Below are 56,146 nucleotides of genomic sequence, written 5' to 3'. Positions count from 1 at the left end.
GGTACCGGGCGGTACGTTGGTGATGCCGTCCTTGTCAGCCACCAGCGAGGCATACTGCTCGGAGGTTGCCCATTGGGTGAAGGTCTTGGCGGCGTCCTTGGCCTTGGAGCTGGTGGGAATGGCCAGGGCCCAGGAGTACAGCCAGGCTGAGCCTTTGTCGGTTTTTTCGTGGGGCGCGTAGGTGAAGCCGACACTGTCGGCCACCTTGCTCTGGGACTTGTCGGTCACGAACGAGCCAGCCACCGTGGCGTCAACCCACATGGCGCACTTGCCGCTGTTGAACAGCGCCAGGTTTTCGTTGAAGCCGTTGCTCGAGGCGCCTGGCGGGCCGTATTGCTTCATGGTGTCGACGTAGAAGGTCAGGGCGCCGGTCCATTCCGGCCCGGTGAATTCAGGCTGCCATTTCTCGTCGAACCAGCGGCCGCCCCAGGCGTTGGCCAGGGTGGTGATCAGCGCCATGTTCTCGCCCCAGCCGGCCTTGCCGCGCAGGCAAATGCCGTACTGGTCCTTGGCCTTGTCGGTGAGCTTGGCGGCGAACTCGCCCATTTGGGTCCAGGTGGGGCGTTCGGGCATGGTCAGCCCGGCGGCCTTGAACAGGTCGGTGCGGTAATAGGTCATCGAGCTTTCGGCGTAGAACGGCAGCGCATACAGCGTGCCGTTCACCGACAGGCCGTCGCGCACCGAGGGGAACACGTCATCGAGCTTGTAGTCGGCGGGCAGGTCTTTCATCGGTTCCAGCCAGCCCTTGGCGCCCCACAGTGCCGCTTCGTACATGCCAATGGTCAGTACGTCGAACTGGCCACCCTGGGTGGCGATATCGGTGGTGAGGCGCTGGCGCAGCACGTTTTCTTCCAGCACCACCCATTTGAGCTTGATGTCGGGGTGCTGTTCCTCGAAGGTTTTCGACAGCCGCTGCATGCGGATCATGTCGCTGTTGTTGACCGTGGCAATGGTCAGGGTCTGGTCGGCTTGGGCCGTGACGCAGAGCCCCAGCAGGGCGGCAAGGGTGGCGCGGGCAAGCAGGGTTTTGACGGGCATCGACATCACACACTCCTCTTCGGTGCCCGGTGGGCACGAAGCCTGGTTATTGTTGTTGTCGCTTCCTGAAGCGGGGGAAGCATCTGCCTTGATTACAGACCGAAAATGGGTGGGTTACAAATCCTTGGAGGCATGGGGATTGATACTATTTTGCACTTGGCGGGGAATGTGCGGCGTTCTCAGTATCGATCGCCGCCAGATGCGCAGGCCCGATACATTGGTTGCAACGCGCCACGCCATCGAATCAGCCTCCCATGTTCTGCTCGGTCAACCGCTGCACCACCAAGCGCCGATAATGGCTGGGCGTCATGCCCTTCAACTGCTGGAACCGCCGGTTGAAGTTGGAAATGTTATTGAACCCCGACTCGAAGCACACGTCCGTCACGGCCTTGTCGCCATCGGCCAGCAATTCGCAGGATTTGCTGATGCGCAGGCGGTTGACGAACTCCACGAAGCAGCGCCCCGTGGCTTGTTTGAACACGCGGGAGAAATAGGTGGGTTTCATGCCCAGGTACTGCGCCACTTCCTCCAGCGGCAGCTCGCGGCCGTAGTGGCTGAAAATGTAGTCCACGGCGCGGTTGGTGCGGTCCATGCTGTGGTCGTCCGCCAGGGGCGGGGCGCTGCTGTCGGACAGCAGTTGATAGTCTTCGCAGCCTGCCAGCAGCTCCAGCAGGATCAGGAAGTGCCCCAGGCGGCTGACCCCGCGGCTGTCGGCGATGCGCTGCATCAGCAGCGCGGCCTGGGCCAGGGTGTGCGGGCAGCGAAACTCAATGCCATGGCGGGCGCGTTCCAGCAGTGGCGCCAAGGTTTTCAGTTCGCTGAACACCGGCTGCGCGCTGTCGAACAGCTCGTCGGTGAAGTTCACCAGCATGTCGCGCTTTTCCACCACCTGGTCGGGCTCTATCTGGCTGATCCAGTTATGGGGCAGGTTGGGGCCGGTGAGGAACAGGCTGTTGGGGTTGAAATTGCCAATGTAGTCGCCCACGAAGACCTTGCCCGAGCTGGCCACGATCAGGTGCAGTTCATATTCCTTGTGGAAGTGCCAACGCACCAGCGGGCAGGGGAAGCCGTGCTGGCGATAGATGATCGACAGGCCTTCATGGTCGTCCATCAATTCATAGGACGGATCGGTGATTCTGCTGGGTCGGGTCATGCCGTGGCCGCTTGTTGTTGTTTGCCAGGTACCTTCAGAGTAATCAATGGCTCGGCCGGCGCGCAATGGCCGCTCAGTCGTGGGGGTCGCTGCCAGTGCGTTGCAGGTACTGCAGGGCATCCTCGGCCAGGCGGATGGACTCGTTCACCGGTTCCAGGTTGCGCAGGCGCACGGCGCTGGCCAGGGCTTCGATAATCGCCAGCAGGGCCACCTTGGAGTTGCGCAGCACCGGGTGCGCCGGCGGTGCGAACAGGCAGTGGTCGGCAATGTCGACCATGGGCGAGGCTGGCGAGTCGGTAATGGCCATCACCGCAGCCCCGCGCCTGCGGGCGTATTGGGCCATGCGCAGGGTGTCGCGGGTATAGGGTGGCAACGCCAGGGTCAGCAAGGTGTCGCCCTGGCTGATGGTGGCCAGGCGGTAGGCGGCGTTTTCGCTGCCGCCTTCCATGTTCAGCGTGACCACGTGGGCGCAGTGGGGCACCAGGCAACTGGCGGCCAGCCCGGCCAGAAAATGGCAGTTGCCGAAGCCCAGGATGTACAGGTGGTTGGCCTGGCTCACGGCTTTGACGATGGCGTCGAAGTGCTCATCGTCATTGGCGTTGAGCAGGGCCTCCAGGTTGCCGTTGCTCAGGCGCACCTGTTGGCTCAGGCCAAAGCCGCGCTCGGGGTGATGAGCCAATTCGCTGTGGATCTGGTCGGCGGGCGACACAAGCGCCAGCAAGTGCTGCACCAGGGCCTCGCGCAGGCCCGTGAAGCCATTGAACCCCATATGGTTGGCCAGGCGGTTGACCGCCGCGGTGGAGGTGCACGCGCCCTCGGCCAGGCGCTCGATGTTCAGCGTTGGCGACAGCCAGGGGTTCTGCAGGATGAAATACGCCACCTTGTACAGGGCGGTCTGTTTTTCGCCCTGAGTGCCGCCATTGTGACGCAGCCCGTCGGCCACCTGGATCATCTGCTGCATCAACGGGGTCTTGTAGACCTTGTGCGAGAAATCAGTGAACGTGGAGTCCATCATGACGGCGGCGACCTGTGGGTTTTATTGGAGGGTTCTGGTCCGTAATCCAAAAAGTGTATCCGTTATTTTATAATCCGGATCCAATTCAGGATGAAATTTTTCCCTTCGCCTCGATCCATTGCGCCATGTACTGGGTACTTTTGTGGTGATGATGGCGCAGCATGGCCCCAGTGAAGTTCGCCAGGCGATGCTCGGCAAGCGTCTGGCGCAAGCTTTCCACGCGCTGCACCAGGGCTTGGGCATGGGCGGTATAGGCGTAGCGCTGTCGCAGCAACGGCATGGCCTGGGCCTGGGCGTGTTGCCAGGTATCAGCCTGCTGATACAGTGTGACGGCGGCCTCCACCAGGCCGGCCACGTCGTTCTCCACCCGCCCGGGCCAGGGCAGGTCGCCGCGCATGCCTTCGGCGCCGATGGCCGTGGTGACGCTGGGGGTGCCGCACAGCATGGCATCGAGCAGCTTGCCCTTGATGCCGGCACCAAAGCGCAGGGGCGCCAGGGCCACGCGGGCATCGCCCATCACCTGAAGGGCGTCCTCGGCCCAATTCATGATGCGGAACCCTTGGGCCGGGTTGTTCAGCGCGGTGGCCTTGGGCGGCGTGTAGGCGCCGTACAGGTGCAGTTCGGCCTGGGGCAGGCGTTGACGAATGCGCGGCCACAGCACGGTCTTGAGCCACAGCACGGCGTCCCAGTTGGGGGCGTGGCGGAAATTGCCGATGCTGAGGAAGTGCGCTCGCTGTTCGAAGGGCTTCCAGTCCCGGGGCGTGTCGTCGACCATCAACGGGCAGGCATGCAGCAGCGCGGCCGGCACGCGAAAGTGCTCGGTCAGCAGCGTACTCTCGGCATCGGAGATCATCAGGCTCAGGTCCGAGCGGTAAATGGCCGCCATTTCCCGCTGGCTGATATCAGCCGCCGCCATGTGCCGGTACAGCCCGGGGTGGTCAAGCTGGAACAGGTCGCTGAAGTCCTCGCCCTCGGGGTTGTCCTTCAAGCGTTGCTTGAGCAACGCCTGGCGGGCGTCGCGCAGGCTTTGCAGGTCGCAGGTTTCCAGCACGCGCAGGGCCTGGGGGCAGTGCTTCTCGACGCGCCAGCCGAACTGCTCTTCCATCAAGAACCGGTCGAACAGCACCACGTCCGGCGCCAGGGTGGCGACAAACCGGTCGAAACTCTCGTTGTTCAGTGCTATGGGCTGGCGGGCGATGCCCAGCGCGGCCAGGTCGGCCATGTGCTCGCCGTCGCCTGCGGGGCTGGCGAAGGTGATCTGCCAACCCTGGTCCAGGAACGCCTGGAGGATCTGCATCATGTGCCCGCCGGCGGCCGAGGAACGCGGTTCGGGCCAGACGTAGCCGATGACCAGCAGGTGTGAGCGGGGGTGAGACATGGGCAGTGGTTCCGGGCAGGCGAAAAAGCCGGCTATTAGATCACAGTGCCCGCCTGCGTGGATCAGCGCTGTGCGAGCACGGCCTTGACCTTGTCGCGCAGTTGGTCGATGGAGAAGGGCTTGCCGATGATGTGCATGTCGGCCGCTACCTGGATGTTTTCGGCGTAGCCGCTGGCGAACAGCACGCGCAGGTCAGAGCGCAGTTTGCGTGCTTTGACGGCGAGTTCGGTGCCTGGCGTGTCAGGCAGGCCCTGGTCGGTCATCATCAGGTCGATGACCGCGTCACTTTCCAGAATAGCCAACGCCTCCAAGCCGTTGGCGGCTTCCAGTACCGTGTATTCCAGCTCCTCCAGCACGTCGACGATCAACATGCGCACGATCGAGTCATCCTCGACGACAAGAATGGTTGCGGCGGTGGCTTCTGGCATTGGAGCAGTCCTGGGCGGTGGCAAGGGGCAGGGCGCGGGATATGCGCCGCCGGTCTCTAATAGTAAGCGGGTGGGCTGGCAAGTTCCGTGGTAGGGGAGGCCAAATCGTAAAAAACTGCTCGGCAAGGATACCGGCGTGGTGGGTAGATGCAACCAAGGCAGGCCCTGTAGCCGCTACCCGGCCTGACGGCCGCTGCTACAGGCCCTATGGTCAAATCGCAAAATACGCCCGCCGCCACTGGCCAAAACCCCGGCCGCCTTCTAGAAAGGGTAAGGGAACACGGAATGTTAAAAGCGAAATTTCTTACGATGATGTGGGAAATTTTGGACCTTTTATGTGGATTTCCGGCAAACTCTGCCGTTTTACCACCAGACCCGGGCGCATGGACATGAGCAAACCCTCCAGCATCGATGAGCAAAGTTTCCGCAAGCTGCTGACGCGCAACGTCAGTCTGCCGTTGGGCGTGGGCCTGCTGAGCGGTGTAGTGTTCGTGGGCATTATCGCCTACCTGATGAATACCATCGATTGGGTGGAGCACACCGACCGGGTCATCAACAACGCCAACGAAGTGGCCAAGCTGTCCATTGATATGGAAACCGGCATGCGCGGTTACCTGCTCAGTGGCAAGGAAGACTACCTGGACCCCTTCGAGCTGGCCAAGCCGCGCCTGGCGGCCGAGGTACCGGCGCTGAAAGAACTGGTGGCCGACAACAACACCCAGGTGGACCGCCTGACCCGCATCATGGCCCTGCAGAAAGAGTGGCTGAACTACTCGCAGACCATGATCGACATGAAGCGCAGCACCGGCGATTACTCGTCGGTGGTGCAGACCGGTCGTGGCAAGCGCCTCACCGACGCGATTCGTGGTGAATTCGAAGACTTCATCGCTATGGAACACAGCCTGCGCATTCAACGCAGCGAAGATGTGTCCCACACCATTACCCTGTCGGTCACCCTCTACATCCTGTTCCTGGTGCTGATCAGCGCGGCCCTGGCGTTTTTCGGCCGCCGCGACATGGTCAGCCTTTCCACCACTTACGGGGAAAACCTCGACGCCCAGCGCCGCAGTTCCGAGCGCCTGGAAGCCCAGGCCTGGCTGCGAACCGGCCAGACTCAGCTGGCCGAGCAGGTGCTGGGGCAGCTGACCCTGCAAATGCTGGGGCGCAATATTCTGCAGTTCTTCTCCAATTACCTGGGCAGCGTGGTGGCCGCTGTCTATGTGCGTGAAGAGCACGGCAGCCTGCGCCGGGTGGCCAGCTATGGCTTCTCCCGCGAGCAGGAAAACCGCGACCAGGTTATCATCAACGGTGAAGGGGTGATCGGCCAGGTTGCCCAGAACGGTCGCCTGGTGCGGCTGGACGACTTGCCCCAGGACTATTTCAAGTTCGCCTCGGGCCTTGGCGAAGGCCTGCCCCACAGCGTGCTGATCGTGCCCACCCACAATGACGACGGCATCAATGGCGTGGTCGAGCTGGGCTTCCTGCGCCCCCTGACCGACCGCGACGCCGAGCTGCTGGAGCTGCTGGCCAGCAACATCGGCACCTCCATCGAGGCGGCCCGTTACCGCCAGCGCCTGCAGGAAGTGCTGGCCGAGACCCAGCAGCTCAACGAAGAGCTGCAAGTGCAGCAGGAAGAACTCAAGACCGCCAACGAAGAGCTCGAAGAGCAGTCGCGGGTGCTCAAGGAGTCTCAGGCGCACCTGGAAACCCAGCAGGCCGAGCTGGAACAGACCAATGAGCAATTGGCCGAGCGCACCGACGCCCTGGCCGAGCAGCGCGATGCTCTGGATGCCAAGAACCTGGAGCTCAACCGCGCCCAGGTGGAGCTGGAAGAGCGCGCCGAAGAGCTGCAGCGCTCCAGCAAGTACAAGTCCGAATTCCTCGCCAACATGTCTCATGAGCTGCGCACGCCGCTCAACAGCTCGCTGATTCTGGCCAAGCTGCTGGCCGAGAACGCCGAGGAAAACCTCACGGGCGAGCAGGTCAAGTTCGCCGAGTCGATCTATTCGGCCGGCAACGACCTGCTCAACCTGATCAACGACATTCTCGACATTTCCAAGGTCGAGGCCGGCAAGTTGGACGTGCGCCCGGAAAACACCAGCACCGCGCGCCTGGTCGATGGCCTGCGCACCCTGTTCGAGCCGCTGGCGGCCGACAAGAACCTGGCGTTTTCCGTGGAACTGCTGGAAGGCGCGCCGACCATGCTGTTCACCGACCGCCAGCGCGTGGAGCAGATTCTCAAGAACCTGTTGTCCAACGCCCTGAAGTTCACCGAGCACGGCCAGGTAACCTTGAGTGTGGCGCCGCAGCCGGACAACGGCATCGCGTTCCACGTGCGCGACACCGGCATTGGTGTTGCCAGCGACCAGCAACAGGCCATTTTCGAGGCCTTCCGCCAGGCCGATGGCACCACCAACCGCCGTTACGGCGGTACCGGCCTGGGCCTGTCGATTTCCCGCGACCTGGCCAACCTGCTGGGTGGCTACATCAGCGTCAGCAGCAGCCTGGGCAAGGGCAGCGAGTTCACCCTGATACTGCCGCAGCGCTATGAAGAGGCCGAGCGCGAAGAGGTGCACCCGGCGCCCATGGTCCTGCAGCCAGCCTACAGCGCCCCCAGCGAGCCTGCGCCTGTGTTGGTGCCGGACGTGGTGATCGCGCGCTTCCCCGACGACCGCGAGCAGGGGCCGTTCCAGCGCCGCTGCATTTTGGTGATCGAGGACGAACCCAATTTCGCCCGTATCCTGTTCGACCTGGCCCACGAGCTGAATTACCACTGCCTGGTGGCCCATGGCGCCGACGAAGGCTTCAACCTGGCCGCACAGTTCGTGCCCGACGCCATCCTGCTGGACATGCGCTTGCCCGACCATTCTGGCCTCACCGTGCTGCAACGCCTCAAGGAGCTGCCGGCCACCCGTCACATCCCGGTGCACGTGATTTCTGTGGAAGACCGCGTGGAGGCGGCCATGCACATGGGTGCGGTGGGCTATGCGGTGAAACCCACCACCCGTGACGAGCTCAAGCAGGTGTTCGGCCGTCTGGAAGCCAAGCTCACGCAGAAGCTCAAGCGCATCCTGCTGGTGGAAGACGACGACCTGCAACGCGAAAGCATTGCCCGCCTGATTGGCGACGAAGACATCGAGATCACTGCGGTGGGCTTGGCCCAGGAGGCCCTGGACCTGCTGCGCGACAATGTTTACGACTGCATGATCATCGACCTCAAACTGCCGGACATGCAGGGCAACGACCTGCTAAAACGCATGTCCACCGAGGAAATCTGCGCGTTCCCGCCGGTGATCGTCTACACCGGGCGCAACATGACCCGTGACGAGGAGGCCGAGCTGCTCAAGTATTCGCGCTCCATTATCATCAAGGGCGCTCGCTCGCCCGAGCGCCTGCTCGACGAAGTGACACTTTTTCTGCACAAAGTCGAATCCCAGCTGTCTCAGGAAAGACAGAAGATGCTCAAGACTGCGCGCAGCCGCGACAAGGTCTTCGAGGGGCGCAAGATTCTGGTGGTGGACGACGACGTACGCAACATCTTCGCCCTCACCAGTGCCCTGGAGCACAAGGGCGCGATCGTGGAAATCGGTCGCAACGGCCGTGAGGCCATCGACAAACTCAATGAAGTGCAAGACATCGACCTGGTGCTGATGGACGTGATGATGCCGGAAATGGACGGCTATGAAGCCACCCGCGAGATCCGCAAGGACACGCGCTGGCGCAAGCTGCCGATCATCGCCGTGACCGCCAAGGCCATGAAGGACGACCAGGAGCGCTGCCTGCAGGCGGGCGCTAACGATTACCTGGCCAAGCCCATCGACCTGGATCGGCTGTTTTCGCTGATACGCGTGTGGTTGCCACAGTTGGAGCGCATTTAGTGCAGGACCCCGTTGAACAAGGCCATCGTCCATGACGATGGTGGAACCCAATACCGACATCGAGATCCGCTTGCTGATCGAGGCCATCTACCTCAAGTACAGCTACGATTTTCGTGATTATTCCGGCGCGTCCATCAAGCGCCGGATCCACCACGCCCTGCGTCAACTGGAATGCAAGACCATTTCCGCCTTACAGGAAAGGGTACTGCACGACCCCACGGCGTTCATGCAACTGTTGCAGTACCTGACCATTCCGGTGAGCGAGATGTTTCGCGACCCCGAGCACTTCCTGGCCATCCGCCGCGAGGTGGTGCCGCTGCTCAGGACCTACCCGTCGATCAAGATCTGGATCGCCGGCTGCAGCACGGGCGAAGAGGTGTACTCCATGGCCATCCTGCTGCGCGAGGAAGGGCTGCTCGAACGCACCATTATTTACGCCACCGACATCAACCCGCAGTCCCTGGACAAGGCCAAACAAGGCATCTACTCCATGGAAAACTTGCGCACCTACACCGAGAACTACCAGCGCGCCGGTGGCCAGCAGGCGTTTTCCAACTACTATACCGCCGCTTATGGCAACGCCATTTTCGACAGCAGCCTGCGCGACAATGTGACCTTCGCCGACCACAGCCTGGCCACCGACAGCGTGTTTTCCGAAACCCAGTTGGTGTCGTGCCGCAACGTGCTGATCTATTTCAACAAGAAGCTCCAGGACCGGGCCTTTGGCCTGTTTCACGAGTCGCTGTGCCACCGCGGCTTCCTGGTGCTGGGCAGTAAGGAAACCCTGGATTTCTCGGCGTACAGCGAGCAGTTCGAAGCCCTGGCCAAACCTGAACGGATCTACCGCAAGCGATGAACCGCGCCGCGCCGTACGAAGCCGTGGTAGTAGGCGCGTCCGCCGGTGGCGTGGAAGCGCTGTTGCGCGTGTACGGCTTGCTACCGCCCAGTTTCGCCCTGCCGGTGCTGACCGTGCTGCACCTGCCCGACGACCGTCACAGTCAACTGGCCGAAGTGTTCGCCCGGCGCATGCACCGCGCGGCCAAGGAGGCCGTGGACAAGGAAGACATACAAGCAGGGATGTTTTATTTCGCCGGCCCCGGGTATCACCTGTCGGTGGAACAGGACCGCAGCCTGTCGTTGAGCCAGGAGGAGCGGGTGCATTACTCGCGCCCCTCCATCGACATGCTGTTCGAATCGGCTGCCGACGCCTACGGCCCGCGCCTGATCGGGGTGCTGCTGACCGGCGCCAACGAAGACGGTGCGCGTGGCCTGGCAACGATTGGCGAACGCGGCGGTCTGACCATTGTCCAGGACCCGGCCGAGGCGCGCGTGGCGATCATGCCAGAAGCGGCGCTCAAGTTACGCCGGCCCGACCATATTCTCCCATTGAACGGCATAGGCTCATTGCTCGCCGAGCTGGAACATAGCGCATGTCAAGCCCGATAAAAAAAGCCAAACTGCTGATCGTCGATGACCTGCCAGAAAACCTGCTGGCCCTCGAAGCGCTGATCAAGGCCGACGACCGCGAAGTGCACAAAGCACTCTCGGCCGACGAGGCCTTGTCGCTGCTGTTGCAACACGAATTCGCCTTGGCCATCCTGGATGTGCAGATGCCGGGCATGAACGGCTTTGAGCTGGCCGAGCTGATGCGCGGTACGGAAAAGACCAAGAGCATCCCCATCGTCTTTGTCAGCGCCGCGGGGCGTGAGCTGAACTACGCCTTCAAGGGCTATGAAAGCGGGGCGGTGGACTTTTTGCACAAGCCGCTGGAAATCCATGCGGTGAAAAGCAAGGTCAGTGTGTTTGTCGACCTGTACTCCCAGCGCAAAGCCCTCAAGGAGCAACTCGATGCCCTGGAGCGCAGCCGCCAGGAACAGGAAGTGCTGCTGAAAAAACTGCAAGCCACCCAGAACGAATTGCAGCACGCGGTGCGCATGCGCGACGACTTCATGTCCATCGTCTCCCATGAAGTGCGCACGCCGCTCAATGGGCTGATCCTGGAAACCCAACTGCGCAAGCTGCACTTGGCTCGGGACAACGCCGACGCGTTCAGCCTGGACAAGATGCGCGGCATGGTGGAGCGCGACGAGCGACAGATCCAGAGCCTGATTCGCCTGATAGAAGATATGCTCGATGTGTCACGCATTCGTACCGGCAAGCTGTCGATTCGCCCCAGCGAGTTCGACCTGACCCAGTTGGTGGCCAACCTGGTGGACAATTTTGCCCCGCAGGTCGCCGCCGCCGAATGCACCATCAGCCTGCACGCCACCGAGCCGGTTGTGGGCACCTGGGACGAGTTCCGGGTGGAACAGGTGATTTCCAACCTGGTGTCCAACGCCCTGCGCTACGGCGGCCGCGGGCCCATCGAAGTCAGCGTGTACGCCCACAAGGGCGCCGCCCTGGTGGAGGTTCGCGACCATGGCATCGGCATCAGCAAGGAAAACCAGGCGCGTATCTTCCAGCAGTTCGAGCGGGTCTCGGCCACCCATGTAGTGGCGGGGCTGGGCTTGGGGCTGTTCATTTCCGAGCAGATTGTGGTGGCCCATGGTGGGTCGATCACAGTGAACAGCGCGCTGGGTGAAGGGTCGACGTTTACCGTCTGCCTGCCGATGTAGGATTCGCCCAACGGCACGCAACCTCTGCTGGTTGCCACGGTCGTATAGGCAGCCAACCCAAAAGTACATAGGCGTTACCATGAGTGAAGATGCACAAGACGTAGTCCTGATTGTCGAGGATGAACCCTCGATTCTGATGGTGTTGTCCGATTTCCTGCGTGGCGAGGGTTACCACGTGCTGGAAGCGAAGGACGGTGAGGAAGCATTCGATATTTTGGCCCGTAAACCACACCTGGACCTGATGGTCACTGACTTCCGCCTGCCGGGCGGTATCTCCGGCGTGCAGATCGCCGAGCCGGCGCTTAAATTGCGACCGGAGCTGAAGGTGATTTTCATCAGCGGCTACCCGCAGGAAATCATCGACACTGACAGCCCTATCACGCGTAAAGCGCCGATCCTGGCCAAGCCGTTCGATCTCGACACCCTGGGCGAGCAGATCCAGAAGCTGCTGGTCTGACCCCGCAGCGGCTACCAGGTAGCGGTCAAAACGCAGTGGCCAATAGAACGCGGTATCAGGCTTCGATCATCTCGCGCACTTTGCTGGTCAGCAGTTCGAAGGCAAACGGCTTGGTGATCATCTGCATGCCAGGGTCCAGGAAACCGCCACGTACCGCCGCGTGTTCGGCATAGCCGGTGATGAACAGCACCTTGAGCCCCGGGCGCAATTGACGGCCGATCTCGGCCAGCTGTCGGCCGTTCATGCCACCGGGCAAGCCTACGTCGCTGATCAGCAGGTCGATGCGCTGCGGTGAACTGAGCAAGGGCAGGGCGCTGGCCGAGTCGGCGGCTTCGATCCAGGTGTAGCCCAGTTCGCGCAGTACTTCGCACACCAGCAACCGCACGGCACTGTCATCCTCTACGATCAGCACGGTTTCCCCCGAGCGCGCGCGCCGTGAGCGGATGGCCGGCGTGCCGGCCTGCTCGGGCAACTCGCCCTTGAACCGAGGCAGGTAGAGGCTGACCGTGGTGCCTTTGCCAATGTGGCTGTCGATGGCCACATGGCCCCTGGATTGTTTGCTGAAACCGTAGATCATCGACAGCCCAAGGCCCGTGCCCTGGCCAATGGGTTTGGTGGTGAAAAACGGATCGAACGCGCGGCTGATCACGCTCTGGGGCATACCGCAGCCGTTGTCGCGCACGCTCAGGCACACGTAGTCACCCTCCGGCAGGTTGCTTTGGCCCTGGATAAAGCGTGCATCCAGGTGCTGGTTGCGTGTTTCCACCACCAGTTCGCCGCCATTGGGCATGGCGTCGCGGGCGTTGATCACCAGGTTCAGCAGGGCGCTTTCCAGTTGATGCGGGTCGGCCTCGGCCACCCACAGGTCGCTGCCCAGTTGCATCTTCAGGCGAATGCTTTCATCCAGGCTGCGTTGCAGCAGCTCGTCCATGGCCACCACCAGGCGGTTCATCTGCACCGGCTGGCTGTCCAGCGACTGGCGCCGCGAGAAAGCCAGCAATCGGTGGGTCAGGCCGGCGGCGCGGTTGGCCGAGGTGACCCCCAGTTCGATCAGATTATCCAGGTCCTGGGTTCGGCCGCGGGCCAGGCGCCGGCGTATCATTTCCAGGCTGCCGATGATGCCGGTGAGCATGTTGTTGAAGTCGTGGGCGATGCCGCCGGTCAACTGGCCCACGGCTTCCATTTTCTGTGCCTGGCGCAGGGCTTCTTCGTTCTGGGTGATTTGCGCGGTGCGCTCTTCTACCTGTTGTTCCAGGGTTTCATTGAGCTGGCGCAGGCGCTCTTCGCCCAGCTGCCCCGCGCTCAGTGCGGTTTGCAGGCGTTGCTGGCTGTCGCCCAGGTCATTGAGGCGGTCGCGTGCCTCGTACTGGCGCCGGCGCCCGCGAATGGCGGTACTCACCAGGCTGACCAGGGCTACCGGGTGAAAGGGGCGCTCCAGGAACGTCACGTTGCCCAACTGCTTGCCCAGGCGCATTGAGGGCGGGTGGTCCGGGCCGCCGTGGTAGGTCATCAGCACAATGGGCAAATCCGACCAGGCGGGCTGGTCAACCAAGTGCTGCAACAGCGGCGCCAGATCCACGTGATTGATCGCCTCCTCGGCGATCACGGCCATGCCGGCGCCCTCCTGTAGCTGAGCGCACAGGTCGGCCAGGGTGGTGGCGGCCGAACCGCTGTAGCCGGCCTCGCCCAGAATCGACAAGGCTACCTGATTGTCGCGGCCCAGCGGCGCGAGAATGATCGCGCGCTCGGGGGCCGGGGCTTGTGGGCTCACGGCTGGCGATCCTGAAGCAAAGGTTTGCCTTCGCCCACGTAAGTCGGCACGCCGCGCAGCACGCCTTGGAACTCATGCAAGGGTTCGCCGATGGTCATGCCGTCGCCACTGATCTTGTATTCACGGATAGTCGCCTCATGGCCGCCGTAGCGTTTCTTGATCACCGACATGGCGCGTCGCACCTGGCCCAAGGCCTCGAAGTAGCGCAACAGGATCACCGTATCGGCCAGGTAGGTGAGGTCCACGGGCGCCTTCATGTCGCCCACCAGCCCTTGCTGGGCCACGGTCATGAAGGTGGCGGCGCCGCGGCGGTTGAGGAACAGCAGCAGCTCATGGATATGCATCACCGGTGAGCCTTCGTCGATCATGGCTGCCTGGTAGCCGTTGATGCTGTCGATGATCACCGTCTTGATCTGGTGTTCGTCCACCTTGCTGCGCACCCGATGAGCGAATTCGCCGGGTGACAGTTCGGCCGCGTCCACCTGTTCCACCACCATGGCGCCGCTGGCCCGCATGGCCTCAAGGTCGATGCCCAGGTAGCGCATGCGCTCGAACAGCAGCCCCAGTTCTTCATCGAAAATGAACAGTGCGACCTTCTCCCCACGCGCCACGGCGGCGGCGGCGAACACCATGGCGATCAGCGATTTGCCGGTGCCGGCCGGCCCCAGGATCAGGGTGCTGGAGCCGTTCTCGATGCCACCGCCCAGCAACGCGTCCAGGCCGCCGATGCCGCTGCTCAGTTGCGAGCGCTCGTAATGGGCGCGATGTTCGGCGGCCACCAAGCGGGGGAACACCTGCACGCCGTCGTGGTGAATGGTGAAGTCGTGATAACCCCCGCGGTATTTCTGCCCGCGGTATTTCATGATGCGCAGGCGGCGGCGCTCGGCGCCGTAATCGGGGGCTTTTTCTTCCAGGCGGATAACGCCGTGGGCGATGCTGTGCAGGGTTTTGTCCAGCGGTTCGCTGGTCATGTCGTCCAGCAGCAGCACCGTGGTGTTGTAGCGGGCGAAGTAGTGCTTGATGGCCAGGATCTGCCGACGGTAGCGCAACGAGCTCTGGGCCAGGAGCCGGACCTCTGACAGGCTGTCGAGCACCACGCGTTCGGGGCGGATGCGGTCGACCACGTCGAAAATCTGCCGCGTGGCTTCGCCCAGCTCCAGGTCGCTGGAGTACAGCAGGCTCTGTTGCTGCTGCGCGTCCAGGAGCATTTCCGGTGGCGTCAGTTCGAACACCTCAATCTGTTCGTCCAGCTCCCACCCATGGGAGCGCGCGCCCTCGCGCAATTCGCGTTGGGTTTCCGACAGGGTAATGTACAGACAGCGCTCACCGGCCGCCGCGCCTGCCAGTAAAAACTGCAGGGCCACGGTGGTTTTACCGGCGCCGGGCTGGCCTTCAAGCAAAAAGATATGGCTGCGGCTAAGGCCGCCGCACAGAATGTCATCGAGACCGGTAATACCGGTGGCAGCTTTCGACGTCATCAACGCTCAGTCCTCGTGTGGCAGTCAGGGCGCGCAGTGGCTTTGCAACAGGCCACCGCACCTACACTGGACAACGGGCGGTGATGGCAGTTCAACCATTACCCGGCTACAGGCCTTGTTGCAGGGCCGGGTCGTCGGGGTTCTGCTGTTCGAGTTCGGCCAGCAGCACCTGCACGTTCTGCAACTGCCCGGTCTGCTTCCAGTACTCGATCAACAGCACCCGCGCCCTGCGGTTGGCCGGCTGGCGGCGCAGCAGTTCGTCCAGCTGGCGCTGGGCGGCTTCCACCTGGTCCATCTGGTGCAGGGTCACGGCCAGGCTATAGCGGTAGTCGCTGTTGTCCGGCTCCAGCTCCGAGGCCCTGGCCAGTGCCAGCAGGGCGTATTCGCCCTGGCCGTGGCGAATCAGCCACAGGCCCAGTTCATGCTGCAGCAGCGCCGAGTCGGGGTGGGCGATCAATTGTTCGGCCAGCAGTTGCCGGGAGGCGTCGTTCTGGCCCTGCTTTTCCAGTACGCGGACTTGCACGGCCACGGTTTCCAGGTCGCCGGGCGCCAGTTCGTGGGCGTGCTTGAGGGTGGCCAGGGCCTGGGTGTAGTCATCGTTGTACAGGTAGATTTTCGCCAGCTGCAATTGGCCGTCGGCGTCGTCGGGGGTGCTCAGCAGGGACTGCACATAATCGTCGAGCACCGCGTCCAGTCGGGCGAAATACAGGCCCACGTCGTCCGGCGACAGCCCCAGCAATGCGCGCGCTGCGTGGTAGCGGATTTCCTGATCGTCATCGTCCAGCAGTGGGCCCAGCAACAGGCTGCGCTGGGCATCGGGCACCAACCGCGTCACCGCGTCGATGGCGCCGTGGCGCACCAGCAGGTTCTGGCTGTCCTTGAGGTCGGCGCTCACCAGTTTCAGCGCCTGGGGGCTTGGGTAATTCGGTAGCTCGGCCAACAAGCTGATGCGGCGGATGGGCGACAGGTCATCGCGCGCCAGCTGCTGATAGAGCACCCGCGCAGCCCCTGGCTTGCCGTTGTGCGCCTGTTCCAGGGCAATGGAAAAGCTGTGCTTGAGTTCCGTCTCCGAAGGCTTGGCCGCCGGCCGAGCCAGGTACCAGGCGGCGCCCAGCACAATGAACAGGGTGATCAACAGGGACAGGTTACGGAAAAGCTTGGGCATTGAGCAGTCCATAGCGCAGCGGGCTTTTGCAGGGACGGCCAGCTTGGGACAGGTGGGGGGTGGGAGTCAAACGGGCCGTAGGTGCATGTCTGTGGCTTTGGGGTGTGCTTGAGATCGCGCGCCGCCCGCGCGGCGCACGGTCTCGAGACCGCAGTTGAAACATCGGCTAGCCCTTATAAGCAACACCCCAGTCCCGCAGCCTGGCGGCAGCGGCGAGGATTGGGTTTTACCACGTAACACTTCATAGGACCAAACGTAGGACAATTCTGATTTGCTCCGGTAGCCTTGTTCCCCCCGGGTCATGGCAATAACCTCTCTCGTGCCACTGTTTCCACGGTGGTCGGGTTTGGTAGCCCGGGTCTTAAAGTAATTGCGTGTTGGCACCTATGGTGGCTGTACGCAGGGCACCTTCGTGTGCGCCGGTTTTTCCTTACTTTGCCCGGTCTACCAACCTGCGTACCGCCGCCTCCCATCGTTTGGTAGCGATGCAGCGGCGCTCATTCGAAAGTAAAGGACCCTACATGACATTCGATATCCACTGCACCGCCACAACCCCTTTCGGCACCCACGGCGCCATCTCCGAACCCTTCTACACCGTCCGTGCCGGCATCCCCCTTGAAGACGCCTTGTCGCAAATCTCCCTGCTGCTCAAGTGCGCCGGCGAATCGCCCTATGAGCGATGCGATTGCGAACTGCAGGAACGCGGCCTGCTGTGGTCGGCACTGCACCAGATCGAAGCCGCGAAGGCGCTGACGGATGCGTTGATTGGCGGGGTTTCGGTGAATTGATGGTTGAACACCCGCAGGCCACCTAAACCTTGAGCCATGCAAACAAGGCTAAAACCTCGGTGTGTCAGGCCACAAAAAAGCCCCGCACAAGGCGGGGCAAAAAAGGTCAGTCAAACACCAACCAAAGGAGCTCTGTCACGTCACTTGGCCGACGCCACTGTCTGGCCCTTGTCCGGTACTTGCCAGCCGCCGCCCAAGGCTTTGTAGATGGCGACGATGCCGCGATATTGGTCCACTTCGGCCTGGGCCTGGGAGTCTTCGGCGCTCAGGCGTTCACGTTCGGCGTCCAGCAGTACCAGGTAGTCGACGGTGCCTTCGCGGTACTGGATCGAGGCCAGGTCTGCGGCGGCGCGGCTGGCTTGGCTTTGCTTGACCAGCGAGGCCAGGCGTTGCTGCACTTTGCCGTAGTCGCTGAAGGCGTTTTCCGACTCTTCCAAGGCCAGCAGCACTTGTTGCTCGTAGGTCGCCAGGGCGCCCTCGGCTTCGGCGTTGGCGCCGCGGATGCGCGCTTTCACGCTGCCCAGGTTGAAAGCAGCCCAGGTAATGCTCGGGCCCAGGGACCAAGCATTGGCGGCGGCCGAGCCAATCTGCGAGCCACGGGCGGCGGTGAAACCCAGGAAGCCCGACAGGCTGACCCGTGGGAACAGGTCGGCAGTGGCCACGCCGACGTTGGCGGTGGCGGCGGCCAGTTTGCGTTCGGCGCTGCGCACGTCGGGGCGCCGACGCAGCAGTTCGCCCGGGTCGCCGATGGGCAGGGCCTTGGAGATGGCCGGCAGTTTTGCCGGGCTCAGATCCACGCTCAACTGGTCCGGGCGTTCGCCCAGCAGGGTGGCGATGCGGTTACGGGCACGCACCTGTTCGGCCTGCAGTTGCGGCACGGTGGCTTCCACGCCGGCCAGGCGCGCGTCGGCACGCACCACGTCCAACTCGTTACCCACGCCGGCATCCCGCAGGCTGACGGTGATGGTGCGCGACTCTTGCTGGGTCTTCAGGTTGGCCCGGGCAATGTCTTCACGCAGTTGCGCACCGCGCAGGTCACCGTAGGCGTCCACCAGGTCGGCGATCATGGTCACTTGCAGTTGCTGCAGGTCGGCGCGGGCAGCGTCTTCCTGAGCGTCGCTGGCTTCCAGGCTGCGCTGGATGCGGCCAAACAGGTCGACTTCCCAGGCCATGTCCAGGCCCAGGTCGTAGCGCTCCTGGTTGACCCGGTCGGTGGTCTGGCCGGGCACCTGGCCCTTGCCCACTTCGCTGCTGACGCGGCTGGTGACCACGGGGAAGCGCTCGGTGTTGACGTCGTCGCGAATAGCCCGCGCCGCTTTCAGGCGGGCGAAGGCCACGCGCAGGTCACGGTTACCCTGCAAGGACTTGTCCACCAGCTGGTTCAGGGTGGGGTCGTCGAACTGCTGCCACCACACGGCGTCGAAGTGACCACGATCGTACTGGCCGTCCTTGGCGGCGGTGACGTTCGCCGCCGCGGTGTCCGGGGTCTTGTAATCCGGGCCCACCGCACAGGCGGCCAGGGCCAGGACCAGCAGGCTGGGCATGAAGAGTTTCAGGCTCATGCTGGGGTCTCCAGAGTCAGAAGCTGGGCGGCCTTGCGGGCCTTTTTCTTCTCCACGCGGTTGCGGATCAGCACGAAGAACACCGGGGTCAGCAGCAGGCCAAAGAAGGTCACGCCCAGCATGCCGGAGAACACCGCCACGCCCATGGCATGACGCATCTCGGCACCGGCGCCGTGGGACAGCACCAGCGGCACCACGCCCATGATGAACGCGAACGAGGTCATCAGGATGGGGCGCAAGCGCATGCGACAGGCTTCCAGTACGGCGGCCAATGGCTCCAGGCCTTCTTCCTGCTTGTCCTTGGCGAACTCCACGATCAGGATGGCGTTCTTGCACGCCAGGCCCACCAGTACGATCAGGCCGATCTGGGTGAAGATGTTGTTGTCGCTACCGGCAATGATCACCCCGGCAATGGCCGACAGCAGGGTCATGGGCACAATCAGGATCACCGCCAGTGGCAGGCTCCAGCTTTCGTACTGGGCGGCCAGCACCAGGAAGGCCAGCAACACGCACAGCGGGAATACAAACAGCGCGGTGTTGCCCGAGAGGATTTGCTGGTAGGTCAGTTCGGTCCACTCGTAGGTCATGCCGTTGGGCAGTTCCTGTTTCAACAGTTTTTCCATCGCCGCCTGGGCCTGGCCAGAGCTGTAGCCTGGCGCGGCGTTGCCGTTGATTTCGGCGGTGACGAAGCCGTTGTAGTGCATGACCCGGTCGGGGCCGGAGGTATCGCTGACCTTGATGAAGGTGGCCAGCGGGATCATCTCGCCCAGGTTGTTGCGCACCTTCAACTGGCCGATCTGCTCAGGCTCCAGGCGGAACTGTTGCTCGGCCTGCACGTTGACCTGGTAGGTACGGCCAAAACGGTTGAAGTCGTTGGCATACAGCGAGCCCAGGTACACCTGCAGGGTGTCGAAGATGTCACTGATGGCCACGCCATGGGTCTTGGCTTTTTCACGGTCGATTGCCGCGTCTACCTGGGGCACGTTCACGGTGTAGCTGGTGAACAGGCCGGCCAGTTCCGGCACGCTGCGGCTTTTGGCGATGACGTTCTGGGTTTCCTTGTACAGCGCGTCGTAGCCCAGGTTGCCACGGTCTTCGATTTGCAGGCGGAAGCCGCCGATGGTGCCCAGGCCTTGCACGGGTGGTGGCGGGAAGATCGCCATATAGGCGTCCTGGATCGCACCGTACTTGCCGTTCAGGGCTGCGGCGATGGCGCCGGCCGACTCGCTGGGGTCACGGCGCTCGTCAAAGTCCTTGAGCGCCACGAACACCACGCCGTTGTTGGGGCTGTTGGTGAAGCCGTTGATCGACAGGCCCGGGAAGGCGATGGCGTTGGCCACGCCCGGTTGTTTCATGGCGATCTCGGACATGCGCTTGATCACGTCCTCGGTGCGGTCCAGGCTGGCAGCGTCCGGCAGTTGTGCGAAGGCCACCAGGTACTGCTTGTCCTGGGCCGGCACGAAGCCGGTTGGCGTGGTGGAGAAACCCAGCCAGGTCAACGCGATGAGGCCGGCGTACACCACCAGGGCCACGCCGCTGCGGCGGATCACCCGGCGTACGGTGCCCACGTAGCCATGGCTGGCCTTGACGAAAAAGCGGTTGAAGGGGGCGAACAGCCAGCCGCCCAGCAGCCGGTCGAGCACTTTCGAGAAGCGGTCCTTGGGCGTGTCGTGGCCTTTGAGCAATACCGCGGCCAGGGCCGGCGACAGGGTCAGGGAGTTGAAGGCCGAGATCACCGTGGAAATCGCGATGGTCAGGGCGAACTGCTTGTAGAACTGCCCGGTGAGGCCGGAGATGAAGGCCGCCGGCACAAACACCGCGCACAGCACCAGCGCCGTGGCAATGATCGGCCCGGTCACTTCACCCATGGCACGCTTGGTGGCGTCCACGGGGTTGAGCCCCAGCTCGATGTTGCGTTCAACGTTCTCCACCACCACGATGGCGTCGTCCACCACGATGCCGATGGCCAGCACCAGGCCGAACAGCGACAGGGCGTTGAGCGAGAAGCCGAACAGGTGCATCACCGCAAAGGTACCGATCAGCGACACCGGCACGGCCACCAGCGGGATGATCGAGGCACGCCACGTTTGCAGGAACAGGATCACCACCAGCACCACCAGGATCAGTGCTTCGAACAGGGTGTGGATCACCGCTTCGATGGAGCCGCGCACAAAGATGGTCGGGTCATAGACGATGCTGTAGTCCATGCCTTCGGGGAAGCTCTTCTTCAGTTCGGCCATCTTGGCCCGCACTTCATTGGAGATATCGATGGCGTTGGAACCAGGGCGCTGGAAGATCGGGATGGCCACCGCCGGCTGGTTGTTGAGTAGCGAACGCAGGGCGTATTGGCTGGAGCCCAGCTCCACCCGGGCGATGTCCTTGAGGCGGGTGATCTCGCCGTCGGCACCGGTGCGGATGATGATGTTCTCGAACTCATCCTCGGTCACCAAGCGGCCCTGGGTGTTGATCGACATCTGGAAGCTGGTGGCGCTCGGCGAGGGCGGGGAACCCAGTTGGCCGGCCGCTACCTGGCGGTTCTGCTCGCGAATGGCGGTGACCACATCAGTGGCGGTGAGGTTGCGCGACGCGGTCTTGTTCGGGTCCAGCCACACCCGCAGGGAATAGTCGCCCATGCCGAACAGCTGCACGTCGCCAATGCCGCCCAGGCGAGCCAGCTCATCCTTGATGTTGAGGATGGCGTAGTTGGACAGGTACAGCATGTCGTAGCGTTTGTCCGGCGAAGTAAGGTGCACCACCATGGTCAGGTCGGGGGAGGCCTTGTCCACGGTAATACCGATGCGCGTCACCTCTTCCGGCAACTTGGGTTCGGTGCGGGTCACGCGGTTCTGCACCTGCACCTGCGCGTTGTCCAGGTCGGTGCCCAGGGCGAAGGTGATGGTCAGGGTGAGCTTGCCGTCGGCGGTGCTCTGCGAGGACATGTACAGCATGTTCTCCACGCCCGTGATGGCCTGCTCAAGGGGCGCGGCCACGGTTTCACCGATGACCTTGGGGTTGGCGCCCGGGAAGTTGGCGCGCACCACCACGGTGGGCGGCACCACTTCGGGGTATTCGCTGATGGGCAACTGGAACAGCGAGATCGCGCCGCCGATCAGGATCAGCAGCGAGAGCACCGCGGCGAAGATCGGCCGCTGAATAAAGAACTGGGAAAATTTCATCGGTCTTTTCCTGTTAGCCGCGTGGGGTGGCGACGCTGGCCACGCTCACCGGGGTGGCCGCGCCAGGCTTGGGCGCGTTGCTGGCCTGCAGCGCCTTCAGCTGTTCGGCCAGGGCGGCGAGGGTGGCGGGGCTGGCCATGGGCGCATCCTCAGGGTCTACCTGGGTGCCGGGGCGCACGCGCTGCAGGCCGTTGATGACGATGGTGTCGTCTTTGGCCAGGCCGGAACGCACAATGCGCAGGCCTTCCAGTTTTGGCCCCAGCTCCACGGTGCGGTAGGTGGCGGTGTGGTCCTTGTCCATGACCAGCACGTACTTCTTGCCCAGGTCACTGGCCACGGCTTCGTCCTTGATCAGCACGGCTTCATAGGTGCCGCTGCCCACCAGTTTCAGGCGCGCATACAGGCCCGGGGTGTACTCGCCGTCACGGTTGTCGAACACGGCGCGGCCACGGATGGTGCCCGTCTTGGGGTTGACCTGGTTGTCCATGAAGTCCATCTGGCCCAGGTGCGGGTTACCGTCTTCGTTGGACAGGCCCAGGTACACCGGGGTGGTGGCACCGCGTTCGCCCTTGCGTGCCAGTTGGGTGTACTTGAGGTACACGCGCTCGTCGGCGTCGAAGTAGGCGTAGACCTTGTCGGTGGACACCAGGCTGGTGAGCGGCGTGACGTCGGCGGTGACGATGTTGCCGGCGGTGATTTCGGCGCGGCTGACCCGGCCGCTGATGGGCGCGGTCACGCGGGTGAAGCTCAGGTTCAAGCGGGCCAGGTCCAGCTGCGCCTGGATGGCGGCAACGGCGGCACGCGACTCCTGGGCGCTGCTGGTGCGGGTTTCGGCAAGCTCGGTGGAGATAGCGTTGCTGGCACGCAGGCGCTCACCGCGCTGGCTTTCGCTTTCAGTACGGGTGGCGGTGGCACGGGCCTGTTGCAGTTGGGCTTCCAGGCGATGCACTTCGGATTCGAAGGGGCGGGGGTCGATCTGGAACAGCAGGTCGCCTTTTTTCACCAGCGAGCCTTCGGTGAAGGCCACCTGGTCAATCTGGCCCGAGACCCGTGGGCGCACTTCAACGGTTTGCGGCGCTTCCAGGCGTCCGGTGAACTCGTCCCACTCATTAATGGGCTGTTCCAGCACCTTGGCCACGGTCACCTTGGGGGCGGCCGGCGCCTGGGCTACCTGGGGGGCACGCCCGCAAGCACTCATCACCACGACCGCGAGGGCGGCCAGAGGGAAGCGCAGATGTTTGATTGACTGTTCCATGGGGCACGTCCGCCACTGTATTGAGAATGGGCGGAGTGTGGTCGCTTGGGGGGGCTATCGACGAATCGAATGGGGCGAAGGTAACTATCATTCACAATGATATTAGAGTGCCTCAGAGGCTCTGGCGCGGGCATTTCGTAAGCTTGCTATCGATTTTGCTGATGGGGCTTCGGGCGCTCTTAGGTAATGCCCTGCAGCCGCTCCCGCCAGGCTGCGAAGGCCCGCACAGCGGGCCCGCGATCGGCATCACTGCGCCGAGTGCGGACCTTTTCGCAGCCTTATGGCAGCGCCTTGACGACGACGGGCGGCGGGTTCAATACCCGGTGCTGGCCGACACCTTTTCCCAGGCTTCGATTTCGGCTTCCAGCGCCTTGAGCTTTGCCCGCACCAGTTGCAGCGCATCCTGGCCCAACAACAGATGCCGCGGCGCCTTTTCGGCATTCACCAGCGTCAACAACGCCTGCGCCGCCTTGTCCGGATCGCCCGGCTGCTGCCCGCTGCGCGCCTCGCGAGCCTGGCGGATGGGGTCGAATACGGCGTCGTAGTCGGCGATCGAACGGTTCGTGCGCACCATCGAACGGCCTGCCCAGTCGGTGCGGAACGAGCCCGGTGCCACGGCGGTCACCTTGACGCCCAGAGGCTCCACTTCCTGGGCCAGGGATTCGGAAATGCCTTCCAAAGCGAACTTACTGCCGTGGTAGTAGGAAATGCCCGGCAGGGTCATCATGCCGCCCATGGAGGTGATGTTGATGATGTGCCCGCTGCGCCGCTCGCGCATGCCCGGCAACACGGCCTTGATCATGGCCACGGCGCCGTAGACGTTGACGTCGAACTGGCGTTGCAGTTCTTCCAGCGGTGATTCCTCCAAGGTGCCTTCGTGGCCGTAGCCGGCGTTGTTGACCAGCACGTCGATGGCGCCGTGGCGGGCGAGCAGGGTATTGATGGCCGGCTCTATGGCGGCGAAGTCGCTGACGTCCAGCAGCACGCCATGGGCGTTACTGGGGTGCAGCTGCTCAAACTCGGCCACGGCGGCCGCCGAGCGCAGCGTGCCGATCACGGTATGCCCGGCGGCCAAGGCCGCCTGGGCGAAGGCGCGTCCAAAGCCGGAACTGACGCCGGTGATCAAAAAGGTTTTGGTAGTCATGGCCGGGCTCCTTGAGAGGGGAGTACCAAGGCTAGACCTGCCTGGCCAGCTTGCGTAGTACCAAAACTCTTGCGCTTTTGCCTGATCCTGCGACGGTTTCGGACCATTTTTGAAACAATGCGCCCAGTCCAGGGCATCGCTATGAGGGCCGGGCCGTTCAACTGCCCATGTGCTACACCCTGAGCGCCACGCGGGCCTGAGCAACTACGCTGAACCTTCCAACAACAAGAGGCCTGCCCCATGTCCGGTCCGCTCAGTGGTATCAAGGTGCTCGAAATCGGCACGCTGATCGCGGCGCCCTTTGCCGCGCGGCTGATGGGCGAGTTCGGCGCCCAGGTCATCAAGGTCGAATCCATGGGGCAGGGCGACCCGCTGCGCAAGTGGCGCAAGCTGTACGAAGGCACGTCGCTGTGGTGGTACCTGCAGTCCCGCAACAAGCAGTCCCTGGCGTTGAACCTGAAATCGCCCGAAGGCGTGGACATCATCAAGCAACTGGCGCGGGACACCGACGTCGTCATCGAGAACCTGCGCCCCGGTGCCCTGGAGAAACTGGGGCTGGGCTGGGACGTGCTGCATGCGCTCAATCCCGGGCTGACCCTGGTACGCATCTCAGGCTACGGGCAAACCGGGCCTTACCGCGACCGCCCCGGCTTTGGTGCCATCGGCGAGGCCATGGGCGGCATCCGCTACACCACCGGCCACCCGGACTCCGCCCCTGCGCGGATGGGTGTCAGCCTGGGCGACTCGCTGGCCTCGATGCACGCGGTGATGGGCGCGCTAATGTCGCTGTTGCGGGTGAAGACCGGCCAGGGCGATGGCCAGATCGTCGATGTGTCATTGGTGGAAAGCGTATTCAACGTCATGGAAAGCCTGGTACCCGAATACGACCACTTTGGCCATGTGCGCGAGCGCAGCGGCGGTGCCTTGCCCGGTATCGCGCCGTCCAATACCTACCCGTCGGCCGACGGTGCCTATGTGGTGATAGCCGGTAACAGTGACCCCATTTTCAAACGCCTGATGAGCGCCATCGGCCGTGATGACCTGGGCCGCGCGCCCGCGTTCGCACACAACGACGGCCGCGCGGCCCAGAGCGGGTTGTTGGACGAGGCTATCAGCGCCTGGAGTTCGAGCCACGGCGTCGCGCATATTCTCGCTGCCCTGGAAGCGGCTGAGGTGCCGGCGGGGCGAATCTACTCGGTAGCCGACATCGTCAGCGATCCGCACTTCCAGGCTCGTGGCATGTTATTGACGGCGCAACTGCCTGGCGGTGCGCAGGTGAAAATGCCCGGCATCGTCCCCACGTTATCCGACACACCGGGCGAAGTGCGCTGGCAGGGCCCGGCACTGGGGGCTCACACCGACAGTGTGCTGCGCGGGTTGGGGTTGGACGAGGAACAGATTCGTCGCTTGCGCGAGGCGGGGGTGGTGCAGTGAGGCGTGCCATGCCCTGACAGTTTTCCGACGATTATTCACCGTTTCCTCATCAGTGAAGCTAAGTCGACGGCCGGTATGAATATTTGCTCAGCTTTCTTAGGTGCAATTGATAACCGCTGCTAATCTCCTCTCAGTCCCCAGCTGCGTGCTTTTCGCAAGCACCGGCTGCCACAGGGGCACGCCGACACTGCATCCGCCGTGGGTGGCAACACCATCGACGCATTGTCCTGTAAACGCCCGTTTTGACGAACCTGCCTGTGTGCTGCCTTTGTCAGGCGGCACGCGGCTGGCTGTTCGAAACCGGAGCTTCTAACAACCTTGGGTCAAAACAGAGTTGGGGAGATGAGCATGGAATACTCAAGTTTCAGTGATGAACAAATCAAGGCGTTGGCTGCCTCCATAGACCGGCAGGGCTATGCGGTATTGCCCAACTGGGCGAGCCCGGCGGAGCTTGCCGAGGTGCAGGCGTTGGTCGAGCGATCGGTTGCCGAGGCGGGCAACCGCTACGTGGCGCTTACCGGTCACCAGGCCGTGACGGGCTCCCTGTTGTATGAGTGGGGCCGGTCGCCGGTGTTCCTGGACCTGTGCCGCCGCGTGGTCACCCAGGCGACCGGCCGTGCGGCCAACGACGATGGTTTGCACCAAGTGCTGCGCTGCCTGGTAGGGGACAGTGGCCACCGCGAGTCGATGATTTTCCACTACGACTCGTTCGTGCTCACCACGATCATGCCGGTGTGCATGCCCGAGGGCGAGAAGGGCGACCTGTTGATGCTGCCCAGCAAGCGGCCGCTGCGCGGCACCTACGCCATGAACCTGATCGACAAGCTTAAGGTTGACAACCGCTGGTCCCAACGCCACTTGATCAAGGCATATCAGCAAGGCAGCAACCGTTTCACCCAGGTGGCGATGGAGCCGGGCAATATGTACCTGTTCTGGGGCTACCGATCGCTGCACACCAACCTGCCCGCCGACCCTGGCGGCATCCGTGCCACGGCGGTGTTCCATTATGACAACCTGCACGGCGCCAGTTCGCTGGCCGGGCGTATCCGCTCATCGCTGGCCTTCGTGCGGCCAGGTCGTCGAGCCATGGTGTGAGGCAGGCGGGCGGTCAGGGCGCCAGGCGTTCTTCCAGGCAGTCACTGCCGCCCATTTCGAACTCACGGCAAATCAATGGTCGTTGCCGGTAGATGCTGCAACTCATGGTGCGTCGGTCCAGTGCCGCGCACCAGCCGTCGTCCAGCCGCGCCATGGTTTGCGAGCCCCAGTCATCGGTGTCGATGAAGCGCTCGGGCACCCCGGTGTCGGTGATCAGCATCACTTCCAGGCGGCAGCATTTGGCGGCGCAGGTGTCGCAGGTGGCAGTGGGGTCGAGCACCGGCAGGGTGTGCAGCGGAATCAAGGGCGTGGTCCTGGATGGGCATGAGCGCAGAGGGTACCGGGTGCGGGGCCATTCACAAAGCCCTGGTCATGACCAATGTGTGAATCCCGACCAATTGCCGGGTGATCGCACTTTTTCCCGATTTGCCCCTCTATAGATCGCTCGCCTGCGGCACCGCCGTGGTTTTCACCCCCTCCCAGGCCCGAAGATTCCAATGTTTCGCGTATTTCCCTACCTGCTGTTGCCGGCCCTGACGCTGCTGTGTGCGCTGCAGGGCTGCAGCCGGCAGACCGGGCAAGACATTGCCACGCAGATCAGCAACGGCAAGCCCGATGAATTCTTCCAGACCAGCGTGGACCGCATGGCCACGCTGGCCATGCACGATAACCTGCAAAGCCTCTACGTGCTGATGAACAAGCTGTACCTGCGCAACCCCGCGCAGTTGAAGCGTTCCGGCTTTGTCGATGCCGCCACGGCCGAACAACAGGTGCGCCTGGCCATTGAGCAGCAACACCCGTTGCCGCAACTGGGTGGCCGCAAGGACCTGGCCGCGCTGAGCTACGCCATGAGTCCCGAGTTTCTGGGCGACCGCGTGGGGGCGTTCATCTACGCCATCGGCAGCATGCTGGTGACGGCGCACGGAAATCGGCTGACGTTCTACATGACCGACAACCTTAACCCAACGTTCATCAACAACGCGGCGCGCAACATCGAGAAGGCCACCTGGCTGCTCAGCCAGCGCCAGGATGCCCAGGGCGAGCCGTTGCTGTTTTCCAACGCCATTTCCGAGGAAGGCAGCAACCTGAGTTTCGCCACCGAGTTCGGCAAGATCGTGGCGCGGCTCGACCTGGTGACGCAGATGCTCGACGAGCGATATAGACGCATGGGTCTGAATTACGCGCAAAGCCTGCTGTTCCTCAATTTCCTGCCGGTACAATGACGGCAGCCTTGCACCTGCGTGGCGACCCTGTAGGAGCCGCCGCAGGCTGAAGGTGCTGCGCACCTTTTCGCCGCCTGACGGCAGCGCCTGCGAGGTTTTTGTAGCGGCGCAATACGTGCAGGCTCACGCCAGCAGGCGGGCGGTACCGTACAGGCCGACGGCGAAGACTATATGACCTACCACATTCAACAGCCGCGCCAGCGCCGGTTTGGGCGCGCCTGAACACGCGATGCCAACACCCATGCCCGGTTGCAGGATGAACCAGCCAGCGCCCACGGTGACAATGCCCACGATCAATGCAGGCGCGAAGGTAGGTTGCACGGCCCAGCCCAGGCCCCAGATCAACAGCAGCGCGGCGGCGAAGACCATGCCGGTGACGTAGTGCATGACCCAGCCGATAGCCAGTTCATTGTGCACCGGGGCGGACGAGGCAATGCCTTTGCGATGTACGAAATGCCCGCGCGGCAGGCCGGCAAACCAGCGCCCTACAAAGTGCCACGGCGGCGTGGGCAAGCCGAACAGTTTGTTCAACAGCAGGTTCCACACGTCCAGCAGCGCTGTGGCGCCTGCACCGAAAACGACCGACAGGCCAATGAACTCAAGCATTCTCAGGGTTTCCTTTCCGTTATCCAGGGGCACGACGATAGCAGTTTCGCCTGCTTTCAGGTGGCCGCTGCCTTGGGTTTGCGCGTGCGCGGCGCGGTGCCCTTGCGCGCGGCGGGCTTGCGTTTCTTCTTCCAGGGCGCGCCCTGGCCCGGCGGGCTGGCGGGGCCGCTGATGGTCAGGCTAAGCCCGGCGCAGCGTTCTACCTGACGGCTCATCCACGCCGATTGCTTGGCGACGAATTCTTCCAGGCTCATTTCACCGCTTTGCACCATGTCCAGTGCCTGCTCCCAGATGGCCGTGGTGCCGGGGTCGGCAATGGCCCGGGGCACGGCGTCGATCAGGCTGAAGGCCGCAGGCGTGGCATTGAGCGCCTTGCCGTTCTTGCTCAGGTAACCCCGGTCTATCAGGCCCTGGATGATGCCCGCCCGGGTGGCTTCGGTGCCAATGCCGGTGGTGTCCTTGAGCTTCTGTTTCAGGCGCGGGTCGTCCACCAGCTTGGCGACGTTCTTCATGGCCTTGATCAGGTCGCCTTCGGTGAAGGGTTTTGGCGGTTGGGTCCACAGGTCCTTGAGGGTGGTTTCACCCACATCGTAGTCCTGCCCTTCGTGCAAGGCCGGCAGTGCTTGGGGGGCAGGGGCTTCGCGCCCCTTGGCCGGTGTAAGCGCCTCAGGCAGCGCTCGCCGCCAACCGGGCTCGACGATGCGCTTGCCCACGGCGCGCAGGCGCTGGCCGGCGCAGTCGAAGTCGGCCTGGGTGCGGTCGTACTCGTGGTTGGGCAGGAACTGCGCCAGGTAGCGGGCGCGTATCAGTGTGTACACCGCGCGTTGCTTGCCGCCCAGGCGGCCCAGGTCGGTGCCGGCGGCCGTGGGAATGATGCCGTGGTGGGCGCTGACCTTGGCGTCGTTCCAGGCGCGTGAGCGCCGGCTGGCGTCGATGTGTGGCATCAGCCCGGCCAGGGCAGGGTCGGCGCGGCCCAGGGCGGCGAGGATCGACGGTGCCTCGGCGTGCTGGCTGTTGGGCAGGTAGCCGCAGTCACTGCGCGGGTAGGTGATGATTTTGTACTGCTCGTACAGCGCCTGGGCGATGTCCAGGGTTTCCTGGGCGCCCAGCCCAAGCTTTTTCGAGCACACTTCCTGCAGCGTGCCCAGGTCGAAGGGCAGTGGCGCTGCTTCACCCATGCGTTCGGTGCGCAGTTTCGCCAGCCTGGCGACGCTGGCGGTACGCAGTGCATCGGCGGCCGCCTGAGCCACGGACGGGTTCACGCAGCGGCCTTGATCGTCGCAGTGGTCGTTGGGCGGGCACCATTGGGCGATGAAGGGCAGGCCGCGTGGGTCAAGCCGCACGTCGATGGCCCAGAACGGCGCGGGCACGAAGGCGGCGATGCTGCGGTCACGGTCCACCACCAGGCGCAAGGTGGGGGTTTGTACCCTGCCCACAGGCAGCACGCCCTGGTAGCCGGACTGGCGACCCAGCAAGGTGAACAGGCGGCTCATGTTCATGCCGATCAGCCAGTCGGCGCGCGACCGGCCCAGGGCCGAGTGGTAGAGGCTGAAGGTTTCCGCTCCAGGCTTGAGGGCTGCCAGGGCCTTGCGGATGGAGGCGTCGTCGAGTGCCGAGAGCCACAGGCGCTGGACCGGGCCACGGTAGCGGCAGTGCTCCAGCAGCTCGCGGGCAATCATTTCGCCTTCGCGGTCGGCGTCGGTGGCAATCACCAGTTCCCGCGCTTCGCCCAGCAGCCGCTTGACCGCCTTGAACTGGCTGGCGGTCTTGGGCTTGACCAGCATCTTCCATTTGTCCGGAATGATCGGCAGGTCGGCCAGTACCCAGCGCTTGTAGCGCTCGTCGTAGGCGTCGGGCGGCGCGGTTTCCAGCAGGTGGCCGATGCACCAGGTCACCGTCACGTCCGTGCCCATCCAGCAGCCGTCACCGCGCCGGTTGGCGCCGAGCACCTTGGCAATATCCTTGGCCTGGGAGGGCTTTTCGCAGAGGTAGAGGCGCATGGCCGTGGTCGGTCTTCAGCAGCGGGGCGAAGCCCATAGCATGGGCAAAGCGGGCGCGTCAGGCAAGCAAAATATGTATGGATATACAGCCTTTGCACGCTTGGTTGTTGGGGCCACCGTCTTGCGCGGACACTGCAGCTGCTGCCGCAAGGCTGCGCTGGCCCTGTGCCTCAAGCGTTCAGGGTTCACCCACGGCAGCGGCGACACCCGTCCACAAGCCCTCGCACAGCAGCAATGCGCAATGCCGTGCGTTGGCCTGCCGCTGCCGGGCATCCACTGGCTCGCGCGCCATCTGGTCGACCATGCCGACAAAGCACTTGCCGATCATGTCCGCCGGTACATCGGTGCGAAACAAGCCAATCTGCTGTTCCTTGGCGATGTTGTTGCCGATCCACGTGGCCATGCCGGCCTTGGTCAGGGTGCAGCCTGGCGGCTGGAAAAAGCCGATCTGGGTCAGGTCCGGGTCCTGGGCCAGGAAATCGAAAAAGCGCAGGAAGCTGGTCGCCACGCTGTCCAGCAGTTCATCGGTGTTCATGGCGGTCTTGATCAGCATGGTGCTGATCAGCGCTTCCAGTCGCCGGCGAAACTCGCCCACCAGTTCTTCGTAGGCCGCTTCCTTGCTGTCGAAGTAGCTGTAGAACGTGGGCTGGGTGAGGCCGCTGGCCTTGACGATGTCGCTGACCTTGGTGGCGTGGAAGCCGCGCCGGGCGAATTCTGCGGCGGCGGCCTCACGCAAGCGGGCGTGGGTGTGTTCGCCCTTGGTACGGGGTGGCTGGCTGGGCATGGGTGAGGATCACTGGCCGGGAAATTTTTACTTGTGAGTAATGTTACTCAAGAGTAGCCTCTTTGGGCAAATACTACTCACGAGTATGGTTTACCCCTGCGACCTGGAGGTCCACCCATGAAGTTGATCCTGTTTGCACTGGCCTTGGCGGCGTTCGCCATTGGCACCACCGAGTTCGCGCCCATGGGCCTGTTGCCGGTGATTGCCGACGGCGTTCATGTCTCCATTCCCACGGCCGGCCTGTTGATCAGCGCCTACGCCATTGGCGTGATGGTGGGCGCGCCGCTGATGACCCTGCTGCTGGCCCCGGCACGGCGCAAGTCCGCGCTGCTGGGGTTGATGGCGATTTTCACCTTGGGCAATCTGTTCTCGGCCCTGGCGCCGGGTTACGACACCCTGGTGTTGTCGCGGGTGTTCACCAGCCTGGCCCATGGCGCTTTTTTTGGCATCGGTTCAGTGGTGGCGGCCAACCTGGTACCGGCCGACAAGCGCGCCGGCGCCGTGGCGACCATGTTCATGGGCCTGACCATCGCCAACATCGGCGGCGTGCCGGCCGCCACCTGGCTGGGCCAGGCCATTGGCTGGCGCATGGCATTCGCCGCCACCGCAGGGCTGGGTGCGTTGTCGATGCTGGGGCTGGCCCTGTGGCTGCCTCGTGGTGAGCGCGGCGAGAAGCCGGACGTGCGCCGCGAACTGCGCGTGCTCATGCGCGGTGACGTGGTGCGCGCCTTGTTCACCACTGTGCTGGGTGCTGGGGCGATGTTTACGCTGTACACCTACATCGCGGCCGTGATGCAGCACCTGATCAACGCCACGCCGACCTTCGTGACCGTTTTGCTGGTCATGATTGGGATCGGTTTCACAGCCGGCAATTACCTCAGTGGCAAGCTCGCCAACCGCTCGCTGGAAGGCACCCTGGCGGGGTTTTTGGTGTTGATGGCGGTGTTGATGTTCGGCATGCCCGAGCTGCTGAAAGGGCAAGTGAGTGCCACCGTGCTGATGGTGCTGTGGGGCGCGTCGGCCTTCGCCCTGATCCCGGTGTTACAAACCCGGGTGATGCAGTCGGCCCATGACGCGCCGGGCCTGGCGTCATCGGTGAATATCGGTGCGTTCAACCTGGGCAATGGCCTGGGCGCAGCCCTGGGCGGTGGGGTGCTGACCCTTGGCCTGGGCTATGAATGGATCGCGCCTGCCGGTGGGCTGCTGGCGCTGGCGGGGCTGGTGCTGGTTGGCTACGGCCACTTCCGGGCGCCGGCCGGCGTGGCCCAGTCGGCCTGATCAGAGGTTCCAGCGCCGGGAGCTCTTGTGCAGACGCTGGCGCAGGCCTTCCAGGTTGGTGGCCAGTTGCAGGGTCAGCAGGCGAAAGCCCTGGGCGTCCTGACTGTCAGGCACCTGCACGTGTTCGATCTCGGCGCCGCGTTCCACCTGGCGTGCCAGGCGATCGGTGGCGCCGGTTTCCAGGGCGCGGGCCATGGCAATCAGCTGCCGGTTGATTTGTCGGTGTTCCGGGTGCAGCCAGTCGTGCCAGTCGTTGTGCTCGCGCGGGCGCAGGTTCGACAGCAGTTCCAGGGTGCTTAGGCACAGGCGGAACTGGCCTTGGATCACTTCCAGTTCGGTCAGCGGAATACGCACTTCCTTGGACACCGATGGCATCAGCGAGCGCAACTGCACCATGATGGCGTTGAGTTGCGCGGCCAGCTTGAGGTGTTCGTCATCGGTTACCGAGTGGCCGTTGAGAATGCGCCCGTAGGCCTTGGCGCAACCGCGCAGCCCCTTGGCCAGGCTGAAACGCCAGGAGTACACCGCGTACAGCGGGATAGCAAAGGAAAATGCCAGTGCCAGGGCAATGCCGATCAGAATGTCCACCAGGCGCCACAGGCCATCGCTGATGGGGTTGTCACCGTGACCGGCGACAATGAACACGGTGATCGCCGACAGCAGGGCAATGTAGCCGCCTTTGCCGATAGCGTGATAGGCGAAGAAACCGCACACCGTGGACATGGCCACGTACGTCAGCCATTGCTCGTGCAGGTAGCCTTGCTGCACCACCAGCAACAGGCCGATGGCGGCGCCGATCAGCGTGCCATAGGCGCGTTCCAGCGATTTGCGGCCGATATTGCCCTGGTGCTGCAGGCCGCCGATCACGATCAGCAATGTCACCGAGGCCCACTCGCCGTGGGGCAGGCTCAGGCCTGTGGTGAGCAGAATCGACGCCAGCAGGCCCACCGCCACGCGCCCGGCATGGATGTAGCGGGCGTACAGGTAGCGGCGGTGCGGGTCGAGCAGGGGGCGCAGCAGGTGACGCAGGATGGGTAAGCGGCTTAGACGCAGTGCCTTCATAAAACGGGACGCCGTTGGAGGATCGGTGGGTGAGTATTATGCACGGGTTGCCGAGGTGTGGCTGCTGCAGGCCTACCTAAGCCAACACCGCCACCGCCTTGATCTGCGCCCACGCCGCGCTGCCCACCCCCAGCCCCAGTTGATCCCACGAATACCGCGTGATCCGCGCCAGCAACGGCGTGCCATCGGCCTCCAGGCTGACCAGCACATGGGCGCTATTGTCGGCCACGCGCTGGCCGGTCACGGTTACCGGCAGGCGGTTGAGGATGCTGCTGTGGCCCTGGCCGTCCAGGCTCAGGCTGATGTCGCGAGCCTGCACCTTGACTCGCAGCGCGCTGCCCACCGCCAGCGGCCCATGGGCCACGCGGATGTGCTGGAGGCTGTCCGGCAGGCCGAGGCTGAGCAACTGATAGGCGGGGTCATAGTCCCAGACTCGGCCCTGAATGATCACCCCGGCGTCATCCCCCAGCGCCAGGGGCAGGTCAAGGCGGGCGAGGGTGTGCGCCACTGGCCCGCTGGCCTGCACGGTGCCCTGGTCCAGCAATACCAAATGGTCGGCCAGCCGCGCCACTTCATCCTGGGCGTGGCTGACGTACACCACGGGTATGTCCAGTTCGTCGTGCAGGCGCTCCAGGTAGGGCAGGATCTCGGCCTTGCGCTGGCTGTCCAGCGCGGCCAGGGGTTCGTCCATCAACAACAGGCCCGGGCTGCTCAACAGCGCACGGGCGATGCCCACGCGCTGACGCTCGCCACCGGACAAGTGCGTGGGCATGCGCGTGAGCAAATGGCCGATGCCCAGCAGGGTACACGCCTGGTCAAGCTGCACTTTGCGCTGCGTGGCGCGAATGCGCCGCCAGCCAAACTCCAGGTTGCGCTGCACGTTCAGGTGGGCAAACAGGCTGGCTTCCTGGAACACGTAGCCCAGCGGGCGCTGGTGTGGGGGCAGGAACAGCCCGCGGTCGCTGTCCTGCCAGACCTGGCCATTGACTTCGATGTAAGCGTGGCTGGCCCGCTCCAGGCCCGCCAGGCAACGCAGGCAGGTGGTCTTGCCAGACCCTGACTGGCCGAACAGGGCGCTGACGCCACGCCCCGGCAGTTGCAGGTCGACATCCAGGGTAAACGCGGAAAAACAGTGGCGAATACGCGCCGTCAAGGTCGTGGCCACAGGTTAACTCCAGCGGGCTTTGGTGTGGCCGCGGGCGTACAGCGCCAGCAGCACCAGGAACGAAAACACCAGCATGGCGCCGGCCAGCCAGTGCGCCTGGCCGTACTCCATGGCTTCCACGTGGTCGTAGATCTGCACCGAGACCACGCGGGTCTTGTCGGGGATATTGCCGCCGATCATCAGCACAACGCCGAACTCGCCCACGGTGTGGGCAAAGCCTAGGATGCTGGCGGTGACAAAACCGGGGCGTGCCAGCGGCACCACGACGCTGAAGAAGCAATCCCACGGGCTGGCGCGCAAGGTGGCGGCCACTTCCAGCGGGCGATCGCCGATGGCGGTGAAGGCGTTTTGCAACGGCTGCACCACAAATGGCAGGGAATAGATGGCCGAGCCAATCACCAGGCCGACGAAACTGAAGGTCAGGGTACCCAGGCCCAGCGCCTGGGTGGCGTGGCCGATAAAGCCATTGGGCCCCATGGCCAGCAGCAGGTAAAAGCCGATCACGGTTGGCGGCAGCACCAGCGGCAGCGCCACCACAGCCCCCACCGGCCCGCGCAGGCGCGAGCGGGTGCGGGCCAGCCACCAGGCAATCGGCGTACCGATCAACAGCAGCAACAGGGTGGTGAGCGAAGCCAGTTTCACGGTCAGCCAAATGGCCGACAGGTCACTTGCGTCCAGTGGCATCAGATTTCGTAGCCGTAGGACTTGATGATGGCGGCCGCTTTCGGCCCCTTCAGGTACTGCACCAGGGCTTTTGCCGCGGCGCTGTCCTTGCCTTTGCTGAGAATCACCGCGTCCTGCTTGATGGGGTCATGCAGGTCGGCCGGTACGATCCAGGCCGAGCCGCTGGTGACCTTGCCGTCCTTGAAGATCTGCGACAGGGCCACGAAGCCCAGTTCGGCGTTGCCGGTGGACACGAACTGGTAGGCCTGGGTGATATTCTGGCCTTCGACGATCTTGGCCTTGGTAGCGTCGGTCAGTTTCAGCTTGTCCAGCACTTGGGTGGCAGCCAGGCCGTAGGGCGCTGCCTTGGGGTTGGCGATTGACAGGTGCTGGTACTGATTGGCCTTGAGCACCGCGCCCTTGCTGTCGACATAGCCTTCCTTGGCCGACCACAGTGCCAGGGTGCCCACGGCGTAGGTGAAGCGCGAGCCCTTGACGGTGTCGCCTTCGCTTTCCAGCTTGGCCGGGGTGCTGTCGTCGGCCGCCAGGAACACCTCGAACGGAGCACCGTTCTTGATCTGTGTGTAGAACTGCCCGGTGGCGCCATAGGCCGCGACCAGCGTGTGGCCGGTGTCGGCTTCGAAAGCCTTGGCAATGGCTTGGATAGGCGCGGTGAAGTTGGCGGCAACGGCGACTTGGACTTCGTCGGCATAGGCATTGAAGGAGAGGGCTGCGAACAGGCCGAGCAGGACCAGGCGAGGGGAAGCGACAGACATGGTGAAACTCCTTTTTTGAATTTTTCGTTATGTTGGCGAATATATAGCGAAGCGCCATAACGTGCCTACCCCCGCAGGCCGCCTGTGTGGAAGCTGGCGTCGTTGCGATGTTGGAACATCAACCAGTTGACAATTGAGACGGCCAGTCTAATATCCATCTACATGACTACGCCAACCCAAGCACCCGTCCCCCGCAGACCCGGCCGCCCTCCCAAGGTGCCTCGCGAGCATTACGACACCCGCGAGCTGCTGGTCCGTTGCGGTACCGAGATCCTTACTGAACAGGGCTTCAGCGCCACCGGCATCGACATGATTCTCAAGCGTGTCGGGGTGCCGAAGGGCTCGTTCTACCACTACTTTGCCAGCAAGGACGCCTTCGGCCGGGCCCTGTTGGACAACTATGCCCAATACTTTGCGCGCAAGCTCGACCGCTGGCTGCTGGACGAGTCGGTGGCCCCGCTGGAGCGCCTGCTGGGCTTCGTCGAAGACGCTCAGAAGGGCATGGCCAAGCACGATTACCGGCGCGGTTGCCTGGTGGGTAACCTGGGCCAGGAAATCTCGGTATTGCCCGAGGGCTACCGCGAGGCCATCGAAGCGGTCTTCGCCGATTGGCAACAGCGCCTGAGCGCCTGCCTTCAGGCAGCCCAGGCCAGCGGTGACCTGCCCAAGGAAGCCGATTGCGACGAACTGGCAGCGTTTTTCTGGACGGGCTGGGAAGGCGCGGTGCTGCGCGCCCGGCTGGTACGCAACGCGCAACCCATGCGCACCTTCGTCAGCGGCTTTCTGCGCTCGGCATTTTTCCAGATGTGATGGATCGTGAGCCGGCCTGACTGCCGGCTTTTTCAAGGCCATTTAAAGACGTTCGGTCTAAATGAGGAGAACAGCATGTTCAATGCCATTGTCATCGAAAAGCACGACCAGGGGCAGCGCGCCGCCGTGCAGGCCCTGGATGAAACACAACTGCCTGCTGGCAATGTCACGGTCGACGTTGCCTACAGCACGCTCAATTACAAGGACGGCCTGGCCATTACCGGCAAGGGCCCGGTGGTGCGCAGTTTCCCCATGGTGCCGGGGATAGACCTGGCGGGCACCGTGAGCAGCAGCGAGCACCCTGACTTCAAGGCGGGCGACGCCGTGTTGCTCAATGGCTGGGGCGTAGGCGAGGGCCATTGGGGTGGCTTGGCGCAGAAGGCCCGGCTCAATGGCGACTGGCTGATCCCGCAGCCCAAGGGCTTCACCGCCGCCCAGGCCATGGCCATTGGCACCGCAGGTTACACCGCCATGCTGTGCGTGATTGCGCTGGAGCGCCACGGTGTGCTGCCGGGGCAGGGTGAGGTGTTGGTAACCGGCGCTAACGGTGGCGTGGGCAGCTTTGCAATCGCCTTGCTGGCCAAGCTGGGCTACCAAGTGGTGGCGTCCACCGGCCGCACCAGCGAGCACGATTACCTCAAGCGCCTGGGTGCCAGCGAAATCATCGACCGCGCCAGCCTGTCCGAACCGGGCAAGCCGTTGGGCAAGGAACGCTGGGCCGGGGCGGTGGACTCAGTGGGCAGCCACACCTTGGCCAACGTCTGTGCCACCACCCGTTACCACGGCGCCGTGGCGGCCTGCGGCCTGGCCCAAGGCATGGATTTCCCTGGCTCGGTGGCGCCGTTCATTCTGCGTGGGGTGTCGTTGCTGGGCATCGACAGCGTCAGGCGCCCCCGGGCTGACCGTGTCGAGGCATGGGACCGCCTGGCCCGCGACCTGGACCGTGACCTGCTGGCGGTGATCAGCCATGAAGTCGGCTTGAGCGACGCCGTTGCCGTGGCCGATCAGTTGCTGGCAGGCGGTGTGCGCGGGCGCGTGGTGGTCGACGTCAACCGCTGAGGCTCAGCGCTTGCCCATGGACCTACGGGTGCCATTGGGGGCCCGGCCTGGGGTTTTGTCGTGGCTGGACTTGCCGGCGCCCGGGTAGGTGGCGGCCTTTTTCGCCGCGGCAAAGGCGCCGGGCTTGAACGGAAAGCTGAAGGCAGGCACGGCCGGCTGGCTGTCGCTGCCGGTTTCGTCGGGCAGGTCTTGGGCGGGGGGGTGTTGGTCGACAGACATGGTAGAGCTCCGGAGCATGCAGGGTAATGTCCGGGGCCGTCCCCCGGGGCGCGCAGTATACCTGCGCGCCCCGGGGTGCGGGCCTACTCGCCGCGAATATATTGTTCCAGCTGGCGGATCAGGTCGGCCTGCTCGGCAATGGCCTCCTTGACCAGGTCACCGATGGACAGCAGCCCCACCAGCTGCCCCCCTTCGACCACCGGCAGATGGCGCAAGTGGCCATCGGTCATCATGTTCATGCAGGTATCGATGTTCTTGTGCGGGTCCACGGTGATGACTTTGGCGCTCATGATCTCGCTGACCGGCGTGCCCACTGACGAGCGCCCCAGCAACACCACCTTGCGGGCATAGTCACGTTCGCTGACGATGCCCACCACGGCGCCATCCTTGATCACCGGCAAGGCACCGACGTTTTTCTCGGCCATCAGGCGCAGTGCCTCCACCACCATCTGGTCCGGGCCGATGGTGTGCACCTGTTGATTGTGCTGAGCCTTGAGCTTGAGCAATTCTGCGACGGTTTTCATGACGGCCTCTACGGTTCTGATTATTCAGGGGCTGGCCCCTCACCATAGCGTAGCCGGTGCCGCGCGCCTGCGCCGGCCCTTGAGTGCGCTGTAAATCTTGATTGATGCAGGACCTGCGCAGAACGCTACAGGGTGTCTACCGCGTCGTGGCCTGGATGACCACGGTGCAGGTGGTGCCTGCGGCCAGCAGCATGTCGGCGGGGACATCGTCCAGCTGGATGCGCACCGGCACCCGCTGGGCCAACCGTACCCAATTGAAGGTGGGGTTGACGTCGGCCACCAGTTCGCGGCTCTCGGGGTTGTCGCGGTCATAGATGGCGCGCGAGATGCTTTGCACGTGACCTTTGAGCACTTCGCCACTCATCATCTGCAACTGCGCAGTATCGCCGACGTGAACGTTGGGCAGCTTCGATTCTTCGAAGTAGCCATACACCCAGAACGAATGACGGTCCACCACGGCCATTTTCGCCTCGCCCACCTTGGCGTAGTCGCCGGGGTGCACGTTCAGGTTGGTGACGTAACCGTCGGTGGTGGCCAGCACCTGGGTGCGGCTCAGGTTCAGTTCGGCCGCGGCCAGTTGCGCCTGGGCCTGCTGATAGTCGGCCTGGGCGGCACTGGCGGTGTTGCCGGCGTCTTCGCGGCTTTCCTTGGACACCACCAGGTTGTCCATGTCGGCGCGGCGCCGGGCGTTGACTGCGCGCATCTGCCAGGTGGCCTTGCGCGACGCGACCTGAGCCTTGGCCTGGTCCACCGCGACCTGATAGTGAGCCGGGTCGATGCGTAGCAGCACGTCGCCCTTTTTCACCTGCTGGTTGTCGTGCACCGGCACGTCCACCACCACGCCGCTGACGTCGGGTGCCACGTTGATGATGTCGGCGCGCACCCGGCCGTCGCGGGTCCAGGGTTGCGCCATGTAGTGGTTCCACAGGGTGGAACCCAGGCAGGCGGCCAAGGCCACCAGCAACAGGGTGGCCACCACGCTCAAGCATTTTTTCATGATGGGGGTCTCAGCGGTAAATAGTCAGCGCCAGGGCGCTGAACAGGCACATGAACAGGCTCAGGCGCGCCAACGGGGCATGCCAGAAAAATCGGTACACATCCAGCGCAATCAGCACGCGGTCCAGCAGCCACATCAACAAGGCGCTGACGCCCAGCAGCAGCATCAGCGTGGGCAGGTACAGCTCGAGGAACATCAGTTCGCGGGGCATGGTCAGGTCCAATTCACACGCAGGCCAATGGCGAGCGAGGGTTGAGCAGCGCGCTGCGAATGAAGTGCAGGTAGGCTGCCCGCGGCGCTGTCGGTTGTTCGGCCAAGGCCTGGGCCAGGGCGGCCAGTGCCTGCTGGCGATTCGCAGCGCTGGGGCGTTCGAACAGCGTGATCAGCGGCTGGGCGACAGCGACCGGCACGCCACCGTGTTCGCGCAGTTGCACCAGGGCGTAGCCCACGTCCTGAACGCTCAGGGCCCATTGCAATAGGTCGTCCTGCACCGCCGGGCGGGCGGCCGACAGTGTGGTGGCGTGCTGCAGCACGTCCCGGGTGCGGCTTTCAAAGCGCTGGCGCAGGTGTTTCAGGCCACCCTTGGCGGCAAAGCCCACCTGGCGTCGCAGGTCGCGTTGCAGGTGACGCCAGGCCCAGGGCGCGTTGGTGGGCAGAATCACCGCACCGGCAATGGCGCACAGGCCGAAGGCGATGATGTTGGCCAGGCAGTCGTTGACGAACCCGGCCGGGTTGTAGACCGTCAGGTTGGCCGGGATCGAGCCGGAGGCAAAGGTGATCAGGAAACCCAGGCCAATGCCCATGGTTTGCAGCCGCGTGGTGAGGAACCCGCCGAACAGCAACGCCGGCGCCAGCACGAAACACAGCAACGGGAAACCGTCGATGTGCGGGTACAGGAAAAAGTACTCGACGAAACCCAACAGGCTGCTGAGCACCACGCCCATGCCCATTTGCACGCCCGCACGCCACGGGTTTGGCGTGGACGCGGTGAGGCTGATGCCGGCGGCCGCTGAAATCATCAGGCTGATGCCGCTGGGCCACGCCGTGGCCAGCCAGAAGGTGGCGGCCAGGGCCACGGTGATGAAGCCGCGCAACCCGGCGGCGGCGCATACCCAGAGGTTGGTGCGCGGGGTGTAGCCGGCCGTCCATTGCTCGCGCGGGTGCCGATGGCTAGCCAGCGACGCGTGGGTCTGGGCGTAGTCGTGGAGCTGTGTGATCAGCGCCATCAGCAGTTCACCGGCGGTGTCCAGGTCTTGTTGGCCGTTACTGGCGGGCAGATGACGCAGACGCACGGCAGTGTCCTGCGCCAGGCGATGAAGACGCTCGGCCATGGGCGCGGCGGCGCCGCTGTCCAGCTGCTTGCCGCGATAATCTTCCAGTACCTGCACCAGCCCGGCCAGTGCCGGCTGCACGTCCTGCCAGGCGGTGGGTGCCTCGTGGTGCAGGCGTTGCAAGTGCTGATACAGCGCGTTGAAACCGGTGGTGCACTGCATGAACTCGCTGTTCAGGCGGCTCAGGCGACCGCTGCGCAGGTGGGTCAAGGGGTCTTCGAACACTGTCACGCTGCGCAGGTTCTCCAAGCCCACGGCCTCGGCCACCAGCCGGCGGTTATGCTGGGCAAAGGCGGCGGGGGCCAGTTGGCCCTGAAGGCTGTCGGCGGCAAAGCCGGCAAACAGGCCCAGGCGTTTGCCGATCACGGCACGCAGGGCGGTGCGGCTGCTCTGCGGGAAGATCACGGCCGACACCACGCCACTGCAAATAACGGCCAGGCCGATCTCCACGGCGCGCCACACGGCCGACAGGTACACGCCCTGGGGATGGGCGAGGGCGGGTACGCCGACAATGGCGGCGGTGTAGCCGGTCAGCACAAAGGCATATGCCTGGAAGTTGCGGTAACGCGCAGACAGGCCGCAGCACAGCCCTACCCACAGCGCCAGGCAGCCGAGGAACACATCGCTGTGCTGGCCGAACAACGCAATCAACGTGACCACCACCACCAGCCCCAGCAAAGTGCCCAGCAGGCGCCAGGCACTCTTGGCAATCACCGGGCCACTTTGTGGCTGCATGACGATGAACACCGTCACCAGTGCCGTGGAGGGTTGCGGCAACTCCAGGCGCAGGGCCAGCCAATAGGTCAGGAAGGTGGCGCACAGCAACTTGAACAGGTAAATCCAGGTCACCCCGTCGCACGCTGCCCAGGCCCGCAGCGCCGGGCGCCACTCGTTGAGCCCGCTCATGGCGCCTGCTCGCCGCGCAGCAGCGCCAGGCCCGGTGGGGCCGCAGTGGCGCGGGCAGGGTCGGGGCTGTCCTTGCCTGCGGCCACGCCGCCGCCCAGGGCGATGACCAGGGACGCCTGGGTTTGCAAGCGCGCGGCCTGCACCTGCTGCTGAACCTGCTGTTCATGGAACAGCTGGGTCTGGGCGTTGAGCACGTCCAGGTAGCCGGTCAACCCGCGCTGGAAGGCAATGCGCGCGATGTCGTAGCTGCGCTGGGCGTCGGCGACCCCCTGGGTGGCCAACGCGGCCTGGTTGTCCATGGAGCGGCGGCGGATCAACTGGTCGCTGATGTCTTTGAGGGCCAGCACTAGCGTCTGGTTGTACTGCGCCACGGCCAGGTCATAGCCAGCCGAGGCGGCGCCGAGCTGCGCGCGCAGGCGGCCACCGTCGAAGATCGGCAGGCTCACCGCCGGGCCGACGCTGCCGGTCAGCTTGCTGGCGTTGAGAAACTCCAGCACGCCGCCACCGGTGCCGCTGTAGCCGGCGCTGGCGCTGAGGTCCACGTCGGGGTAGAAGCCGGCGCGGGCCACTTCAATGCCGCGGGCCTGGGCGTTGACCCGCCAGCGGCTGGCGACCACGTCCGGGCGCTGGCCCATCAGTTGCGCGGGCAGGCGGCTGGGCAGGGCCAACGGCGCACTCAGTGCCAGGCTGGGGCGCTGCAATTGCCGCGCGGCGCCCGGGCCTTGACCGGCCAGGGCTGCCAGCTGGTTACCGGTCAGGGCGATGGCTTCGTCAAGGCTGTCGATCTGGCGGCGGGTTTCAGGCAGCGAGGTCTGCGCTTGGCTCACTTCCAGCTGGGTGCCGATGCCATGCGCGAAGCGCTTCTGCGCCAGGTCCAGTACTTGCTGCTGTTGGGCCAGCAGGGCCTGCAGGATGTCGCGCTGCGCGTACTGCTCGGACAGTTGGATGTAGCTGCGCACGATAGTGCCCTGCAGGTCCAACTGCGCCGCCCGGTCTTGGGCCGCAGCGGCATGGGCGTTGTCCAGGGCCTGCTCAGTGGCGCTGCTGTCACGACCCCACAGGTCCAGGGAGTAGCTCAGGCCCAGCGCGGCGTTGTTGTCGAAGTCGGTGACATCGGCCAGCTCGCCAGGGCCGTAGAAGTTATCGGTGGGCCATTTGTGCCGGGTGATGGAGGCGTTGGCATTGAGCTGCGGCGCTTCGTTGGCCGCCTCGATGCCAGCCATTGCCTTGGCCTGACGCACCCGGGCGGCGGCTTCGGCAAGGGACGGGCTGTTGCGCTGGGCGTCGTCGATCCAGGTGTTCAGTTGACGGTCGCCGAAGGCCTGCCACCAGCGGTTGTCAGGCCAATGGGCGTCGCTGCGCGCCTGCTGGATGTTGGCGTCGATCTGCAACCCATTGCCGGCTTCGGGGCGGCTCTGCGGGCCAATGCCATGGGTGCTGATGCAGCCACTGATTGTTAACGTTAATGTCAGTACCATCAGGGGTAATGCAGGGTTGGAAATAACTCGTCTCACCGCTGGTAAATCCCCCGATGTGCCCGTTGATTCTGAATGAGGGGGGATGTTACCGGTGAACGATGGCTGCAATAAACGCAACAAAATATGATTGTTTGTTGTATTTAATTTTATAATCAAACAATTGGGGTGAGTGGCATTTCACGCAATGAACATTCTTCAATACATGCGCGCCTTTGTCTGCGTGGCGCAAACCGGCAGTTTCACCGTGGCCGCCGAGCAGATGAACACCACCACCGCCAACCTGTCGCGGGCCGTCTCCAACCTGGAAACCCACCTGCGCACGCGCTTGCTCAACCGCACCACCCGGCGCATCGCCATGACTGAGGCCGGCAAGCGCTATTACCTGCGCTGCGAAGGCATATTGGCCTCGGTGGCTGAGGCCGAAGCCGAGGCCGAAGCCACCCAGGACTACGCGGCGGGCAGCCTCAAGGTGCATGCCATGGCCGGCATCGGCATGCACTACGTGATCGAAGCCATGGCCGAGTACCGCGAGCGCTTTCCCGAGGTCAGTTTTGACTTGCACTTGAGCAATCGCGTGCCCGACCTGATCGAGGAAGGCTTTGACGTATCCATCGTGCTGGCCGCGCAACTGCCCGACTCAGGCTATATCTCCCAGCGCCTGGGCACCATCTACAGCGTGCTGTGCGCGGCGCCGCGCTATGTGCAGCGGCGCGGCATGCCGCAGACGCCCAGCGAGCTTGAACGTCATGATTGCCTGCTGATGAGCAGCGTGGCCTACCCCGACAACCGCTGGCAGTTCGAGGGGCCGGAAGGCCCGGTGGTGCCCTCGCTGCGCGCGTCACCCTTTCAGGTGAACGCCATCGACGCCATGCGCGTGGCCATCCGCAGTGGCATGGGCATTGGCGTGCTGCCCAGCTACTCGGCCATCGACGGCCTGCGTAGCGGCGAATTGGTGCGGGTGTTGCCGGGGTACCGGTTGCAGCGCCTGAACCTGTACGCCATCTACCCGTCGCGGTTGTACCTGGACGCCAAGATTCGCACCTGGGTTGACCACCTGCGGGCCTCGTTGCCGCAGGCGTTGGCGGATGAGGAAATTGATTTGAACGCGCAGGCGCAGTCGTCGTAGCCGCCGGCCCGCAGTTACGCGGCAGATCTGGAGCGAACGATTGCTGCAGACAAATAAGGCGCCAGTTGCAGCCCCCCAAAAACAACCTCCATCACCGTAAACACCAGAATCAACGGCGTGGCCCCCTTGATCACCGCCACGGTTTGCCACAGGGCAAACAACCCTCGCGCCACGCCGTCGTAAACGCCATGTTCGGGCCGCGTATGCCGCAGGCGCAGCATGGCCCAGACCACCACCACGCTGCCCAGCAGGTTGGCCAGCAGCATGTGAGTTGGGTCCAGCAGCGGTTCGGCCTGGCCCAGGCCCAGGCGCGTCGACAGTTGTGCAATCTGCTCGAACAGCCAGCGCATACTCCACGGCGTCATGAAGGCGCCGGTGGCGATCAGGTCGTACCAGGCACTGGCGCGCACCAGGCGCAGGTAGCGAGAGGTATCCATTGTGAAGCCCTTGCGTAGTGATAGGATCGCCAGGCTAAACCCTGGTGCTAGGTCCAGGGTCAAGGGGAAGCCATGAAGATAGGTCAGTTGGCCAAGGCCGCCGGGGTCAGTTGCGATGCGCTGCGTTTCTACGAGGAGCGCGGCCTGATTCGCGCTACCCGCAGCGCCAATGGGTATCGGCACTACCCTGCGCAGACTGTGCAGTTGGTGTTGTACATTCGTACCGCTCAGCAATTGGGTTTCAGCCTGGCCGAGGTGGGCGAGAACCTGCCGGCCCTGTGGCAGGCCAGCGACGAACCGGTGGAGCGGTTGGCGGTGGTGTTCGCGCAAAAACTGGCCGCCATCGATGAGCGCATCGCCCAGTTGCAGCGGCTGCGCCAGGCGTTGAGCGAGCGGGCGCAAGCGGTGTGTCCGCTGGCCCCGATGCTTGACGGCGGCACTGGCGGCAGGTAACCCTGAGCCCTTGCCGATCACTTCCACTAAGGACACCCCATGGCTGACAGCCCTGTGCGCATCACGGGCAAGGTACTGCTCTCGGACAACTGGTACCTGCTGAACACATACACCTTTGACCTGCGCCGCCGTGACGGCAGCTGGCAAACCCAGACTCGCGAGGTTTATGACCGCGGCAATGGCGCCACCATCCTGCTGTACAACCTGGAGCGGCGCACCGTGGTGCTGATCAGTCAGTTCCGCTTGCCAACGTTCCTCAACGGCGGCGACGGCTACCTGATCGAGACGGCCGCCGGGCTGCTGGACAACGCCAGCCCCGAGGCACGCATTCGCCTGGAGGTGGAGGAGGAGACCGGTTACCGGGTCAAGGCCATCGAAAAAATCTACGAGGCCTTCATGAGCCCTGGCGCCGTGACCGAGCGCATTCACTTTTTCATCGGTGAATACGAGGACAGCGACCGGGTCAATGATGGCGGCGGGCTGGAAGCCGAAGGCGAGGACATCGAAGTGCTGGAACTGGGCTTTGACCAGGCGCTGGCCATGGTCAGCAATGGCCAGATCGTCGACGGCAAGACCATCATGCTGTTGCAGTACCTGGAACTGCGCATCATGGCCGCCCGTCGCTGATCACCGGTCAGCCCTGTAACACCTGCTCGCCCGCCTGGCGCGGCAGTTTCAGTGCATCCACCAGCGCAATCAGGCCCAGCACCGCGATGCCCAGGAAGGCCACGCGGAAGTCGCTGGGCTGAGCCTGCGCCGCATGGCCCTGGACGCTCATGGACAGGCGCAGCAGCAAGGCCGCCGCCACCACCCCCACACCCATGCCCAGCTGGAAGAACATGCTGAACAGCGTCGAAGCCTCGCTCATGCGGTCCTTGGGCACGTCGGCAAAGCCGATGGAGTTGTAGCAAGTGAACTGCATTGAGCGTGACAGGCCGCCGATGAACAGCACCAGCACCACCAGCGGCCAGGGTGTGGCGGCGCTGAACAACGCGCAGGCAGCAATCGACGCCACGCCGATCAGGCCATTGACCAGCAGCACGCGGCGAAAGCCGTAGCGGCGCATGATGGCGGTGGTGAAGGGTTTCATCGCCAGGTTGCCGGCGAACACCGCCAGTACCAGGCTACCGGCGTACACCGGTGAAAAACCGAAGCCCACCTGGAACAGCAGTGGCAGCAAAAACGGCAGGGCGCTGATGGCCACGCGGAACAGCGAACCACCGAAAATGCTGACCCTGAAGGTGTCGATCGCTACTGGCCCCAGGGGCAGCAGTGGCGAAGGGTGACTGCGGCAATGGCGGATGGCCAAGACCGCCAGCACGCCGCCGGCCACCAGCAGGCCAAAGCCGGTGCCCATGTGGTCGGCCCCGCCCAGCCATTCCAGGCCCAGCATGGACGCGGCGCAGGCACCGGCCAATAGCAGGAAGCCGACGCTGTCGAAGGGCCGATTGTTTTCCGCGTGGCCCTTGGGCACCAGCCACAGGGCGCAGCCCAGGGCCATGGCGCCCAGCGGCAGGTTGACGTAGAAAATCCATGGCCAGGAGGCATGGGTGACAATCAGGCCGCCCAGTGGGGGGCCGAGGATGGGTGCCACCAGGCCTGGCCAAGTGATGACCGCGATCATTTTCACCAGGTCTTTCTTCTCGGTGGTGCGCAACACGGCCAGCCGGCCAACGGGCACCATCATGGCGCCGCCGATGCCTTGCAGCACGCGCGCCGCCACGAAGCCTTCCAGGCTCTGGCTCAGGCCGCACCACAGGGAGGCCAGGGTAAACAGGCTGATGGCACAGGAAAACACCCGGCGGGTGCCGAAACGGTCAGCCACCCAGCCCGACAGCGGAATGAAAATCGCCACCGCCAGCAGGTAGGCGCTGATGCCGATGTTGAGGTCCACGGGGGCCTTGCCGAATTGCCGGGCGATGTCCGGAAGGGCGGTGCTGATGACCGTGGCGTCGAGGTTTTCCATGAAGAACGTCACCGCGACCAGCAGGGCAATCCAGGTCGCGGGGGTGGTGCGGTGGTCGGTCACTGTCAGGTTCCTTGTGTTGCCGGTCCCGTCATTGTGCCCGTCACGAAACGTTTTGTAATACCCCTGGTTGATGAAAACCTGTCACCGCTGCGGTTGCTGGCGTTTTATAAGCGCTGGCGCAGCCTGCGGCTACAGGTTTGGCGCGTGGTCGGGTGATGGCTGCCAGGTGCCTGTCGATGTTTCAACGGTGCCCATGAAACCGCGCGCCGCCCGCGCGGCGTTTCGCGGGTAGAACCCGCTGCCACACGTTTGTTTCAAGCGTGCCGTTGCAGTGGTGTCTCCACTGTCCGCCCTGTGTGTTCCAGGTCAGGATGGCGCGGGGCGCTCGAACGCGCAAAAGATCCTACGTGAACGTCAGGCGAACTCAACGCGCTCGGGTACGCGCGTCATCAGGACTTGGCCGCCACGGATCGACACCCGCGCCTTGGCCTGGCGGCGCACGGCTTCGTAGTCGCTTTCGGCGTCCAGGATCACCAGGTTGGCCGGGCGGCCCACTTCGATGCCGTAGCGCTCGCCCAGGTTCAGCGTGCGGGCGCTGTTGTCGGTGACCAGGTCCAGGCTGCGGGCCAGGTCTTCAAAGCCCATCATGTGGCAGATGTGCAGGCCGGCGTCCAGCACGCGCAGGATGTTGCCATTGCCCAGGGGGTACCAGGGGTCTTTGATGGAGTCCTGGCCAAAGCACACGTTCATGCCCGCCCGGTCGATTTCCGCCACGCGGGTAACGCCACGGCGCTTGGGGAAGGTGTCGAAGCGGCCTTGCAGGTGGATGCTTTCGGTGGGACAGGAGACAAAATTGATCCCCGAATGCTTGAGCAGGCGAAACAGCTTGGAGCAATAGGCATTGTCGTAGGAGCCCATGGCGGTGGTATGGCTGGCCGTGACACGGCTGCCCATGCCTCGCACCCGGGCTTCTTCGGCCAGCACTTCGAGGAAGCGCGAATGGGGGTCATCGGTTTCATCGCAATGCACGTCTACCAGGCAACCCCTGCGCTCGGCCAGGTCCATCAGGAACTTGATCGAGCTGACACCTTGCTCGCGGGTGTTCTCGAAATGCGGAATTCCGCCCACTACGTCGGCGCCCAGCTCGATGGCTTGCTCCATCAGCGCGCGCCCGTTGTCGTAGGACTCGATGCCTTCCTGGGGAAACGCGACGATTTGCAGGTCTACCAGGTGGCGGGCCTCTTCGCGCACCTCGAGCATGGCCTTGAGTGCGCCCAGGGTGGGGTCGGTAACGTCGATGTGGGTGCGCACGTGCTGGATGCCGTGCTCGGCCAGCATGCGAATGGTGGTGTGCGCCCGCGCCTTGGTGTCCTCGTGGGTGATGGTTGCCTTGCGCTGGCCCCAGCGTTCGATGCCTTCGAACAGCGTACCGCTCATGTTCCACTGCGGATCACCGGCGGTAAGGGTGGCGTCCAGATGGATGTGTGGCTCCACCAGTGGCGCGATCAGCAACTGGCCAGCAGCGTCGATGTCATCGTCCTTGGCAAGCAGCAGGTCGGGCTGGGCGGTGATGGCGCTGATGCGGCCACCGTCGCACGTCACGGTGAACAGGCCTTGGCGTTTGCGCAGGGTAGCGTTGATGATGTTCATGGGCGGTCCTGTAACTGGGCCTCGGCCATACGCCACACCAGCAGCGCCACCGAAGCGTTCATGCGGAAAAGGGGATCGTCGAGCAACTGCCCGCTGAGGTGTTCAATGCGTTGCAGCCGCTGGTTCAGGGTATTGCGGTGAATGCCCAGGCGGTGCGCCGCCTTGAGGCCGTTGCCGTTTTCCTGAAGCAATGCGTCCAGGGTGTATAGCAGGGTCTGGGGTTGCTTGCGGCCGTTTTCCTGCAACGGCCCCAGGGTCTGGCGGACGAAGGTGTCGACCACTTGGCGATCGGGAATCGCCTGCAACAGGCGCAACACACCCAGCTCGTTGAAGTCGCACAGGCCATGGGCAGGAAGCAGGTGCTCGGCCACTTCCAGGGCCTGGCGTGCTTCGCTCAAGGCCTGGCGGTAGTGGGCGGGGTCGTGGACCAGGGTCGACAGGCCCATGAACAGCGTCATGGGCGCGCACAGGCCCAGCAGATCCCGGTAAAGCGGTGCCAGTTGGCTGCGCGGGTCGGCGTCGCCGCTCAACAGCAGCACCAGCAGTTCGCCCTGGCTGACCACGGGCAAGGGCGCGGCGCGGTCGTTGTTCCAGGCCCCCAGTTGGTCTTCAAGAACCTGGCGATATTGCTGCAGCTGGCGTTCGGCATCGGCGGGCGGCTGTTGCTCGAACAGCGCGGCCTGATTCGACAGGCGCACCACCAGCACCCGGCGCGGTCCTTCCAGTGGCAACTGCAAGTGCGCCGCGCGTTGGCGCACGATGGCGATGCCGGGGTAGTCACCGCTGAGCAGTTGCCCAAGGATGTCATGGTGCGAGCGGCGAACCTGGGCCATTTGCACCAGTGACGTGCCGATCAGGTGCGTGACAATCACCATCTTCAGCGCGTAGGGCTGCTCGATCAGCGGCAGGCCCAGGGTTTCGGCGAGCGCCACCACGGACGCGGGAATACGCTGGATGAAGGCGTCGCCGGTGAGAATCACCAGGCCGGCGATGCCACAGTGTTCGCCTTCGCGCACCAGGCGCAGCAGGTTGGCTTCATCACGGGCCAGGTTGATGCCGGTGACAAACACCAGCTCGCCGCCCATCACCCAGTCGGCAATGCCCTGATTTTCCGCCACGTACGACCAGCGCACGCTGCGATGGCACTGGCGTCTGCCAGCGCGCAGGGTCATTTCCTCAAGGCCCGGCAGCGCCAGGATCTGTTCGACGGTTAGGCTCACAGTTGCGTCACGGTGTTCGCGCGCTGTGGGCTGCCCACGCGCAGCATCAGGTAACAGGCGGCCGATGCGCCAATGCCTACCAAACTCATTGTTATTCTCCGCAGGCAATCATGGGGTTGACGGGCCTTGGCAGAGCAAGTTACGGGCCAGCGCGCAGCGCGGAAAAAACAGGGCAGGCGGCATGTGGAGCGGTGTTCATTGTGCACAGTGTTATTGATTTTATAGATGGCTAGGTGTGCATCGTGCCTCAAGTTGCAGCATCTGTGCACTTTTTTGGACGTGTTTCGGTCCCGCTGTATGAATCCCGCTGGCGTGGTAACGTGGGGTCAATGCTGATCACAAGAACAAGGAACACCCGCGCATGAAGGACTATGACACGCCACCACCGCCCCGGGGGGCGCGACCGTTTCTGGGGGCAGGGATCTTCCTGCTGACGCTGCAGGTGCTGTGCAGTATTTGCGAACGCCACCACTGGGGGTTGGCGGTGGTCGGGGCACTGTTGGCCACCGGGGTGTGGGCCTATGCCGAGTGGCAGGCCGTGCGTGAACAGCGCAATCAAGGCTGGCAGGCGTGAGACATCAATAACGCGGGGGCTGGCTTGAAAGCCAGCCCCCGCGTTATGAACAATCAGCAGTACTGATCGATGACCTTGACCTGACGCGCCTGACGCGCGTTCGGCCATTCATGCTTGAGGGTGTGCAGCACGCGCCCCAGGAATTCGCGATCCGCTGCCGCCTTGCGGCCTATGTAGCCCTGGCCGCGGCGGTAGGTGCGCAACCGGGCCCGCATGGTCGGCTTGCTTTGTTCGAATTCGGTCTCGCCTGCGTGGCGAGCCATCCCATCGATATGAACTTCGCCCGATTCGCAGACCCACAGGATGTGGTTGTCCAGCGTGTCCTTGCGCGATGCGAACAATTGAGCCAGTTCTTCAATGGTAGGTTGATTGTTCAAGTTCATAATGTAAGCCCCCTTCGACTGTTATTTCGTCTTGTCTGTGATGAGTTCAAACATGGCCCCCAATCGGCCAATACACTGCGCTGCAAGGCAAAAGCCGGTTGCAGATGACCAGGGAGGGATGTGTGTAGCGTTGAGGGAAAGCCGCTACAGCAGGGAGGAGGACGCGACGGTTCAGCGATACCACGGATGACGTTACTGCAGTCAGCCACAAGCATGTTGAGATCGTCTCGCCAGCCTGGTTTGCCCGATATGGGCCACCTGCCGGTCAGCTTTTCATCAATCTGCCTTGTGGGCAGTACACATCACGCAACCGGACGACGGCTTGTCGTACAGCTTTGACACCCTTGCCTTGGCTCCCGATCGGGGAGACAGCCTCACTATGCAAGGTGACGAAGAGGGCGTCAACACCTTTTGTAGTGAATTTTTCGAGGCACTACATAATAGTCGGCGGCGGCCAGTGTTCATCGGGCTTTGGGGCGTAAAGACGACTATGTGGCTGAAAAATGACTCATTAGTCAGCGGGTTGTTTGAGGGTTAGCGCAGGGGATGTGGCCGTGGGGGCCGGGCTGATCAGGGGCGGTTGTACGGTTTTTCCACGCTGGAAAGCGGCGAGCATGTTGGCCGTGAGCGAGGCATTGAACAAGGTCACGCCCCGCACGATGGCAATGCCGCACTAGGAAAGCCAGCGCGGTTTTGTCACCTCCCACGGGGTCTTCAGAGCCCTTGTAGGGCGGCAACGATGCCCCTGTCGGCTGCGTCCTGAAATGCCGCCATCAAGGCAACTTCACCCACGTCACATCGCTCAGCCCCGCGTCCCCGGCCTGCTGGCGCAAGGCAACCTGGCAGCCACTGTCCACCTGCAGGCCAAGGCCTGTGCCCGAGTGCAGCGAGGCGTAGTACCAGGCGTCGGCGTCGGTCATCAGCGTGTCCCGTTGCACGAAGTGGCACGGGCGGCCGTGGAGGCGGTAGTGAATTTCAAAACGGTGCAACGTATGCATGACCATAAACTCCCTTTGTCCGGGAGTCAGACATAAAGGCAAAAGGCCAGTTCCGTAAAAGCTTGCGCTGCTGTATTCGTCAATGCCTTACGTGCTACAGGGATTGTGGCCGGCGCGGGCTGCGCGCCAGGTAGTCGGTGAGTGTTGATGCCTGGTGATCGCCGGCGGCCAGCGCCACATAGCCATCCGGCCGGACCAGGTACAGCGCGTTGCGGGCAAATCCGGCGTGGCCATAGGCCTGCTGCCAGGGGTACACGTGCAGCCCCAACCCTTCGACCTCACACACCGCGCGCACGCGTTCCTCCGTGTCGCCGTACACGTGCACTTGCCATTCGATGGCACGCAGGGTGTTGAAGTTGTCCACGCCGTCCACCGCCACCCACGGCAGACGGTCGCCGCCGTGCACATGGCCGGCCACGCCGTCGCTGAGGGCGCTTTGCCGGTAGTTCAGGGTGAGTTGCGACACCGTGCGAAACAGCCATTCGCGCACCGGCCCCAGGGCCAGTGCGCGAGGGATAAGCAAGGGCGCCAGGCGTGTGCGCAACAGGTCGGCCAGTGGGCCCTGGGCCGTGGCGAAGGTGAATACCCGGTCGGTGGTGGCCACCAGTTGCCGGGCAAAGCCGATGCGTTCGATTTCGAAGCTGTCCAGCAGTTGCGGGTCGGCCTGGCCCTTGAGCACGCTGGCCAGCTTCCAGGCCAGGTTGATGGCGTCGCCGATGCCGGTGTTCATGCCCTGGCCGCCCGCCGGGCTGTGGATGTGCGCGGCGTCCCCGAGCAGAAAGGCGCGGCCCTGGCGAAACTGTTCGGTGACCCGGTGGTGCACATGGTAGGTGGAGAACCAGTTGAGCTGGTCGACCTGTACCTGCAGGTGGTCGATGGCGCGACGGCTGATGTCTTCGAACCGCAGGGTGTCGGCGCGCGCCGCGCGTTCGTCGCGCACGGTGCCGATCAGGCGCGCCCGGCCGCTGCCGGCCAGGGGAAACACGGCAAGAAAGTCGGCCTCGTCCAGGTCTACATGCAGTTCGCCATTGAACGCCGGGCCCTGGCCGCAGACGTCGGCCACGTAGAACACCTGCTGGTAAGTGCCGCCGGGGAAGCCGCTGCCCAGGACGTGGCGCACGGTAGAGCGGGCGCCGTCGCAGCCGGCCAGGTAGGCGGCCTGGCAGGATTCGAGGTGGCCGTCCTGGTGCTGTAACTGGGCCAGCAGGTGTGGACCCTGATCAACGAAGCCGCGCAGCGTAACCCCGCGCTCCACGCTGATGCCACGGGCCAGCAGTTGTTCGGTCAGCAGCCGCTCATGTTCGTCCTGAGGGTAGATTTCCAGGAAGCTGTAGGGCGTAAGCCCTTCGCCGATATGAGAGAACGGCAAGTGCGCCACCGGCTCGCCCTTGACCCACAGGTTGATGGCCGCCACGGTGTGGCCGCGGGCCAGAACGTGTTCGCTGAGCCCCAGTTGCTGGTACAGCTCCAGCGTGCGTGCCTGCACCGCCAGTGCGCGCGACGTATCACTGGGTTGCTGCTCCTGTTCGATGATGCGCGCCTGAATGCCCTGGGCCGCCAGCCACAGGGCCAGGACCAGGCCGGTGGGCCCGGCGCCGACGATCAGTACGTCACAGCGGTGCATGGCAGCGTTCTCTTGGCAGTCCACTCATGAACCAGTATGGCAGGCGTGCTGGAAAGAGCGGATTTCATCTCCTTTTGCTGACGTGGAACACACAGGCGGACGTGGAGACACCCCTGCAACGGCACGCTTGAAACCAACGTGTGGGAGCGGGTTCTACCGTTTGTTTTCAGCGTGCCGTTGCAGGGGTATCTGCGGTGTCCGCCTGGTTTGTTGGGCAGACAATGTGTGGCGCGCCGGCGTGTAACATTTGGAATGTGGCGCAAAAAAACCCGGTTCACCGAACCGGGTTTTGGCCGTGGCCTGCATCTCAATAGCGCTGGTAGTCGGAACCGAACTCCTTGCGCACTTCTGCAACATAGATCGGCGCCTTACGGTCGCTGCCGTTCAGGGCCATGCGCTGGTTGTAGGCGCGGGCGTGTTCGGCGCCGTCCTGGGCGACAACGGCCTGAGGATGGCTGGTGACGGTCTGCGGGGAGGCAAAGGCGCTGCCGGTGGCGAGCAGGGACAGGGCAACGCTGAAGGTCAGTACAGATTTCATGGTAAGGCTCCAGAGGGGGTGGGGGAGAACATGGAGCCAACTTTACGACTGCCCGGCGCGTGGCAAAAACCACCTGGGGGCATAGTGACTATCGATGCTGCTGATTGATGGGGGGCAAAGCGCCTGGCACGGCGGTTACAGCGCGTCGGGCCCTTGCGAGTTGCCAGTCCACGTCCGGTCCGCAGTAGGCATAGTGGGTGCAGGTATAACCGCCCAACTGCTCTTCACCGATCAACAGCGCGTCCTGGATACCCCCTTCATCCGCAGTGGCCTTGCCCCAGCGAAGCAGGCCTGCCAGGGGCAGTTCTAACCCGTAGCGCGTGGCGATGTCGTCCAGCAGAGCGTCGATGGTGGCGGGCGCCGGGCCGTGGGTGTCATTGCTGTTCTGCGGTTACCAGACGTACTGCAGTCGCAGGGTCCAGGTGTTAACGTCGGGCGACCCCGAACGCTCGGAAACGGTGTCGGAATAGGCCACCAGGCCACCGAATTGCGGGGTCAGGTTGAACCCCAGGGTGGCGCCGGCCAGGGCGCTTTCCTGCTTGTTGTCCTGCCAGTCGCCGTTGATGCGGGATTCGCCGCCACGGGTGTAGGTGCCGTCCACCGACACCCACAGCGCGCGGTTGATGGTGTAACTGTAGTGGGTCTCGATCGAGTACAGCGGCTTCTGTTCCAGCTTGTTGTCACCGATGTAGTCGTGGTTGTCGCCATACAGCGATGCGTAGGCGTTGATTTCCAGCCAAGTGGGGCCGAACGGGGTGCCGAACGCCAGTTCAGGCTTGAACACCCAGCGGTTGGAGCCGATGTTGATCACCCGGTCCTTGTCGTAGTCGCCCGTGGGCATGGTCACGTAGGCTGCACCCGACAGGAAAGTGCCCGGGGTCCAGCCGGCAAACTGCTCGGCGGTCAGCGCCGGGCCGCCGATGAAGTTGTGGGCCAGGACCAGCGTGGTATCGCCCATGCCGCCGTTATGCTGGGTGCCGTTGAAGAACTGCCCGTTGTCGAACGAGGCGCTGACGTCGGCATAGGGTTGCAGCAACTGGATGGCGGTGTTGCGCCCGGCCACGTCGAAGGAGCGTGCGTAGCGAAAGATATAGACGTCGGCATTCACCGACAGGCCCTTGATGGGCAGTGCGTTGTCGATAGGCGTGTTGCTGTCCACCAGGTTGTAGTAGCCAAACACCAGGTTCAGGTCGATCGGGGTGTTCTGCCAGTCGCGGGCGTTATCGGCCTGGGCCAGCAGGGGGGCAAGCGAAAGGGTGAGTGCGCCAAGCGAATAACGGTAGCCCATGGGCTGCATGCTCCTTCATATGCCAGGGTAGTGTGCCAGTCTTGGTGCGTCGCGACTTGACACTAGCAGGTGGCTGAAAGGTTGCAAGGCGCTGGCTGAATCAGCGAGGAGGCCTGTGCGTCGTCGAATCCTCAGGGGCAACGACGCGCAGGAAAGGGGCAGGGAACCAGGGGTC

At 63.8% G+C, this 56,146-nt stretch carries 52 protein-coding genes and 1 pseudogene (2 of these 53 running past the window's edge); 16 read left to right on the top strand and 37 right to left on the bottom strand.

Annotation, left to right across the window (positions count from 1 at the left end):
• The 5 genes from PMM47T1_RS07990 to PMM47T1_RS07970 all read right to left on the bottom strand — a co-directional run.
• A protein-coding gene (locus PMM47T1_RS07990) for an ABC transporter substrate-binding protein (protein ID WP_008367473.1) crosses the window boundary here: on the bottom strand, positions 1-1,044 show its 5' portion. The gene continues 279 nt to the left of window position 1, outside the view; 1,044 of the gene's 1,323 nt are visible here — the first part of the coding sequence; it begins with the start codon at positions 1,042-1,044; its stop codon lies off the left edge, out of view.
• Between the two features lie 238 nt (positions 1,045-1,282).
• Positions 1,283-2,191, bottom strand: coding sequence for an AraC family transcriptional regulator (locus PMM47T1_RS07985; protein WP_008367472.1), 909 nt, complete (start codon positions 2,189-2,191; stop codon positions 1,283-1,285).
• A gap of 73 nt (positions 2,192-2,264) precedes the next feature.
• Positions 2,265-3,206, bottom strand: a complete 942-nt coding sequence (locus tag PMM47T1_RS07980) for a MurR/RpiR family transcriptional regulator (protein ID WP_008367471.1) — start codon at positions 3,204-3,206, stop codon at positions 2,265-2,267.
• Between the two features lie 85 nt (positions 3,207-3,291).
• Positions 3,292-4,584, bottom strand: a complete 1,293-nt coding sequence (locus PMM47T1_RS07975) for a glycosyltransferase (protein WP_008367470.1) — start codon at positions 4,582-4,584, stop codon at positions 3,292-3,294.
• A 62-nt stretch (positions 4,585-4,646) separates the two neighbouring features.
• A complete protein-coding gene (locus PMM47T1_RS07970; RefSeq protein WP_008367469.1) occupies positions 4,647-5,012 on the bottom strand; it encodes a response regulator in 366 nt (121 codons plus the stop codon).
• Between the two features lie 389 nt (positions 5,013-5,401).
• Between PMM47T1_RS07970 and PMM47T1_RS07965 the strand changes: the two genes are divergently transcribed.
• From PMM47T1_RS07965 to PMM47T1_RS07945, 5 genes are all read left to right on the top strand, one after another.
• Entirely contained in the window at positions 5,402-8,890 is a 3,489-nt protein-coding gene (locus tag PMM47T1_RS07965) for a response regulator (RefSeq protein WP_008367468.1), read from the top strand.
• Between the two features lie 31 nt (positions 8,891-8,921).
• Entirely contained in the window at positions 8,922-9,746 is an 825-nt protein-coding gene (locus tag PMM47T1_RS07960) for a CheR family methyltransferase (protein WP_008367467.1), read from the top strand.
• A complete protein-coding gene (locus tag PMM47T1_RS07955; RefSeq protein WP_008367465.1) occupies positions 9,743-10,336 on the top strand; it encodes a chemotaxis protein CheB in 594 nt (197 codons plus the stop codon). Before PMM47T1_RS07960 ends, PMM47T1_RS07955 begins: the two co-directional genes overlap by 4 nt.
• The gene (locus PMM47T1_RS07950; RefSeq protein WP_008367463.1) at positions 10,321-11,505 is read left to right on the top strand and encodes a hybrid sensor histidine kinase/response regulator; all 1,185 of its coding nucleotides are present in this window, start codon (positions 10,321-10,323) and stop codon (positions 11,503-11,505) included. The genes PMM47T1_RS07955 and PMM47T1_RS07950 overlap by 16 nt, the downstream gene beginning before the upstream one ends.
• Positions 11,506-11,584: 79 nt before the next feature.
• Positions 11,585-11,962, top strand: a complete 378-nt coding sequence (locus PMM47T1_RS07945; RefSeq protein ID WP_008367461.1) for a response regulator — start codon at positions 11,585-11,587, stop codon at positions 11,960-11,962.
• Positions 11,963-12,017: 55 nt separating this feature from the next.
• Here PMM47T1_RS07945 and PMM47T1_RS07940 read toward each other — a convergent pair whose 3' ends face one another.
• The 3 genes from PMM47T1_RS07940 to PMM47T1_RS07930 all read right to left on the bottom strand — a co-directional run bounded on the left by PMM47T1_RS07940 (position 12,018) and on the right by PMM47T1_RS07930 (position 16,376).
• On the bottom strand, positions 12,018-13,733 hold the full coding sequence (locus PMM47T1_RS07940; RefSeq protein ID WP_008367459.1) for an ATP-binding protein: 1,716 nt from the start codon (positions 13,731-13,733) through the stop codon (positions 12,018-12,020).
• Complete coding sequence (locus PMM47T1_RS07935; protein ID WP_008367458.1) at positions 13,730-15,211, bottom strand: ATPase domain-containing protein; 1,482 nt, start codon at positions 15,209-15,211, stop codon at positions 13,730-13,732. Before PMM47T1_RS07935 ends, PMM47T1_RS07940 begins: the two co-directional genes overlap by 4 nt.
• 106 nt (positions 15,212-15,317) lie before the next feature.
• The gene (locus tag PMM47T1_RS07930; protein ID WP_008367457.1) at positions 15,318-16,376 is read right to left on the bottom strand and encodes a tetratricopeptide repeat protein; all 1,059 of its coding nucleotides are present in this window, start codon (positions 16,374-16,376) and stop codon (positions 15,318-15,320) included.
• A 521-nt stretch (positions 16,377-16,897) separates the two neighbouring features.
• Here PMM47T1_RS07930 and PMM47T1_RS07925 point away from each other — a divergent pair.
• Positions 16,898-17,164 (top strand): DUF3077 domain-containing protein, encoded by a 267-nt coding sequence (locus PMM47T1_RS07925; protein WP_008367456.1) that lies wholly within the window; start codon positions 16,898-16,900, stop codon positions 17,162-17,164.
• 140 nt (positions 17,165-17,304) lie between these two features.
• Here the strand turns inward: PMM47T1_RS07925 and PMM47T1_RS07920 are convergent, their stop codons facing one another.
• The 4 genes from PMM47T1_RS07920 to PMM47T1_RS07905 form a co-directional block, all read right to left on the bottom strand.
• Positions 17,305-18,726, bottom strand: coding sequence for an efflux transporter outer membrane subunit (locus PMM47T1_RS07920; RefSeq protein WP_008367455.1), 1,422 nt, complete (start codon positions 18,724-18,726; stop codon positions 17,305-17,307).
• On the bottom strand, positions 18,723-21,902 hold the full coding sequence (locus tag PMM47T1_RS07915; RefSeq protein WP_008367454.1) for an efflux RND transporter permease subunit: 3,180 nt from the start codon (positions 21,900-21,902) through the stop codon (positions 18,723-18,725). Before PMM47T1_RS07915 ends, PMM47T1_RS07920 begins: the two co-directional genes overlap by 4 nt.
• 13 nt (positions 21,903-21,915) lie before the next feature.
• Positions 21,916-23,157: a multidrug efflux RND transporter periplasmic adaptor subunit MexE gene (gene mexE, locus PMM47T1_RS07910; protein WP_008367452.1), complete on the bottom strand. Its 1,242-nt coding sequence runs from the start codon at positions 23,155-23,157 to the stop codon at positions 21,916-21,918.
• Between the two features lie 313 nt (positions 23,158-23,470).
• The gene (locus PMM47T1_RS07905) at positions 23,471-24,301 is read right to left on the bottom strand and encodes an oxidoreductase (protein ID WP_008367450.1); all 831 of its coding nucleotides are present in this window, start codon (positions 24,299-24,301) and stop codon (positions 23,471-23,473) included.
• A gap of 240 nt (positions 24,302-24,541) precedes the next feature.
• Here PMM47T1_RS07905 and PMM47T1_RS07900 point away from each other — a divergent pair, with 240 nt between their 5' ends.
• Entirely contained in the window at positions 24,542-25,735 is a 1,194-nt protein-coding gene (locus PMM47T1_RS07900; protein ID WP_008367448.1) for a CaiB/BaiF CoA transferase family protein, read from the top strand.
• Positions 25,736-26,083: 348 nt separating this feature from the next.
• Positions 26,084-26,830 (top strand): hypothetical protein, encoded by a 747-nt coding sequence (locus PMM47T1_RS07895; RefSeq protein WP_157212967.1) that lies wholly within the window; start codon positions 26,084-26,086, stop codon positions 26,828-26,830.
• 13 nt (positions 26,831-26,843) lie between these two features.
• On the opposite strand, the gene PMM47T1_RS07890 is transcribed toward PMM47T1_RS07895, so the two are convergent.
• Entirely contained in the window at positions 26,844-27,125 is a 282-nt protein-coding gene (locus tag PMM47T1_RS07890) for a YkgJ family cysteine cluster protein (RefSeq protein WP_043300861.1), read from the bottom strand.
• A gap of 202 nt (positions 27,126-27,327) precedes the next feature.
• Here PMM47T1_RS07890 and PMM47T1_RS07885 point away from each other — a divergent pair, with 202 nt between their 5' ends.
• Positions 27,328-28,053, top strand: a complete 726-nt coding sequence (locus tag PMM47T1_RS07885) for a hypothetical protein (RefSeq protein ID WP_008367442.1) — start codon at positions 27,328-27,330, stop codon at positions 28,051-28,053.
• Between the two features lie 123 nt (positions 28,054-28,176).
• Here PMM47T1_RS07885 and PMM47T1_RS07880 read toward each other — a convergent pair whose 3' ends face one another.
• The 3 genes from PMM47T1_RS07880 to PMM47T1_RS07870 all read right to left on the bottom strand — a co-directional run bounded on the left by PMM47T1_RS07880 (position 28,177) and on the right by PMM47T1_RS07870 (position 31,443).
• The gene (locus tag PMM47T1_RS07880; protein ID WP_008367439.1) at positions 28,177-28,659 is read right to left on the bottom strand and encodes a DUF2938 domain-containing protein; all 483 of its coding nucleotides are present in this window, start codon (positions 28,657-28,659) and stop codon (positions 28,177-28,179) included.
• Between the two features lie 56 nt (positions 28,660-28,715).
• On the bottom strand, positions 28,716-30,659 hold the full coding sequence (locus PMM47T1_RS07875; RefSeq protein ID WP_008367437.1) for a DNA topoisomerase III: 1,944 nt from the start codon (positions 30,657-30,659) through the stop codon (positions 28,716-28,718).
• 178 nt (positions 30,660-30,837) lie between these two features.
• Positions 30,838-31,443 carry a TetR/AcrR family transcriptional regulator gene (locus tag PMM47T1_RS07870; RefSeq protein ID WP_008367435.1) on the bottom strand — a complete coding sequence of 202 codons (606 nt, stop codon included), beginning with the start codon at positions 31,441-31,443 and terminating at the stop codon, positions 30,838-30,840.
• Positions 31,444-31,560: 117 nt separating this feature from the next.
• Here PMM47T1_RS07870 and PMM47T1_RS07865 point away from each other — a divergent pair, with 117 nt between their 5' ends.
• Positions 31,561-32,721, top strand: a complete 1,161-nt coding sequence (locus PMM47T1_RS07865; protein ID WP_008367433.1) for an MFS transporter — start codon at positions 31,561-31,563, stop codon at positions 32,719-32,721.
• Here the strand turns inward: PMM47T1_RS07865 and PMM47T1_RS07860 are convergent, their stop codons facing one another.
• The 4 genes from PMM47T1_RS07860 to modA all read right to left on the bottom strand — a co-directional run bounded on the left by PMM47T1_RS07860 (position 32,722) and on the right by modA (position 36,387).
• Complete coding sequence (locus PMM47T1_RS07860; protein ID WP_008367431.1) at positions 32,722-33,783, bottom strand: FUSC family protein; 1,062 nt, start codon at positions 33,781-33,783, stop codon at positions 32,722-32,724.
• A gap of 76 nt (positions 33,784-33,859) precedes the next feature.
• Positions 33,860-34,948 carry a molybdenum ABC transporter ATP-binding protein gene (gene modC, locus PMM47T1_RS07855; RefSeq protein ID WP_008367430.1) on the bottom strand — a complete coding sequence of 363 codons (1,089 nt, stop codon included), beginning with the start codon at positions 34,946-34,948 and terminating at the stop codon, positions 33,860-33,862.
• A gap of 3 nt (positions 34,949-34,951) precedes the next feature.
• Complete coding sequence (gene modB / locus PMM47T1_RS07850) at positions 34,952-35,632, bottom strand: molybdate ABC transporter permease subunit (protein ID WP_008367428.1); 681 nt, start codon at positions 35,630-35,632, stop codon at positions 34,952-34,954.
• Positions 35,632-36,387 carry a molybdate ABC transporter substrate-binding protein gene (gene modA / locus PMM47T1_RS07845; protein WP_008367426.1) on the bottom strand — a complete coding sequence of 252 codons (756 nt, stop codon included), beginning with the start codon at positions 36,385-36,387 and terminating at the stop codon, positions 35,632-35,634. Before modA ends, modB begins: the two co-directional genes overlap by 1 nt.
• Positions 36,388-36,549: 162 nt before the next feature.
• Between modA and acuR the strand changes: the two genes are divergently transcribed.
• Positions 36,550-37,197: an acrylate utilization transcriptional regulator AcuR gene (gene acuR, locus PMM47T1_RS07840; protein WP_050990392.1), complete on the top strand. Its 648-nt coding sequence runs from the start codon at positions 36,550-36,552 to the stop codon at positions 37,195-37,197.
• Between the two features lie 75 nt (positions 37,198-37,272).
• Entirely contained in the window at positions 37,273-38,256 is a 984-nt protein-coding gene (gene acuI, locus PMM47T1_RS07835) for an acrylyl-CoA reductase (NADPH) (protein WP_008367422.1), read from the top strand.
• A 3-nt stretch (positions 38,257-38,259) separates the two neighbouring features.
• On the opposite strand, the gene PMM47T1_RS07830 is transcribed toward acuI, so the two are convergent.
• From PMM47T1_RS07830 to PMM47T1_RS07805, 6 genes are all read right to left on the bottom strand, one after another.
• On the bottom strand, positions 38,260-38,475 hold the full coding sequence (locus tag PMM47T1_RS07830; protein WP_008367421.1) for a hypothetical protein: 216 nt from the start codon (positions 38,473-38,475) through the stop codon (positions 38,260-38,262).
• 83 nt (positions 38,476-38,558) lie between these two features.
• A complete protein-coding gene (locus tag PMM47T1_RS07825) occupies positions 38,559-38,999 on the bottom strand; it encodes a CBS domain-containing protein (RefSeq protein ID WP_008367419.1) in 441 nt (146 codons plus the stop codon).
• 136 nt (positions 39,000-39,135) lie between these two features.
• Positions 39,136-39,996 (bottom strand): efflux RND transporter periplasmic adaptor subunit, encoded by an 861-nt coding sequence (locus PMM47T1_RS07820; protein ID WP_008367418.1) that lies wholly within the window; start codon positions 39,994-39,996, stop codon positions 39,136-39,138.
• 10 nt (positions 39,997-40,006) lie between these two features.
• Positions 40,007-40,207 (bottom strand): DUF1656 domain-containing protein, encoded by a 201-nt coding sequence (locus PMM47T1_RS07815; protein WP_008367416.1) that lies wholly within the window; start codon positions 40,205-40,207, stop codon positions 40,007-40,009.
• Between the two features lie 13 nt (positions 40,208-40,220).
• Positions 40,221-42,233 (bottom strand): FUSC family protein, encoded by a 2,013-nt coding sequence (locus PMM47T1_RS07810; protein ID WP_008367415.1) that lies wholly within the window; start codon positions 42,231-42,233, stop codon positions 40,221-40,223.
• On the bottom strand, positions 42,230-43,747 hold the full coding sequence (locus PMM47T1_RS07805) for an efflux transporter outer membrane subunit (RefSeq protein ID WP_043300845.1): 1,518 nt from the start codon (positions 43,745-43,747) through the stop codon (positions 42,230-42,232). The genes PMM47T1_RS07810 and PMM47T1_RS07805 overlap by 4 nt, the downstream gene beginning before the upstream one ends.
• 148 nt (positions 43,748-43,895) lie before the next feature.
• Between PMM47T1_RS07805 and PMM47T1_RS07800 the strand changes: the two genes are divergently transcribed.
• A complete protein-coding gene (locus PMM47T1_RS07800) occupies positions 43,896-44,837 on the top strand; it encodes a LysR family transcriptional regulator (RefSeq protein ID WP_008367411.1) in 942 nt (313 codons plus the stop codon).
• A gap of 14 nt (positions 44,838-44,851) precedes the next feature.
• Here PMM47T1_RS07800 and PMM47T1_RS07795 read toward each other — a convergent pair whose 3' ends face one another.
• A complete protein-coding gene (locus tag PMM47T1_RS07795) occupies positions 44,852-45,274 on the bottom strand; it encodes a hypothetical protein (protein WP_008367410.1) in 423 nt (140 codons plus the stop codon).
• A 72-nt stretch (positions 45,275-45,346) separates the two neighbouring features.
• Here PMM47T1_RS07795 and PMM47T1_RS07790 point away from each other — a divergent pair, with 72 nt between their 5' ends.
• Positions 45,347-45,727 carry a MerR family transcriptional regulator gene (locus tag PMM47T1_RS07790; protein WP_008367408.1) on the top strand — a complete coding sequence of 127 codons (381 nt, stop codon included), beginning with the start codon at positions 45,347-45,349 and terminating at the stop codon, positions 45,725-45,727.
• Positions 45,728-45,766: 39 nt separating this feature from the next.
• The gene (locus PMM47T1_RS07785; RefSeq protein WP_008367406.1) at positions 45,767-46,354 is read left to right on the top strand and encodes an NUDIX domain-containing protein; all 588 of its coding nucleotides are present in this window, start codon (positions 45,767-45,769) and stop codon (positions 46,352-46,354) included.
• A gap of 7 nt (positions 46,355-46,361) precedes the next feature.
• Here the strand turns inward: PMM47T1_RS07785 and PMM47T1_RS07780 are convergent, their stop codons facing one another.
• The 3 genes from PMM47T1_RS07780 to PMM47T1_RS07770 all read right to left on the bottom strand — a co-directional run bounded on the left by PMM47T1_RS07780 (position 46,362) and on the right by PMM47T1_RS07770 (position 50,566).
• On the bottom strand, positions 46,362-47,762 hold the full coding sequence (locus PMM47T1_RS07780) for an MFS transporter (RefSeq protein WP_443216084.1): 1,401 nt from the start codon (positions 47,760-47,762) through the stop codon (positions 46,362-46,364).
• Between the two features lie 348 nt (positions 47,763-48,110).
• Entirely contained in the window at positions 48,111-49,346 is a 1,236-nt protein-coding gene (gene codA / locus PMM47T1_RS07775) for a cytosine deaminase (protein ID WP_008367402.1), read from the bottom strand.
• Positions 49,343-50,566, bottom strand: a complete 1,224-nt coding sequence (locus PMM47T1_RS07770; RefSeq protein WP_008367400.1) for a PucR family transcriptional regulator — start codon at positions 50,564-50,566, stop codon at positions 49,343-49,345. The genes codA and PMM47T1_RS07770 overlap by 4 nt, the downstream gene beginning before the upstream one ends.
• A gap of 361 nt (positions 50,567-50,927) precedes the next feature.
• Here PMM47T1_RS07770 and PMM47T1_RS07765 point away from each other — a divergent pair, with 361 nt between their 5' ends.
• Positions 50,928-51,140: a hypothetical protein gene (locus tag PMM47T1_RS07765; RefSeq protein ID WP_008367398.1), complete on the top strand. Its 213-nt coding sequence runs from the start codon at positions 50,928-50,930 to the stop codon at positions 51,138-51,140.
• 53 nt (positions 51,141-51,193) lie between these two features.
• Here PMM47T1_RS07765 and PMM47T1_RS07760 read toward each other — a convergent pair whose 3' ends face one another.
• The 7 genes and pseudogenes from PMM47T1_RS07760 to PMM47T1_RS07735 all read right to left on the bottom strand — a co-directional run.
• A complete protein-coding gene (locus PMM47T1_RS07760) occupies positions 51,194-51,523 on the bottom strand; it encodes a hypothetical protein (RefSeq protein ID WP_008367397.1) in 330 nt (109 codons plus the stop codon).
• Positions 51,524-52,296: 773 nt separating this feature from the next.
• Positions 52,297-52,521: a DUF6555 family protein gene (locus PMM47T1_RS07755; RefSeq protein WP_008367395.1), complete on the bottom strand. Its 225-nt coding sequence runs from the start codon at positions 52,519-52,521 to the stop codon at positions 52,297-52,299.
• A 94-nt stretch (positions 52,522-52,615) separates the two neighbouring features.
• Positions 52,616-54,145: an FAD-dependent monooxygenase gene (locus PMM47T1_RS07750; protein WP_008367393.1), complete on the bottom strand. Its 1,530-nt coding sequence runs from the start codon at positions 54,143-54,145 to the stop codon at positions 52,616-52,618.
• A 307-nt stretch (positions 54,146-54,452) separates the two neighbouring features.
• Positions 54,453-54,683: a hypothetical protein gene (locus tag PMM47T1_RS28610; protein ID WP_008367391.1), complete on the bottom strand. Its 231-nt coding sequence runs from the start codon at positions 54,681-54,683 to the stop codon at positions 54,453-54,455.
• A gap of 88 nt (positions 54,684-54,771) precedes the next feature.
• Positions 54,772-55,035: pseudogene (locus tag PMM47T1_RS30790) on the bottom strand (DUF2092 domain-containing protein); the annotation flags it as partial.
• Positions 55,036-55,074: 39 nt separating this feature from the next.
• Entirely contained in the window at positions 55,075-55,971 is an 897-nt protein-coding gene (locus PMM47T1_RS07740; RefSeq protein WP_008367387.1) for a transporter, read from the bottom strand.
• Between the two features lie 173 nt (positions 55,972-56,144).
• Positions 56,145-56,146: a 2-nt sliver of a cytochrome c biogenesis protein DipZ gene (locus PMM47T1_RS07735; protein ID WP_008367384.1), read on the bottom strand. Its footprint extends 1,741 nt past the window's final position; only 2 of the gene's 1,743 nt are visible here; its start codon lies off the right edge, out of view; the stop codon is cut by the window's right edge — 2 of its three bases fall inside, at positions 56,145-56,146.

The organism is Pseudomonas sp. M47T1, from assembly GCF_000263855.1.
Taxonomy (GTDB): Bacteria; Pseudomonadota; Gammaproteobacteria; order Pseudomonadales; family Pseudomonadaceae; genus Aquipseudomonas.
The sequence above is the reverse complement of the archived record's forward strand: the minus strand, read 5'-3'. Positions and strand labels throughout refer to the sequence as shown.

Coding starts and splice junctions, on each gene's coding strand:
- PMM47T1_RS07985 (WP_008367472.1), bottom strand. CDS start 2,191: ATGACCCGACCCAGCAGAATCACCGATCCGTCCTATGAATTGATGGAC.
- PMM47T1_RS07980 (WP_008367471.1), bottom strand. CDS start 3,206: ATGATGGACTCCACGTTCACTGATTTCTCGCACAAGGTCTACAAGACC.
- PMM47T1_RS07975 (WP_008367470.1), bottom strand. CDS start 4,584: ATGTCTCACCCCCGCTCACACCTGCTGGTCATCGGCTACGTCTGGCCC.
- PMM47T1_RS07970 (WP_008367469.1), bottom strand. CDS start 5,012: ATGCCAGAAGCCACCGCCGCAACCATTCTTGTCGTCGAGGATGACTCG.
- PMM47T1_RS07965 (WP_008367468.1), top strand. CDS start 5,402: ATGAGCAAACCCTCCAGCATCGATGAGCAAAGTTTCCGCAAGCTGCTG.
- PMM47T1_RS07960 (WP_008367467.1), top strand. CDS start 8,922: ATGACGATGGTGGAACCCAATACCGACATCGAGATCCGCTTGCTGATC.
- PMM47T1_RS07955 (WP_008367465.1), top strand. CDS start 9,743: ATGAACCGCGCCGCGCCGTACGAAGCCGTGGTAGTAGGCGCGTCCGCC.
- PMM47T1_RS07950 (WP_008367463.1), top strand. CDS start 10,321: ATGTCAAGCCCGATAAAAAAAGCCAAACTGCTGATCGTCGATGACCTG.
- PMM47T1_RS07945 (WP_008367461.1), top strand. CDS start 11,585: ATGAGTGAAGATGCACAAGACGTAGTCCTGATTGTCGAGGATGAACCC.
- PMM47T1_RS07935 (WP_008367458.1), bottom strand. CDS start 15,211: ATGACGTCGAAAGCTGCCACCGGTATTACCGGTCTCGATGACATTCTG.
- PMM47T1_RS07930 (WP_008367457.1), bottom strand. CDS start 16,376: ATGCCCAAGCTTTTCCGTAACCTGTCCCTGTTGATCACCCTGTTCATT.
- PMM47T1_RS07925 (WP_008367456.1), top strand. CDS start 16,898: ATGACATTCGATATCCACTGCACCGCCACAACCCCTTTCGGCACCCAC.
- PMM47T1_RS07920 (WP_008367455.1), bottom strand. CDS start 18,726: ATGAGCCTGAAACTCTTCATGCCCAGCCTGCTGGTCCTGGCCCTGGCC.
- PMM47T1_RS07915 (WP_008367454.1), bottom strand. CDS start 21,902: ATGAAATTTTCCCAGTTCTTTATTCAGCGGCCGATCTTCGCCGCGGTG.
- mexE (WP_008367452.1), bottom strand. CDS start 23,157: ATGGAACAGTCAATCAAACATCTGCGCTTCCCTCTGGCCGCCCTCGCG.
- PMM47T1_RS07905 (WP_008367450.1), bottom strand. CDS start 24,301: ATGACTACCAAAACCTTTTTGATCACCGGCGTCAGTTCCGGCTTTGGA.
- PMM47T1_RS07900 (WP_008367448.1), top strand. CDS start 24,542: ATGTCCGGTCCGCTCAGTGGTATCAAGGTGCTCGAAATCGGCACGCTG.
- PMM47T1_RS07895 (WP_157212967.1), top strand. CDS start 26,084: ATGGAATACTCAAGTTTCAGTGATGAACAAATCAAGGCGTTGGCTGCC.
- PMM47T1_RS07885 (WP_008367442.1), top strand. CDS start 27,328: ATGTTTCGCGTATTTCCCTACCTGCTGTTGCCGGCCCTGACGCTGCTG.
- PMM47T1_RS07880 (WP_008367439.1), bottom strand. CDS start 28,659: ATGCTTGAGTTCATTGGCCTGTCGGTCGTTTTCGGTGCAGGCGCCACA.
- PMM47T1_RS07875 (WP_008367437.1), bottom strand. CDS start 30,659: ATGCGCCTCTACCTCTGCGAAAAGCCCTCCCAGGCCAAGGATATTGCC.
- PMM47T1_RS07870 (WP_008367435.1), bottom strand. CDS start 31,443: ATGCCCAGCCAGCCACCCCGTACCAAGGGCGAACACACCCACGCCCGC.
- PMM47T1_RS07865 (WP_008367433.1), top strand. CDS start 31,561: ATGAAGTTGATCCTGTTTGCACTGGCCTTGGCGGCGTTCGCCATTGGC.
- PMM47T1_RS07860 (WP_008367431.1), bottom strand. CDS start 33,783: ATGAAGGCACTGCGTCTAAGCCGCTTACCCATCCTGCGTCACCTGCTG.
- modB (WP_008367428.1), bottom strand. CDS start 35,632: ATGCCACTGGACGCAAGTGACCTGTCGGCCATTTGGCTGACCGTGAAA.
- modA (WP_008367426.1), bottom strand. CDS start 36,387: ATGTCTGTCGCTTCCCCTCGCCTGGTCCTGCTCGGCCTGTTCGCAGCC.
- acuR (WP_050990392.1), top strand. CDS start 36,550: ATGACTACGCCAACCCAAGCACCCGTCCCCCGCAGACCCGGCCGCCCT.
- acuI (WP_008367422.1), top strand. CDS start 37,273: ATGTTCAATGCCATTGTCATCGAAAAGCACGACCAGGGGCAGCGCGCC.
- PMM47T1_RS07830 (WP_008367421.1), bottom strand. CDS start 38,475: ATGTCTGTCGACCAACACCCCCCCGCCCAAGACCTGCCCGACGAAACC.
- PMM47T1_RS07825 (WP_008367419.1), bottom strand. CDS start 38,999: ATGAAAACCGTCGCAGAATTGCTCAAGCTCAAGGCTCAGCACAATCAA.
- PMM47T1_RS07820 (WP_008367418.1), bottom strand. CDS start 39,996: ATGAAAAAATGCTTGAGCGTGGTGGCCACCCTGTTGCTGGTGGCCTTG.
- PMM47T1_RS07815 (WP_008367416.1), bottom strand. CDS start 40,207: ATGCCCCGCGAACTGATGTTCCTCGAGCTGTACCTGCCCACGCTGATG.
- PMM47T1_RS07810 (WP_008367415.1), bottom strand. CDS start 42,233: ATGAGCGGGCTCAACGAGTGGCGCCCGGCGCTGCGGGCCTGGGCAGCG.
- PMM47T1_RS07800 (WP_008367411.1), top strand. CDS start 43,896: ATGAACATTCTTCAATACATGCGCGCCTTTGTCTGCGTGGCGCAAACC.
- PMM47T1_RS07795 (WP_008367410.1), bottom strand. CDS start 45,274: ATGGATACCTCTCGCTACCTGCGCCTGGTGCGCGCCAGTGCCTGGTAC.
- PMM47T1_RS07790 (WP_008367408.1), top strand. CDS start 45,347: ATGAAGATAGGTCAGTTGGCCAAGGCCGCCGGGGTCAGTTGCGATGCG.
- PMM47T1_RS07785 (WP_008367406.1), top strand. CDS start 45,767: ATGGCTGACAGCCCTGTGCGCATCACGGGCAAGGTACTGCTCTCGGAC.
- codA (WP_008367402.1), bottom strand. CDS start 49,346: ATGAACATCATCAACGCTACCCTGCGCAAACGCCAAGGCCTGTTCACC.
- PMM47T1_RS07765 (WP_008367398.1), top strand. CDS start 50,928: ATGAAGGACTATGACACGCCACCACCGCCCCGGGGGGCGCGACCGTTT.
- PMM47T1_RS07760 (WP_008367397.1), bottom strand. CDS start 51,523: ATGAACTTGAACAATCAACCTACCATTGAAGAACTGGCTCAATTGTTC.
- PMM47T1_RS07755 (WP_008367395.1), bottom strand. CDS start 52,521: ATGCATACGTTGCACCGTTTTGAAATTCACTACCGCCTCCACGGCCGC.
- PMM47T1_RS07750 (WP_008367393.1), bottom strand. CDS start 54,145: ATGCACCGCTGTGACGTACTGATCGTCGGCGCCGGGCCCACCGGCCTG.
- PMM47T1_RS28610 (WP_008367391.1), bottom strand. CDS start 54,683: ATGAAATCTGTACTGACCTTCAGCGTTGCCCTGTCCCTGCTCGCCACC.
- PMM47T1_RS07740 (WP_008367387.1), bottom strand. CDS start 55,971: ATGGGCTACCGTTATTCGCTTGGCGCACTCACCCTTTCGCTTGCCCCC.